The organism is Acinetobacter sp. 1542444, from assembly GCF_000581835.1.
Lineage (GTDB): Bacteria > Pseudomonadota > Gammaproteobacteria > Pseudomonadales > Moraxellaceae > Acinetobacter > Acinetobacter pittii.
The window spans coordinates 461,373-519,043 of sequence record NZ_JEYA01000001.1 but is presented as its reverse complement, the minus strand read 5'-3'; the positions used below and the strand labels follow the sequence as shown (position 1 = coordinate 519,043).

Annotated in this window: 59 protein-coding genes and 1 pseudogene (2 of these 60 cut by a window edge); 18 read left to right on the top strand and 42 right to left on the bottom strand. The window is 37.4% G+C overall.

What is annotated here, in order from left to right; genetic code table 11:
* From J580_RS06895 to J580_RS06885, 3 genes are all read right to left on the bottom strand, one after another.
* Positions 1-871 carry the 5' portion of a SurA N-terminal domain-containing protein gene (locus J580_RS06895; protein WP_005076208.1) on the bottom strand. The gene continues 995 nt to the left of window position 1, outside the view, so only the first 871 of its 1,866 coding nucleotides appear in the window; the start codon lies at positions 869-871; its stop codon lies beyond the left edge, outside the window.
* Between the two features lie 131 nt (positions 872-1,002).
* Positions 1,003-1,275 carry an HU family DNA-binding protein gene (locus tag J580_RS06890; RefSeq protein ID WP_001043034.1) on the bottom strand — a complete coding sequence of 91 codons (273 nt, stop codon included), beginning with the start codon at positions 1,273-1,275 and terminating at the stop codon, positions 1,003-1,005.
* Between the two features lie 169 nt (positions 1,276-1,444).
* Complete coding sequence (locus J580_RS06885; protein WP_002117904.1) at positions 1,445-1,900, bottom strand: phasin family protein; 456 nt, start codon at positions 1,898-1,900, stop codon at positions 1,445-1,447.
* A gap of 208 nt (positions 1,901-2,108) precedes the next feature.
* On the opposite strand from J580_RS06885, the gene J580_RS06880 reads away from it, so the two are divergent.
* From J580_RS06880 to fdx, 8 genes are all read left to right on the top strand, one after another.
* Positions 2,109-2,756, top strand: coding sequence for a hypothetical protein (locus J580_RS06880; protein ID WP_032003551.1), 648 nt, complete (start codon positions 2,109-2,111; stop codon positions 2,754-2,756).
* 109 nt (positions 2,757-2,865) lie between these two features.
* Complete coding sequence (locus tag J580_RS06875) at positions 2,866-3,339, top strand: Rrf2 family transcriptional regulator (protein ID WP_002117915.1); 474 nt, start codon at positions 2,866-2,868, stop codon at positions 3,337-3,339.
* 1 nt (position 3,340) lies between these two features.
* Positions 3,341-4,558 (top strand): IscS subfamily cysteine desulfurase, encoded by a 1,218-nt coding sequence (locus J580_RS06870; RefSeq protein WP_002117998.1) that lies wholly within the window; start codon positions 3,341-3,343, stop codon positions 4,556-4,558.
* Between the two features lie 66 nt (positions 4,559-4,624).
* Positions 4,625-5,011, top strand: coding sequence for a Fe-S cluster assembly scaffold IscU (gene iscU, locus J580_RS06865; protein WP_002117907.1), 387 nt, complete (start codon positions 4,625-4,627; stop codon positions 5,009-5,011).
* 30 nt (positions 5,012-5,041) lie between these two features.
* Positions 5,042-5,362 (top strand): iron-sulfur cluster assembly protein IscA, encoded by a 321-nt coding sequence (gene iscA, locus J580_RS06860; RefSeq protein ID WP_002117986.1) that lies wholly within the window; start codon positions 5,042-5,044, stop codon positions 5,360-5,362.
* Between the two features lie 90 nt (positions 5,363-5,452).
* Positions 5,453-5,971 (top strand): Fe-S protein assembly co-chaperone HscB, encoded by a 519-nt coding sequence (gene hscB / locus J580_RS06855; RefSeq protein ID WP_002117921.1) that lies wholly within the window; start codon positions 5,453-5,455, stop codon positions 5,969-5,971.
* A gap of 37 nt (positions 5,972-6,008) precedes the next feature.
* On the top strand, positions 6,009-7,868 hold the full coding sequence (hscA, locus tag J580_RS06850; protein ID WP_032003550.1) for a Fe-S protein assembly chaperone HscA: 1,860 nt from the start codon (positions 6,009-6,011) through the stop codon (positions 7,866-7,868).
* 17 nt (positions 7,869-7,885) lie between these two features.
* Positions 7,886-8,224, top strand: a complete 339-nt coding sequence (gene fdx, locus J580_RS06845; protein ID WP_032003549.1) for an ISC system 2Fe-2S type ferredoxin — start codon at positions 7,886-7,888, stop codon at positions 8,222-8,224.
* A gap of 55 nt (positions 8,225-8,279) precedes the next feature.
* Here fdx and J580_RS06840 read toward each other — a convergent pair whose 3' ends face one another.
* From J580_RS06840 to J580_RS06805, 8 genes are all read right to left on the bottom strand, one after another.
* The gene (locus J580_RS06840; RefSeq protein ID WP_032003548.1) at positions 8,280-9,746 is read right to left on the bottom strand and encodes an adenylate/guanylate cyclase domain-containing protein; all 1,467 of its coding nucleotides are present in this window, start codon (positions 9,744-9,746) and stop codon (positions 8,280-8,282) included.
* Positions 9,747-9,802: 56 nt separating this feature from the next.
* Positions 9,803-10,237 carry an HIT domain-containing protein gene (locus tag J580_RS06835; protein WP_002117900.1) on the bottom strand — a complete coding sequence of 145 codons (435 nt, stop codon included), beginning with the start codon at positions 10,235-10,237 and terminating at the stop codon, positions 9,803-9,805.
* Between the two features lie 201 nt (positions 10,238-10,438).
* Positions 10,439-13,900, bottom strand: a complete 3,462-nt coding sequence (gene mfd / locus J580_RS06830) for a transcription-repair coupling factor (RefSeq protein ID WP_032003547.1) — start codon at positions 13,898-13,900, stop codon at positions 10,439-10,441.
* A 135-nt stretch (positions 13,901-14,035) separates the two neighbouring features.
* Positions 14,036-14,392 carry a hypothetical protein gene (locus J580_RS06825; RefSeq protein WP_032003546.1) on the bottom strand — a complete coding sequence of 119 codons (357 nt, stop codon included), beginning with the start codon at positions 14,390-14,392 and terminating at the stop codon, positions 14,036-14,038.
* A gap of 81 nt (positions 14,393-14,473) precedes the next feature.
* A complete protein-coding gene (locus J580_RS06820; protein ID WP_081037760.1) occupies positions 14,474-15,406 on the bottom strand; it encodes a Dyp-type peroxidase in 933 nt (310 codons plus the stop codon).
* Positions 15,407-15,547: 141 nt separating this feature from the next.
* A complete protein-coding gene (locus J580_RS06815) occupies positions 15,548-16,330 on the bottom strand; it encodes a glutathione S-transferase N-terminal domain-containing protein (RefSeq protein ID WP_081403553.1) in 783 nt (260 codons plus the stop codon).
* A 21-nt stretch (positions 16,331-16,351) separates the two neighbouring features.
* Positions 16,352-16,858 (bottom strand): ribonuclease E activity regulator RraA, encoded by a 507-nt coding sequence (gene rraA / locus J580_RS06810; RefSeq protein WP_032003543.1) that lies wholly within the window; start codon positions 16,856-16,858, stop codon positions 16,352-16,354.
* 12 nt (positions 16,859-16,870) lie between these two features.
* Positions 16,871-17,536, bottom strand: coding sequence for an NAD(P)H-binding protein (locus tag J580_RS06805; RefSeq protein ID WP_017399521.1), 666 nt, complete (start codon positions 17,534-17,536; stop codon positions 16,871-16,873).
* Positions 17,537-17,748: 212 nt separating this feature from the next.
* Here J580_RS06805 and rpsT point away from each other — a divergent pair, with 212 nt between their 5' ends.
* Positions 17,749-18,015 (top strand): 30S ribosomal protein S20, encoded by a 267-nt coding sequence (rpsT, locus tag J580_RS06800; RefSeq protein ID WP_002117906.1) that lies wholly within the window; start codon positions 17,749-17,751, stop codon positions 18,013-18,015.
* A gap of 57 nt (positions 18,016-18,072) precedes the next feature.
* On the opposite strand, the gene J580_RS06795 is transcribed toward rpsT, so the two are convergent.
* Positions 18,073-18,807, bottom strand: a complete 735-nt coding sequence (locus J580_RS06795) for a histidine phosphatase family protein (protein ID WP_002117975.1) — start codon at positions 18,805-18,807, stop codon at positions 18,073-18,075.
* Positions 18,808-18,864: 57 nt separating this feature from the next.
* Positions 18,865-19,722 (bottom strand): 3'(2'),5'-bisphosphate nucleotidase CysQ family protein, encoded by an 858-nt coding sequence (locus J580_RS06790; RefSeq protein ID WP_005069479.1) that lies wholly within the window; start codon positions 19,720-19,722, stop codon positions 18,865-18,867.
* A 295-nt stretch (positions 19,723-20,017) separates the two neighbouring features.
* Here J580_RS06790 and J580_RS06785 point away from each other — a divergent pair, with 295 nt between their 5' ends.
* The gene (locus tag J580_RS06785; protein ID WP_005069482.1) at positions 20,018-20,386 is read left to right on the top strand and encodes a hypothetical protein; all 369 of its coding nucleotides are present in this window, start codon (positions 20,018-20,020) and stop codon (positions 20,384-20,386) included.
* Positions 20,387-20,445: 59 nt separating this feature from the next.
* Here the strand turns inward: J580_RS06785 and J580_RS06780 are convergent, their stop codons facing one another.
* The 7 genes from J580_RS06780 to J580_RS06750 all read right to left on the bottom strand — a co-directional run bounded on the left by J580_RS06780 (position 20,446) and on the right by J580_RS06750 (position 30,724).
* Positions 20,446-21,105 (bottom strand): SOS response-associated peptidase family protein, encoded by a 660-nt coding sequence (locus J580_RS06780; RefSeq protein ID WP_032003542.1) that lies wholly within the window; start codon positions 21,103-21,105, stop codon positions 20,446-20,448.
* Positions 21,106-21,212: 107 nt separating this feature from the next.
* Positions 21,213-22,946, bottom strand: coding sequence for an ABC transporter ATP-binding protein (locus J580_RS06775; protein WP_032003541.1), 1,734 nt, complete (start codon positions 22,944-22,946; stop codon positions 21,213-21,215).
* Positions 22,947-22,958: 12 nt separating this feature from the next.
* A complete protein-coding gene (locus J580_RS06770) occupies positions 22,959-24,101 on the bottom strand; it encodes an ABC transporter permease (RefSeq protein ID WP_032003540.1) in 1,143 nt (380 codons plus the stop codon).
* Between the two features lie 7 nt (positions 24,102-24,108).
* Positions 24,109-25,047, bottom strand: coding sequence for an ABC transporter permease (locus J580_RS06765; RefSeq protein ID WP_000881922.1), 939 nt, complete (start codon positions 25,045-25,047; stop codon positions 24,109-24,111).
* Positions 25,048-25,059: 12 nt separating this feature from the next.
* Positions 25,060-27,072 carry a M3 family metallopeptidase gene (locus J580_RS06760; protein ID WP_032003539.1) on the bottom strand — a complete coding sequence of 671 codons (2,013 nt, stop codon included), beginning with the start codon at positions 27,070-27,072 and terminating at the stop codon, positions 25,060-25,062.
* Between the two features lie 22 nt (positions 27,073-27,094).
* A complete protein-coding gene (locus J580_RS06755; protein WP_081403551.1) occupies positions 27,095-28,918 on the bottom strand; it encodes an ABC transporter substrate-binding protein in 1,824 nt (607 codons plus the stop codon).
* Between the two features lie 15 nt (positions 28,919-28,933).
* Positions 28,934-30,724 (bottom strand): ABC transporter substrate-binding protein, encoded by a 1,791-nt coding sequence (locus tag J580_RS06750; RefSeq protein ID WP_081403550.1) that lies wholly within the window; start codon positions 30,722-30,724, stop codon positions 28,934-28,936.
* Positions 30,725-30,855: 131 nt separating this feature from the next.
* On the opposite strand from J580_RS06750, the pseudogene J580_RS23505 reads away from it, so the two are divergent.
* From J580_RS23505 to J580_RS06725, 6 genes and pseudogenes are all read left to right on the top strand, one after another.
* A pseudogene (locus J580_RS23505) lies at positions 30,856-30,977 on the top strand (hypothetical protein).
* Between the two features lie 520 nt (positions 30,978-31,497).
* On the top strand, positions 31,498-34,212 hold the full coding sequence (locus tag J580_RS06745; protein WP_032003536.1) for a TonB-dependent receptor: 2,715 nt from the start codon (positions 31,498-31,500) through the stop codon (positions 34,210-34,212).
* 109 nt (positions 34,213-34,321) lie between these two features.
* Positions 34,322-35,035, top strand: coding sequence for an energy transducer TonB (locus J580_RS06740; protein WP_005069504.1), 714 nt, complete (start codon positions 34,322-34,324; stop codon positions 35,033-35,035).
* A 40-nt stretch (positions 35,036-35,075) separates the two neighbouring features.
* Positions 35,076-35,957, top strand: a complete 882-nt coding sequence (locus J580_RS06735; protein WP_075382891.1) for a MotA/TolQ/ExbB proton channel family protein — start codon at positions 35,076-35,078, stop codon at positions 35,955-35,957.
* A 15-nt stretch (positions 35,958-35,972) separates the two neighbouring features.
* Positions 35,973-36,395 (top strand): ExbD/TolR family protein, encoded by a 423-nt coding sequence (locus tag J580_RS06730; RefSeq protein ID WP_002118000.1) that lies wholly within the window; start codon positions 35,973-35,975, stop codon positions 36,393-36,395.
* A 19-nt stretch (positions 36,396-36,414) separates the two neighbouring features.
* Positions 36,415-36,828: an ExbD/TolR family protein gene (locus tag J580_RS06725; protein ID WP_032003534.1), complete on the top strand. Its 414-nt coding sequence runs from the start codon at positions 36,415-36,417 to the stop codon at positions 36,826-36,828.
* A 52-nt stretch (positions 36,829-36,880) separates the two neighbouring features.
* On the opposite strand, the gene J580_RS0103925 is transcribed toward J580_RS06725, so the two are convergent.
* The 4 genes from J580_RS0103925 to J580_RS06710 all read right to left on the bottom strand — a co-directional run bounded on the left by J580_RS0103925 (position 36,881) and on the right by J580_RS06710 (position 42,221).
* Complete coding sequence (locus tag J580_RS0103925; RefSeq protein ID WP_017386839.1) at positions 36,881-37,345, bottom strand: GNAT family N-acetyltransferase; 465 nt, start codon at positions 37,343-37,345, stop codon at positions 36,881-36,883.
* A gap of 99 nt (positions 37,346-37,444) precedes the next feature.
* Entirely contained in the window at positions 37,445-39,610 is a 2,166-nt protein-coding gene (locus J580_RS06720) for a malate synthase G (protein ID WP_032003532.1), read from the bottom strand.
* Between the two features lie 368 nt (positions 39,611-39,978).
* Positions 39,979-41,121, bottom strand: a complete 1,143-nt coding sequence (zapE, locus tag J580_RS06715) for a cell division protein ZapE (protein ID WP_002117902.1) — start codon at positions 41,119-41,121, stop codon at positions 39,979-39,981.
* Between the two features lie 77 nt (positions 41,122-41,198).
* Positions 41,199-42,221: an AraC family transcriptional regulator gene (locus tag J580_RS06710; protein ID WP_032003530.1), complete on the bottom strand. Its 1,023-nt coding sequence runs from the start codon at positions 42,219-42,221 to the stop codon at positions 41,199-41,201.
* 121 nt (positions 42,222-42,342) lie between these two features.
* On the opposite strand from J580_RS06710, the gene J580_RS06705 reads away from it, so the two are divergent.
* Both J580_RS06705 and J580_RS06700 read left to right on the top strand, forming a co-directional pair.
* Positions 42,343-43,890: a flavin-containing monooxygenase gene (locus J580_RS06705; protein WP_081403549.1), complete on the top strand. Its 1,548-nt coding sequence runs from the start codon at positions 42,343-42,345 to the stop codon at positions 43,888-43,890.
* 46 nt (positions 43,891-43,936) lie between these two features.
* Positions 43,937-44,848, top strand: coding sequence for a lysine exporter LysO family protein (locus J580_RS06700; RefSeq protein WP_032003528.1), 912 nt, complete (start codon positions 43,937-43,939; stop codon positions 44,846-44,848).
* Here the strand turns inward: J580_RS06700 and pyrF are convergent.
* The 18 genes from pyrF to J580_RS06610 all read right to left on the bottom strand — a co-directional run.
* The gene (gene pyrF / locus J580_RS06695) at positions 44,845-45,543 is read right to left on the bottom strand and encodes an orotidine-5'-phosphate decarboxylase (RefSeq protein ID WP_032003526.1); all 699 of its coding nucleotides are present in this window, start codon (positions 45,541-45,543) and stop codon (positions 44,845-44,847) included. The two genes, J580_RS06700 and pyrF, sit on opposite strands and share 4 nt — an antisense overlap.
* A gap of 177 nt (positions 45,544-45,720) precedes the next feature.
* Positions 45,721-46,086 (bottom strand): lipopolysaccharide assembly protein LapA domain-containing protein, encoded by a 366-nt coding sequence (locus tag J580_RS06690; RefSeq protein ID WP_002121360.1) that lies wholly within the window; start codon positions 46,084-46,086, stop codon positions 45,721-45,723.
* A 25-nt stretch (positions 46,087-46,111) separates the two neighbouring features.
* Positions 46,112-46,414, bottom strand: coding sequence for an integration host factor subunit beta (locus tag J580_RS06685; protein WP_002121337.1), 303 nt, complete (start codon positions 46,412-46,414; stop codon positions 46,112-46,114).
* A 156-nt stretch (positions 46,415-46,570) separates the two neighbouring features.
* Positions 46,571-48,244, bottom strand: a complete 1,674-nt coding sequence (gene rpsA, locus J580_RS06680) for a 30S ribosomal protein S1 (protein WP_002121348.1) — start codon at positions 48,242-48,244, stop codon at positions 46,571-46,573.
* A gap of 111 nt (positions 48,245-48,355) precedes the next feature.
* Positions 48,356-49,036 (bottom strand): (d)CMP kinase, encoded by a 681-nt coding sequence (gene cmk, locus J580_RS06675; protein WP_032003525.1) that lies wholly within the window; start codon positions 49,034-49,036, stop codon positions 48,356-48,358.
* A gap of 10 nt (positions 49,037-49,046) precedes the next feature.
* Positions 49,047-49,487 (bottom strand): SRPBCC family protein, encoded by a 441-nt coding sequence (locus J580_RS06670; RefSeq protein ID WP_014206600.1) that lies wholly within the window; start codon positions 49,485-49,487, stop codon positions 49,047-49,049.
* A 70-nt stretch (positions 49,488-49,557) separates the two neighbouring features.
* A complete protein-coding gene (gene tadA, locus J580_RS06665; RefSeq protein WP_002121378.1) occupies positions 49,558-50,061 on the bottom strand; it encodes a tRNA adenosine(34) deaminase TadA in 504 nt (167 codons plus the stop codon).
* A gap of 5 nt (positions 50,062-50,066) precedes the next feature.
* A complete protein-coding gene (locus J580_RS06660; protein ID WP_014206599.1) occupies positions 50,067-51,191 on the bottom strand; it encodes an enoyl-CoA hydratase/isomerase family protein in 1,125 nt (374 codons plus the stop codon).
* Entirely contained in the window at positions 51,188-51,901 is a 714-nt protein-coding gene (gene ung / locus J580_RS06655) for a uracil-DNA glycosylase (RefSeq protein ID WP_005069527.1), read from the bottom strand. Before ung ends, J580_RS06660 begins: the two co-directional genes overlap by 4 nt.
* 53 nt (positions 51,902-51,954) lie before the next feature.
* Positions 51,955-52,551 (bottom strand): 6-pyruvoyl trahydropterin synthase family protein, encoded by a 597-nt coding sequence (locus J580_RS06650; protein ID WP_002121363.1) that lies wholly within the window; start codon positions 52,549-52,551, stop codon positions 51,955-51,957.
* Between the two features lie 227 nt (positions 52,552-52,778).
* Positions 52,779-53,738 (bottom strand): type II secretion system minor pseudopilin GspK, encoded by a 960-nt coding sequence (gene gspK / locus J580_RS06645; RefSeq protein ID WP_032003524.1) that lies wholly within the window; start codon positions 53,736-53,738, stop codon positions 52,779-52,781.
* Complete coding sequence (gene gspJ / locus J580_RS06640; RefSeq protein ID WP_002121460.1) at positions 53,739-54,554, bottom strand: type II secretion system minor pseudopilin GspJ; 816 nt, start codon at positions 54,552-54,554, stop codon at positions 53,739-53,741. It abuts the gene before it with no gap.
* Positions 54,554-54,934, bottom strand: coding sequence for a type II secretion system minor pseudopilin GspI (gene gspI, locus J580_RS06635; protein ID WP_002121425.1), 381 nt, complete (start codon positions 54,932-54,934; stop codon positions 54,554-54,556). The genes gspJ and gspI overlap by 1 nt, the downstream gene beginning before the upstream one ends.
* The gene (locus tag J580_RS06630; protein WP_014206596.1) at positions 54,924-55,478 is read right to left on the bottom strand and encodes a type II secretion system protein; all 555 of its coding nucleotides are present in this window, start codon (positions 55,476-55,478) and stop codon (positions 54,924-54,926) included. Before J580_RS06630 ends, gspI begins: the two co-directional genes overlap by 11 nt.
* Before the next feature lie 6 nt (positions 55,479-55,484).
* Positions 55,485-56,093, bottom strand: coding sequence for a TetR/AcrR family transcriptional regulator (locus J580_RS06625; RefSeq protein WP_014206595.1), 609 nt, complete (start codon positions 56,091-56,093; stop codon positions 55,485-55,487).
* Positions 56,094-56,129: 36 nt separating this feature from the next.
* Positions 56,130-56,903 (bottom strand): TatD family hydrolase, encoded by a 774-nt coding sequence (locus tag J580_RS06620; RefSeq protein WP_032003522.1) that lies wholly within the window; start codon positions 56,901-56,903, stop codon positions 56,130-56,132.
* Positions 56,904-56,920: 17 nt separating this feature from the next.
* Positions 56,921-57,262, bottom strand: a complete 342-nt coding sequence (locus J580_RS06615; RefSeq protein WP_002121335.1) for a PilZ domain-containing protein — start codon at positions 57,260-57,262, stop codon at positions 56,921-56,923.
* A 10-nt stretch (positions 57,263-57,272) separates the two neighbouring features.
* Positions 57,273-57,671, bottom strand: the final stretch of a protein-coding gene (locus tag J580_RS06610; RefSeq protein ID WP_014206594.1) for a DNA polymerase III subunit delta'. 582 nt of this gene lie beyond the right edge of the window; only the last 399 of its 981 coding nucleotides appear in the window; the start codon falls outside the window, past its right edge; it ends in the stop codon at positions 57,273-57,275.

Genomic DNA, 57,671 nt, shown 5'->3' with positions numbered 1-57,671 from the left:
AAACTTCTTTTGCAAGTTTTTGAGCAGCTGCATCATCACGAGCATCAGTAGTAATTAAAATATGCTTTACAGTTCGTTTAGCATCTTTTTTCTGAGTTTCAACAAACTTTGCATAAGCTTGCTGAAGTTCAGCTTCAGTTGCAGGAGCTGGTTTAGCCATCATTGATGGAGATAAGACAACATAATCAACATCAACCGAAGCCTGTTGCTTAAATTCATTTTGATGCTTGTTATAGTAATCTGTAGCTTCTTGATTAGATGCAGTTAAACCTGTTTTGTAAGCATCTAATTTAATACTAGCTAAATGTAACGTACGTTGTTCAGTTTGCAAATTCGCAATTTGCATTAGATCAACTTTGCTTACTAAAGAGTAATCAGCAAAGGTTGACGTTAACATTTTCAAAGCATGATCTTGACGTAGGCTTGCTATTAAACCCTGACTCGTCATGCCAATAGAACGTAAGTAATTTTCATAGAGTTTTTGTGAGAATTGACCATTCTCTTGCAAACTAGGCTGCTGAGCTAACATTTGCTCAATTTGAGCATCACTCAAAGAGATACCTAATTTTTCTGCTTGCTGTATTAATAGATTACGTGACACCAAAATATCGAGTGCCTTAGCCTGAATGACAGGCAAATTAAGTAAACTTTCATCCCCTTTAACAGCAGCTAAATATTGTTCTTTGTAAGACTGAGTTAAAGTTTCAAGGTCTTTTTTAGATATTTCTTGGCCGTTTACTGTTTTTGCAACATCAGCCTTGTTTCCCCTATTAAAATATCCTTCAATACCTACAAGTGCTAAAGGGGTCAAAAACAAAATTAGAAGGACTTTGCCGAGCCAACCCTTAATGACTGTACGAAACGATTCCATAAGTATTCCAATATTTTATTTCGAGGAGAATTTTAACTGAAAAACCACAATCAATGAATGAGCAATATTGGTCAATTCAGATATTTAATAAAAAACGCGCCTATATTGGCGCGTTTATTCATCTTAAAAGATTAAGCTACTGAATCTTTAAGACCTTTACCAGCTTTAAAGCTAGGTACTTTAGTTGCTTTAATTTGAAGCTCTTCACCAGTTTTAGGGTTACGACCAGTGCGTGCAGCACGTTCTTTAACACTGAAAGTACCAAAACCAACTAAAGTTACTGTGTCACCTTTTTTAAGTGCTTCAGTAATTGACGCAATTGTCGCATCGAGTGCCTTGCCTGCATCAGTCTTAGATACTCCCCCTTTTTCAGCAATTGCATCGATTAATTCTGATTTATTCATGAATAAAACATCCTCTTAATATCGTTTGTTTAAGGTCCAAGGCTATAGTTTAAAAGGCCATGACGCCTTTATAGCAATGCTTTAGGGGAAAACGCAATACTAGAGCAGGGCTTTTAGCAAAAATAAATGCTAAAAAACTGTTATATATTTGCTAAATCCCAACATTTTTTTACTTTTTATTCAATTTTTCTTTCAAATGTTGATTTTCTTCTATTAAAGCATCCACCTTAATATGCAGTTGTACAAGCAGCTGTTCGATGTGTTGCAAATCCTTCGGCGTCACCAGCCCAATACGGTTTAAAGAGTGATTAACACTCGTATCAAGAATCTTTTCTACTCTGTCTTTTGTTTCAGATACAGATTCTTTTGCTTTTTCTGTGACCTTGCCAACAGTATTGTCTGCCAAGTCTCCAGTTTTTGATTCTAGCTCCTCACCCACTTTAACCAAAGAATCAAAGAGCTTATTTCCCTCTTCTTCCGCACGTGAAAAAGCACCAAGTCCTGCTAGCCAAATTTGCTTAGTATACTTCCTAAAATCTAAAGCTGATTTTCTTGAACTTTTTGATTTTAATTTATTTTTTTCTTCCGACTCTTCTATCTGGGTATCTGTATTTGCATTATCCATTAATCTAAACTCCTAATCAGATGAGAGAAATGATGACTGATTTGACCACAAAATATTTCTATAATATCAAAGTAAAGACTTGATCCATTTACAAAACTGTTCTACAAAGCAAATAAGTCATGTAAATATATTTAACACGACATTGTGTTAAGTTTGGGATAGGATGTCCCATTCTTCAGTTAATTGCTATTTCTAAGGATAAACTTTTATGAGTGAAACGCAACAAAGACAAAAACATCCGCGTCTGTTGCTGAATATTGTTCTAATTATTTTAGAAACTTTTTTTTCATTTATTCTCACCCACGATGGTGCCCTTCGCTTGCAAGCGAAAAAGTTTATTTTGAACAAAACAACGATTCGTATTAATAGCTATTTACCTTTCTTTGACTTCTATGTTCAATTTACAGAAAAAGGTTTGTTATTCGATATTCACTCTTTTGATAGACGTATTGATCTTGAGATCAATAGTACGCTTATCGATTTAATTAAAATTTTTGGTTTTTCTAACCAACGCAGCCTTAAAAATATGCGTATTGATGGTGATGAGGAAACGAAAAAGGAACTTCTAGATTTAATTTCTCATTTAACTCTTCCAAAATTGCTAGTTGACTGGAAACAGTGGTTTAACACTTCAGATGATGAAGCTGAAACCCTTGCTTCACGTAAACGGATCGCTCCATTACTTGAGAAAATTGATCAACAAAGATCAGAGATCAACTCCCTTCACGTCGAAATTAAACAGTATCAAAATCGAATTACTCGCTTACAACGACGTCAACGAAATATTAACTTCTCCTTTGGTATAATTAGCCTAATATTTGTTGTTTATTTCATATATAATTTGTGGGTTGCCTAATTTATTTTTCTATTTTGTTCCTACACTTGAATTAAAAATAAAAAAACTTGACTATTTTAGTCGGGATTCATAAAATCCTATTATCTAGTCTTAACATGTGTATCGAATCATGCGCCTTACAACTCGCGGTCGCTACGCAGTGACTGCTCTACTTGATTTAGCTTTGCAGCCAACTGAACAAACGATCACGCTCGCCGAAATTGCCGCACGCCAATCCATTTCAGTTGCTTATTTAGAACAGTTATTCGCAAAACTTAAGCGTCATGGGTTAGTTTCTAGTGTTCGTGGTGCAAATGGTGGTTACCATTTGGCTCGAAATGCTGATGAAATTACTGTGTTAGAAATTATTGAAGCTGTAAATGAAACGGTTGATGCAACACGTTGTGACCATAAAGGTAACTGCCAAAATGGTGCAATGTGTCTCACTCATGATTTATGGCAAGAACTCTCTCATCATATTGCCGACTATTTAGCAAAAATCTCTCTTGCCGACCTCATTAGCCGAGACAACGTTCAAACTGTTGCATTACGCCAAAATGTGACTGGCACAGATTCAGCTCTTTTATCGGGTACAGGTATTTGATATGAAACGTCCAATTTATCTTGATTACGCAGCAACCACTCCAGTAGATCCGCAAGTTGCAGAACGTATGATGGAGTGTTTAACTTTCGACGGTACCTTTGGTAATGCTGCGTCTCGTTCTCACGCTTATGGCTGGCAGGCAGAAGAAAAAGTTGAATATGCACGTGAGCAAGTAGCAAATTTAATTAAAGCTGATCCACGTGAAATTGTTTGGACTTCTGGTGCAACTGAATCAGATAACCTTGCCCTTAAAGGTGTAGCTCAATTCTATGCATCTAAAGGCAAACATATCATTACAAGTAAAATTGAACACAAAGCTGTTCTAGATCCTTGTCGTGAATTAGAAGAACAAGGCTTTGAAATTACTTATTTAGAGCCAGAACCACAAACAGGTTTAATCACTCCTGAAATGGTTAAGGCTGCCCTTCGCCCAGATACTATTCTTGTTTCTCTTATGATGGTAAACAATGAAATTGGTACAGTCACAGATGTAGCGGCGATTGGTGAATTAACACGTGCCAACAAAACATTTTTCCACGTAGATGCAGCACAAGCAGCTGGTAAAGTTGATATCGACTTATCTACGATGAAAATTGACCTTATGAGTTTCTCTGCTCATAAAATTTATGGTCCAAAAGGTATCGGCGCATTATATGTACGTCGTAGCCCGCGTGTTCGTCTAAAAGCACAAATTCATGGTGGTGGTCATGAGCGTGGTATGCGTTCTGGTACTTTGGCTACTCACCAAATCGTTGGTATGGGTGAAGCTTTTGAAATTGCAGGTAAAACAATGCATGCAGAACAAGAGCGTCTCCGTAAACTTCGTGACAAACTTTGGAACGGTTTACAAGACCTTGAACAAGTGTTCTTAAATGGTCACCCAACTCAAAACGTTGCAAACTATTTAAACGTTAGCTTCAACTTTGTTGAAGGTGAATCTTTAATGATGTCGCTTAAAGATGCTGCTGTATCAAGTGGTTCTGCTTGTACTTCTGCAACTTTAGAGCCTTCATATGTTCTTCGCGCATTAGGTTTATCTGATGAGCTAGCACACAGCTCAATCCGCTTTAGTTTTGGTAAATACACAACTGAAGAAGACATTGACCACGTGCTTACAATTACCAAAGCCGCTGTTGAGAAATTACGTGAACTTTCTCCGCTTTGGGATATGTACAAAGAAGGTATCGATCTTTCTACAGTTGAATGGGCAGAACACTAATTATTGAAATTAGTGTTTTAACCCTCATATTAATATTAGGCTGACCCCGAGGTTTGGAGAAGCGAAATGGCTTATAGCGAAAAGGTAATTGATCATTACGAAAACCCACGTAATGTTGGTGTTTTAGATAAAAACTCTGAAAATGTTGGTACAGGTATGGTGGGTGCACCTGCATGTGGCGACGTGATGCGTTTACAAATTCAGGTAAATGATAGTGGTGTGATTGAAGAAGCACGCTTCAAAACTTATGGTTGTGGTTCTGCAATTGCATCAAGCTCACTTGTAACTGAATGGTTAAAAGGTAAGACTCTTGATGAAGCTCAAGCGATCAAAAATATTGATATCGCAACTGAGCTTGCTCTTCCTCCAGTAAAAGTTCACTGCTCTGTACTAGCTGAAGATGCAATTAAAGCTGCGATTGATGATTACCGCAGTAAAAAATCTAAAGCTTAATTTGTTACCATTGTAAACGTTGGAGTTTTCATGATTCATTTAACTGAAAATGCTGCGACTCATATTAGCAATTACCTTAAAAATCGAGGTAAGGGTGAAGGCATTCGCGTGGGTGTGAAAACTTCTGGTTGTTCTGGGTTGGCTTATGTTCTCGAATTTGTTGATTCTGTCGATGAACATGACCAAGTTTTCGAACAATTTGGTGTTAAGGTTTTTGTAGATCCAAAAAGTCTTGTCTATTTAGAAGGCTTAGAAATGGACTACGTAAAGAATGGCCTTAACGAAGGGTTCGAATTTAACAATCCCAATAAAAAAGGTGAATGTGGTTGCGGTGAGTCTTTCACTGTATAACTCCCTCTTCTCCTTCCATCCTTTTCATTAAAACAGTGACTTTTTATAGCACTGTTTTAATGTATTTAATTAACGTGGACCTCCTTTCTAATGAATCATTTTGAGTTGTTCAATTTACCCGTAGAACTCGATATCGATTTGGCGAGCTTAAAATCTAGTTTCTTAAGTTTGCAACAGCAATATCACCCAGATAAAGCAGAAGATAAAGATCAGGCATTGATCAAATCAAGTGAAATCAATCAAGCTTTTAAAGTACTTTCGCAAGTAGATAGCCGCGCCGCTTATCTATTAGCGTTAAAAAAGCAAGATCACCACCTCGATCAGTCCATTAGCGATTTTGAGTTCCTACAATCAGCTCTAGAGCTTCGTGAGCAACTTGATGAAGCAACTTCACAAGAGCATTTAAGTACTCTTAAGCAAGAAGTTTTTCAGTGGATTGATGGCTTAGTTCGCGAATTTAAAATTGACTACTCAGATGAAGATTGGGGCGAAGCTCGAGATACTGTACGTAAATTACGTTTCTTTCAGCGCGTTCTTAACGATATTGAAAAAGCAGAAGATCAACTGTTGGATGATGAAGACAACTTTGATTTAGACGATGATTTTTAATTTGCTTTTTCCAATTTATATTCAAAGGATTTAACTCATGGCACTTTTGCAAATTGCTGAACCGGGTCAATCCAGTGCCCCACATGAACACCGCATTGCGATTGGTATCGACCTAGGAACAACACATTCTTTAGTTGCGACAGTGTTATCAGGCAAACCAAAAGTCCTTAACGACGAAAAAGAAAGACGACTTCTTCCTTCTATTGTGCATTATGGAAATGATGTCACTCATTATGGTGAAGAAGCAAAACCTTTCATTATTGCTGATCCAAAAAATACAATTGTTTCTGTAAAGCGTTTCATGGGACGCTCAAAAGCAGATATCAAATTTCAACACCCATATGAATTAGTGGGTTCTGAAAATGAGATGCCAGCTTTCGAGACACGTTCTGGTCGTAAAACGCCTGTTGAAATTTCAGCTGAAATTTTAAAACAACTAAAAGAGCGTGCTGAATCTAGCTTACAAAACCCAGTAAATGGAGCCGTAATTACTGTTCCAGCTTATTTTGATGAAGCACAACGTCAAGCAACACGCGATGCCGCACAGCTGGCTGGGTTGAATGTATTACGCCTATTAAATGAGCCAACTGCTGCTGCTGTGGCTTATGGTTTAGATCAAGAAACGAATTTAGCTACAGATCATAACTATGTGATTTATGACCTAGGTGGTGGTACTTTCGACGTATCAATCCTACGTTTTTCACAAGGTGTCTTTGAAGTATTAGCTACAGGTGGTCATACTGCTTTAGGCGGCGATGATTTAGATCGTCTCATTGTTAAGTGGGCTAAAAAACAATTAAATATTGATACGCTAAGTGATGAAAACTATGCAGTATTTATTGTTGCTGCTCGCCAAGCAAAAGAACAACTCTCTACACAAGAATCCGTTCAGTTAAAACTACTTGAAAATGTACTAAGACTTGATCGTTCAACCTTTGAGAGCATTATTCAAGTTGCTTTAGACAAAACAATCAGTGTTTGCAAACGCGTTTTACGTGATGCAAAACTTGAGTTATCAGATATTCAAAATGTTGTTTTAGTAGGTGGCTCTACCCGTTCGTATGCTGTTCAGCAAGCAGTTCGCAATGTGTTTAATCAAGAACCACTTTGCACGATTAATCCTGATGAAGTAGTAGCGATTGGAGCTTCTATCACAGCCAATCAATTAATTGGAAACAGCCAAGACGGCTCACTACTTTTAGATGTTACTCCTCTTTCTCTTGGCTTAGAAACCATGGGTGGATTAGTAGAGCGTCTTATTTCTCGTAATACAGCTATTCCGGTTGCTCGTCGCCAAGAGTTTACTACGTATCAAGATGGCCAAACTGCCATGCTGATTCATGTAGTTCAAGGTGAAAGAGATTTAGTCGAACACTGTCGATCGTTAGGAAGATTCGTTCTTCATGGCATTCCTCCAATGACTGCTGGTCAAGCACGTATTGAAGTTACCTTTCAGGTAGATGCAGATGGCTTGCTTACTGTTTCAGCTCGTGAAACAACTTCAGGTGTACAAGCTCAAATTGATATTAAACCATCTTATGGTTTATCAGAATCTGACACTGAACGCTTGTTAATTGAAGGTTTCCAACACGCAGAAGAAGACAAAAATCTGCGTCATTTAAAAGAAGCCAAAGTTGAAGCTCAACGTGAGCTTGAAGCATTAGAACAAGCACTGAAAGTTGATGCTGATTTACTCAATGATGAGCAACTCGAAGCACTTAAAACTGCTGAGAATACGCTTAAAGTACAACTTGAAGGTAATGATATTCAAGCAATTGAAAAAGCTGTAGAACAACTTAAAGTACATAGTGATGCTTTTGCTGCACTACGTATGAATCGACATATTGACCACGCCTTAAAAGGTACAAAACTTGAAGATTGGTCAAATTCAAACTAAAGGTATAGGTGATCAATATGCCCCGCATTAAAGTACTTCCTCACGCTCAATTTTGTCCTGAAGGTGCAGAATTTGAAGTTGAACAGAATGCAAATCTTTGCAAAAGTTTGCTTGATCGAGGAATTAAAATCGAACACGCATGTGACATGTCATGTGCTTGCACTACCTGTCACGTAGTAGTTCGTAAAGGTTTTGATAGCCTAGAAGAAATGGATGATGTTGAAGCAGATCTTTTAGATCGCGCTTGGGGTCTTGAACCAGATTCTCGCCTCTCATGCCAAGTAAAAATTGTTGATGAAGATTTAGAAATCGAGATTCCTAAATATACAATCAACCACGCTTCAGAAAATCATTAATCGTGTTAATAAAAAAAGCTGCTTTAAAAGCAGCTTTTTTTATATTTTATAAACTCTAAACTTGGTCTTGTGGATCTATCTCTAAAGGTTTAACTTCATCTTCAAGTCTTAACTGTGCAATACCTTGAGTATTTACTAAAGTTTGTTGAACTTTAATTCGTTGAATCATCTTCTCAAGCACTTCTACTAATTCAGGATATTCATAGTTTTGTACTTCTTCTAAATTAAGTACCAAGTGAAAGCCTTTATACTCATAATCGAACCATTGCTGATGATCCGATTTATTGCCTGTATATTTCTCCATCACTTGCCATGTCTTTACCGCACCTTGAATACCTTTTAGATAAATCGGTGTTTTAGGAGCGCACAAGAAATCACTTTTAATTAATTGATAAGTATCGTCTGAAATTAAGATTTCATCTATTTCAGCAGCATATTGCAAACGAGCCGCTAAATTCACATCACGACCTACAATCGTATAAGCCATACGATGTGTTGCCCCATAATTTCCTACGTGGCAATAACCAGTACTAATGCCCATTCGGATATGCAATGCTGAGTAACCCATTTTTTTCCAGCGCTCGCGCAACAATTTCATTTGCTGACGCATAGCGATTGCCATTTCTACACAGGCTTTAGCATCTTGCTCCACACCTTGTGAATTCGGATCACCAAAAAATATGAGAATGGCATCCCCCATAAATTTATCAACTGTAGCTTCATACTGTTTAGCAATTTCAGTCATATGGCTTAAATAATCATTAAGCAAAAATGCCAAATCATCTGGAATCAAAGTTTCTGATAACTCTGTAAAACCCTGAATATCAGAAAAAAACACTGTCATTTTTTTACGCTTATATTCAATCTTTGCTTCAGCCTCACCGCGCATAATAGATTGCCATAACTGTAATGGCGCATAACGACTTAACTGATTAGCAAAAGCAATATAGCGGGTCATTTGGTCATAGTAATGTTGTCGCTGCTGGCTGATTTTTTTAACCCAACGATGCTGGTAGTAGTTTCCGATAGTAATAAACATAACCAAGCCAAGAAGTGTAATTACAGTCAACTCTTGGCTAGTAGGCTCAAAATATGTATAAAAACCAAATAAAAAGAAAGTACTTAAATAAAAAATAATCGCGCCTAACAAGCTGGTCAAACAAATGACTGCGAAAGAAATACGGCTATTAATTGCTGAATAAAATAATGCGAAGAGTGCAATAAATGTAGGCACCAAATTAAGATGCAGACCTGCTAAGGTAACTGCTACAACAATTGCATCGATTGCAAAGAAAACACTTTTTTGAGTTTTTTTATCGAATTGGTACTGAAGCCAGTGTTCTAACTTCGAACTAATAAAAAGCAGAAATAGGAAAAAAGGTGGAACATAGATCTGATAATTAGTATTAGGTGAGGTAAAAGCATAGATCACTAAAATTAATGACAGAATTGAATATCCCATCAAACGATGAAAATATGCAAACTGCTTAGGCTCTCTATCGATAAACCTCTCTAATTGCACCCTATCCTCCACACCTCAATGTAGCCACATTCATATAAATGTGGCTTTGCATTGATTTAGTCCATGCGCCAATCAAATGGCATATCACCTTGACCACGTAACGCAAGCATAAGAGTTTGACGCATATGAGCCAGCACATCATTTGTATAAGGAACCGCAGGTGTACCCCATACTGGTTTAGGCCATGCAACATCATTCTGATAACGTACAACATGATGGAAATGCAATTGAGGCACCATATTCCCCAAAGCTGCAACATTCATTTTATCAGCACGGAATACGCGAGATAACTGGCTAGATAACCAACTTGATTCACGTAAAAACTGTTCTTGGTCAGCTTGGCTCAACTCATATAATTCTGTGATTCCCGGCACACGAGGGATTAAAATCAGCCAAGGGAATTGCATATCATTCATTAAACGACATGTTGAAAGCGGAAAATCGCCTACAAAAAAAGTATCTTGAGCAAGTTGTGGATGCAAACTAAACATATCTTTTATAAATGACAATAAACAATAATGGCTAATACTATCACATCAGTTTTAATGTGAGTATTGCTAGTGTCTGGTTTGATTACAAATAACAATGATTTTATGCACTTATTCCCCGAATAGACCAAGAAATCGCGCATAAAATTCTGTTATCAACATACAAAAGATTCTTGTTGAGTTGAAATCACTTTAAAACACTATTTAAGCATGTAATTCATTCAATAATTTCGCTAACAAATCATTAATAAATTGGATTCGTTTTTCCTGTTCTTCAAGCTGAACCATAACTTTTAAACGTTGACCACCTTCCATACGATAATAGGTGGGATGTTTTTGCATGAGTTGAATAATACTGATGGCCTGAACAGGTGTATCAGGCGAGAATTCAATATTGCCACCTTGAGTATTAATATCGATTTTAGTAATACCTAACTGTTCAGCTTTCAGGCGAATTTGGTGAACACTAAATAAGTGTTTAACTGATTGCGGTGGAACCCCAAAACGGTCAATCAGCTCCATACGGATATTGTCGAGCTTTTCTTGGGTATCTGTATTACTAATACGCTTATAGAATAATAAACGCTGATGTACGTCACCTAAATACTCATCTGGAATCAGTGCAGGAATATGTAAATTAATTTCTGCAGTTAATGATAAAGGTGCATCAAAATTCGGCGTTTTCCCTTGCTGAATCGCTTTAGTAGCTTTTTCCAGCATTTCCATATACAAACTATAACCAATTGCTTGCATTGAACCACTTTGCTGCTCACCTAAAAGCTCACCTGCGCCTCGAATTTCTAAATCTTCTGTAGCCAGCATGAAACCAGCACCAAGAGTTGAAGCACGTTGGATTGCATCAAGGCGTTTTTCAGCATCACCTTTTAGATGCTTTATCAAAGGAACTAATAAATAAGCATAAGCTTGGTGATGTGAACGCCCCACACGGCCACGCAGTTGATGTAATTGAGCTAGACCAAGTTTGTCGGCCCTTTCGATCAAAATGGTGTTGGCATTTGGAACATCAATTCCTGTTTCAATAATGGTTGAGCATACCAATACATTGTATTCTTTGTGATAGAACTGTTGCATGACTTGCTCAAGTTCTCTTTCCCTCATTTGTCCGTGGGCGACTGCTACACGAGCTTCTGGTACAAGCACACGAATATTTTCAGCTGCTCTCTCAATCGTATCAACTTCATTGTGCAAGAAATATACTTGGCCACCACGTAGTAATTCACGCAAGATCGCCTCTTTAATAGAAGCTTCGGTATGTTCTTGTACAAAGGTTTTAACAGCTAAACGACGGGCTGGCGGTGTAGCAATGATAGATAAATCACGCATTCCCGAAAAAGCCATATTTAAAGTTCGTGGAATTGGTGTAGCTGTAAGCGTTAACATATCAACATCTGCGCGTAATGCTTTAATGCGCTCTTTATCACGCACACCAAAACGATGTTCTTCGTCGACTACCATTAACCCTAGATCTTTAAACTGTACATTTTCTTGTAAAAGTTTATGGGTACCCACCACAATATCGACTTTACCTTCAGCAAGATCTTCAATATTTTTCGTATGCGTTTTATTTGAACCAAAGCGTGATAGTACTTCGATACGAACAGGCCAGTCGGCAAAGCGGTCTTTAAAAGATTCATAATGCTGTTGAGCAAGTAATGTCGTCGGTACTAATACAGCGACCTGCTTACCATTTTGCACCGCAACAAATGCTGCTCGCATTGCAACTTCTGTTTTACCAAAACCAACGTCCCCACAAACAAGTCGATCCATGGGTTTAGCTTGTTGCATATCATAAAGTGTCGCTTCAATAGCATTGGCTTGATCAAGTGTTTCTTCATACGCAAATCCACTCGCAAATTGCATATAAAGTGACTGATCGACTTCAAAACCAAAGCCAGGTTTTGACTGACGACGTGCTTGTATATGTAGCAACTCTGCTGCAACATCATGAATTTGTTCTAAAGCTTTACGTTTAGCCTTACTCCACGCGTCAGTTCCAATTTTATGTAATGGTGCTAAATCCGGATCTCCGCCACTATAGCGACTAATGAGATGCAAGTTAGTCACAGGCACGTAAACTTTTGCCTCTTCAGCATAGTCTAGTTGCAAGAATTCATAATCTTGCCCTTCAATTGCTAAAGTAATTAACCCAGCATAACGCCCTACACCATGGTCAATATGAACAACAGGAGCACCTATGCTTAATTCGGTCAAACTACGAATTAGGAATTCTTCTGAAACTTCTTGCTGACGTTTACGACGACGTTGAACTACGCGATGCTCATACAACTGATTTTCTGAAATAACAGACAATTGATCGGTTAAAAGCAAACCACGATCTAATGGTGCATTCGTAATCGCAATCGCAAACTGACTTTTCTGGAATTGCTCAAAACTATCTACGCTAGGAATATCTCCCAGACTAGCACGCAAGCCATCTCTTAAACTTTCACGTCGACCAGCACTTTCTGCAACCAATAAAACAGGATGATTTGCTTCATCAATATATTTTTTAACTACAGCAAATGGTTTTTCTTTTTTCGGATCAACTGGCAACTTAGGTGGTTGCTCAACCTTAAGATTTAGAGCCCCAGCTTTTTCTTCAACTGCTTCAGCGCTCACAAGCATACGCGGGAACTGATTTAAAGTACTTAGTAAGTTATTTGGTGCAATAAATAACTCATCAGGAGGGAGAATTGGCTGGTCTGCGTTATGGCGTCTATCTTCATAGCGACGAAAAACTTCTTTCCAAAAACTGGTTAAATCAATATCTATATCATTATTTGTAATTACAATGCAATTCTTTGGAAAGTACGTTGTAAGTGTACTTTGAGATTGCATGTGAGTTTTATCAAAAAATAACGGTAAATAAAACTCAATTCCCGGAGACGCAATTCCATCAAGAACATCTTGGTAAATTGGGTTTTTCTTAGGATTTGCAGTCGGAAAAAGTTCAGAATAACGGTCTCTAAAAATTGAACGAGCTTCTTTTAATGGGAACTCTTTTGCTGGTAAGACGGTAAAACTTTTTAAAGTAGTTGTTGTTCTTTGCGTTTCTGGATCAAAGAATTTTAAAGTATCAATTTCATCATCAAACAGGTCAATACGGATAGGTGCATCTTGACCAGATGCAAAAATATCCATAATGCTACCACGTACAGCAAACTCACCATGGTCATAAACCGTATCTACTAAATGATACCCAGCTTGTACTAACCGTAGCTTCTGTTGTTCTAAATCAAATTTTTGCCCCACACGTATATCGAAATGCTCACCTAAAACCCAAGAATATGGTGCAACTCTTTGAGCTAAAGTGCTTGCTGAAATGAGCAATATACCTTTTTGCGGCATATTGGATAAAATCGCGAGTCGTTCTGAAACAATATCTTGATGAGGTGACAAGCGGTCATACGGCAAAATTTCCCAATCAGGGAAAATTGTCGGTTTTATGCCATAAAATTCAAGTTCACTTTCTAACTGAGCAACATGTTGGTTATTTCGAGCTACTACAACGAGCAAAGATGAATGCTGAACGGCAATTTCTTTGAATAATAATGCAGCAGAAGAACCTAATAACGACCCTACCCAACGCTTTTCACCGGCTTTGAGCTGTTGTAAATTCAATTGAGAGATTTCTTGTTGAAACATGTATATGGCTTTTATCAGCTAAGAAGGATATGAGCTCAATAGTAGCATGATGTTTTTAGTGAAATGAGTTATTTTTTTGAAAATCAAACTACTAGTTGGCCCTACTTTTTATATTTTTTAATCAATCAACTATGATTATTTATCACGCAAAAACAAAACGTAATATTGATTTAAAATTTGTATAATCGCTTTGAGTTGAAGTAGCTTTTCTTGAGTATTTTCCAATCTTGCAACATAGCGCTGTGTTGCGATTTCTAAATCAATCTTTTCATTAATTTGTGGCGTAATTTGAAATAACTTTTGAAGATTATCAAAATTCTGTAATTTACGGTTTGAGAAATATTCAAGATGCTCTGACCACTTCTGATTAATCACTACATCATTAATGATAGGCCCACGTTCAGAATCAAATTTTAATTGATTCTCTTGCAAGTAAATTTGTTCAGGTGTCTCTTTTGAGCCTTGAAAAAGCTGCGTTATCTTCTTAAACATTTCATCACATCTTATTTATTTCAATTTAAATAATGGAAGTAATCTAGTCACTCCCATCATTTGAGTCTTCTAAACTAACGACTATTCATCGCCTAAATCATCAAGAAAATCTACAGTCGGTACAAAAAATAAAGTACCTGTTTGAGCAGTACTAAAGTCAAGCAAACGATCAAGATTACCATCCTCATTGCCTAGAAACATGTTTTCAAGCATTTGTCGGGTTGTACTAAATTTACGTGAGTAACCGATAAAGAATGTACCATATTCATTTCTAGACGGATTTGAAAAAGGCATATTAGCTCGCATAATTTTAAGCTCATTGCCTTCTGCGTCATGAGCTTTACTAACGACATTATGAGCAGTTAAAGGTTTTTCATCATCGCCGAGCTCAACATCATTGAACTTTTTTCGGCCGATCACTTTTTCTTGCTCTTCGTCAGTTAATGAACGCCATTTGTCCATATCATGTGTATATTTTTGGATAAAAGCATAACTTCCCCCGATAAAGTCAGGGTCTTCATCGCCTACTAATGCCCACTGTGCTGCAATAACAGGTTCAGGATTCTCTGTTCCATCCACAAAGCCAATAATTGCACGACCGTCAAAATAACGAAAACCATGAACTTCATCAATTGGATACGTTACTTTACCAAGCTGTTGATTAATTATATTGCCCAGCTCGTAACATAAAGTCTGACGATCAGCACGTATATGGAAAAATAAATCACCCGGAGTTGAGACAGCCGTGTATTTCGGACCTCTAATTTCTTGAAATGGCTCTAACTCTTGAGGCTTGGATTGCTCTGGAAATAATATATCCCATGCATTGGAGCTAAAACCTAAAGTGGCATTAAATTTACTATCTGGGTAACGATTAAAGAGACTTCTGGTTAGTGCTGAAAAATTAGCAGCAAAATCTTTTACTTTTTCTATTACAGAATCACCTTGAGCTAGCCCCAATACAATAAATAATGCATTTTCACCAGGAGCACTCGTTACAGGTTGAATTCTCATACATTCCATAAAATATGCCTTTTTAGGTATTTAAGCTTATTAATTTAGCATACTCATATTTTTTTCATACAACCTGTTAAGAAATCTGATGTTGATAAGAGTTTAAGAAAACGCCTAAACTCTTACTCAGATTAAGCTTAATCAACGTCCATATTGCTTTTTTAAATACTTTACGATTTGAGCCGACTCAAACATCTTCACTCCCGTATTTGGGTCTACCAAGTATGGTACTTGCATTTTATCCTGCATAATCGGCAACAGCTTTTCCCTTTTCCCACCTTCTAAAGGTATATATTTCCCTGGTTTTAAGCGAAGAATAGCAGGTCCCATATCTTGCCATCTCTCTTTTGCTACATTATGCAAAATATATGGAAGCTCAAGTTCAGAGAGTAGACTTCTTACAATTCGTGAATACGGACTTGCTTCAAAACTCCATAACTCAAGTTTTTGCTCAGGTGCAGCTCTATCAACAATTTTTTTATTTATCCATATTCCACGAGCTCCATTTAATATAGTTCCAGCAACTGCAACATAAGGCATGTTTGGGTAACTCGAAAATTTCTGTGGTGTTTTCCCTGTCTTGCCATAATGTTTAAATAAATGATGAATAATATCCTGTGATTCATATAGCTGATCGCCAGTATTTTCATCAATTAAAAAAGGAAATTGTAATTTGCCACCTTTTTCTTTTACAACTGAACGATACTTTGTTCCGCCTTTAGGACATGGATAAACTTCCACGTCCAGATTCAAAAGTGTAATCACTTCACGAACACGACGGCAAAATGGTGAACCTTCAAATTCATATAATTTCAAAGCCTTTACAGGTTGTTGTGGAAATGCTGTTCCTGAAACACCTCTACCACCTTCAGCAATTGCAGATACAACTGCTTGAAGTACTTTAATTTGATGAATCACCATCATGCCTTCCTTTATATTAGAGAATTAGACTAATTTTTCTTTTGCTATCACAATCCCATTATTATCAGCATAGATAAAATCACCAGATTGAATTGTGACTCCACCAAAATACAAATTAATATCTACCTCACCAATGCCCTTACGATTACTTTTTTGTGGAATTGCAGCCAATGCATGTACTCCCAAATCTAAGGTCGCAAGTGCATCAACATCTCTTACACAACCGTAAATCACTACACCATTCCAATTATTTTTAACCGCTGATTCAGCAATCATGTCACCCATGAGTGCACAGCGCATAGATGCACCACCATCTACCACTAATACTTTGTCTGTACCATCTGTTGCCAATAACTCTTTTACACGTGAGTTATCTTCAAAGCACTTTACTGTTACAACCTGTCCCCCAAAAGTTTTACGTGCTCCATAACTTTGAAAGAACTTGCCATCCATTGATGGGATTACAACCTGTAAGTCTTTTTCAGGGTTATCATCTAATAAATCACATGTTACAAATGGTACTGTCGACACTTTAATACTCCCTTATCGAGTTTGTTGTATGCTCAGATTATCATATCGTTTAAAGGCTTCAATTTGCGTTAGTGCCGCTACGACCATCGTATGAGCCAATTGCTCGGCAGTTACTGGCTTATATTTGAATGGCTTTTGAAATTTATTCTCGATAAGTTTAAATAGACTTTGCCCTAAGTCTTCAATAAACCGTACATCGCTGCGTTTACCAATCAGTAAAGATGGTCTAAAAATAGATAGCTTTTCGAGTTCTAGACTCTCAATATAATCTTCTAACTGTCCTTTCACTTTATTATAGAAAATTGGAGAATTTGCATTTGCTCCAAGGGCACTCACTAGCAATAGATGAATATGTTTATCTTGCACTAAATCTGCTAAATGAGCATTGATTTCATAATCTACAGCGTAAAAAGCCTGTTTTGAACCAGCCATTTTTAATGTTGTTCCAAGACAGCTAAATGCATGGGTATGGCCATTCACATCTTCATCATTGAGTAATAAAAAATCCTCTATAACGAGTTGAGTAACTTTTTTATATGTATTAAGTAGTTGTGATTCTTTTCTGACCACAACAGTAATCGCTTCAAATTCCGGAGTTTGCTCAAGCTGTTCGACAAGCGCTAAACCCACAAGTCCCGTAGCACCTATCACAATTGCTTTTTTAGTACTTATAGTCATTTTTTATCCAACCCTCTTTAAGTTTGTATCAAATTTAACCTTTTCTTACCGTTTTAGCAGCCCCTAAAACCGCTTAAAATGCTCGCAAGGCTTGACTTCACGGTGTTGATTCATCACAATATGGCACTTGTTTACGGGCTGGTGATGGTTACACCAGTTTACTGAATTGACCACAGCCCGCCCAGACCAACTTATTTTCAAGGAGTGCAAGAGTGGCAAACTCTGCTCAAGCTAAAAAACGTGCGCGTCAAAACGTTACAGCGCGTAAACACAACGCAAGCTTGCGTTCTATGGTTCGTACCTACATCAAACGTACTTTAAGTGCAATCGCTGGTGGTGATTATGCTGTTGCTACAGAAGCTTACAAAAAAGCTGTTCCTGTAATCGACCGCATGGCTGATAAAGGCATCATCCACAAAAATAAAGCTGCTCGTCATAAGAGCCGTTTAAATGCTCAAGTTAAAGCGTTAGCTAACTAATTTGAACATGTAAAAAAAGCCCAATAGGGCTTTTTTTATTATCTATCGTTTTTGAGCTTATAGCACTTTATGAAATTTAGCTACATTCAGTTCGTAGGCCTTTCCTCTCCAAATCCACTTTAATTTACAATTTGGAAACTCTTCACCTTCAAACCATACAAATAACCCTTCCATCATTTCCGGCCAGTCTTCTTTCTTAATTTTATTCTCGCCAGAAATTACAGCAACAATTGCTGCAATAATCGTGTCATGACTCACGGCTAAACTAAGACCGCCTTTAGTTTTTGGATGAGTCCGGTAAATAAGCTCTAGTACATCTAAAACACCTGTAATGGGATGTTTCATACCAGGTAATGCATTATTTACAAAACTATTAATAAAACCTAAAGCACCCTGCTTTTTAAAATAAGGAGCAGCTTGTTGTATATCCAACACAAAGCTACCCGGTTCAACAAGTAGCCCTTGCTCAATAATTTCAATCGTATGAGTATTTGATTGGGGACTTACATCGTCAGCCCCTTCAATCATGAGTGCCGCCGTATCGACACAGCGTTGTATTGGACTTGAAATACAATGCTGAATAACACGATCTGTATTTTTGATTAAGTAATTACCCCATGCCTGCGCAAGCTCACGTCCTTGAGGAGTAAGTTGGAGATCATAACCAGCCAAGCCCTGCCCATCTACAAGTTCTCTTAAAGAATGGCGCGTAAATAAGGTTACAGGAGTTGAAGCATCGGGCAATAAATCAATTGCTTCAAACATACTTTTAGGCAATAAATCGAGTGCCATCTTTATCTTGTCATCTTTTTTCAATACTTTGCCACTATAACATGTCTGGCATAACTCTCAATCTATAACACCTGATTGGGCTAATGCTTCAAATGCTATTTTTTTGCTTTCCTGATCACGAAAAGCGATAAAGCCCTTATTTAAAACCGTGCTTCTTTGGTTATATTCAAAAGGTTTTCCATCAAGAGTAAGTAAACCACCGCCTATACTTTCTAAGAGACCTTGACCAGAACTGGTATCCCATTCAGAAGTAGGATGAAAGCGTGGGTAAATATCTATTTCACCTTCTAACATCATGCAAAACTTATAGGCACTCCCAGCTTCTCGTCGAATAATACGATGTTCTTTTTCTATAGGTTGAATAAATTTTTGGTATTTTGGATTTTTACTACCGTGACTAAGTCCTATTTGTATAGGTGCATCTAGCGAAGTTGAACTAACCTGATATTGATACCATTGTTGTTGGCTAAAGCTATATTTAAAAGGTAAATCTTGTAGATATCCTAAGTACACAACTTGTTCACATGGCACAGCAATAACTGAGAAAACAGTTTCTTTGCCGTTGATCAAGCTTAGATTGATCGTAAATTCATCACGTTCATGTATAAATTCTTTGGTTCCATCGAGTGGATCTAACATCCAACAAGTAGACCATTCATGACGGGCACTATAATCACTTTCTTCAGACAATACAGGCAACTCTGGAGTAATCTCTGCAAGATGCTTTAATAAAAATCTATTTACCTTTAGATCCGCTTGGGTTACAGGTGAATCATCTTGCTTTTCATGAATAGTAAACTCATAACCCGCAGAATAATTTTGATATTCTTCTAGTAAAATCTGACTCGCCTGTTCCAAAATAGGCAAAAGTTGATTAATTAAATTATCTTGTGGGCGCGTAGTTGTTATAAACATAAATATGCTCTACATAGTTTCACTTCCATTATAGGTGAATTATGAACAATTCTATATTCGCCAACAGTTTGATTTACTAAAATAGTAATTTATCCTAATCATTAGGATTGTTACTTTCCACCTATGCTATTTAGGTAATATAAATAATTTTAATATTTATAAAAGTCTTTATTCCGTACAAAAAATAATCTATAAGTTATGAAAAATAAACAACTTAAATCAGATTTATCCATTTCCTTTTCATATATTTCTTGGTATGTTCAAGGACACAATAACAAGATGGAAGAAAGTGCACATGATGCTATATGGATATCATTTCTCAACAATAGAACATAACTGGGAAGACCTTAAGCCCTTAAATGAGTTTCTACAAACATTTGCAGATGATGATGGTGATGTCTCAACACGAGATAAAGAATCACTCAAAGAAATCATAGCGAAATCTGATACAGCTTTGGCTCTCGCTAGAGAAATGGGTTGGGATGGTAGTTATACAGGCTGCCCTTATCTATTCTGGTTACCAAGTAAAAATAGCCAATCTTTTGAATATGGCTTTGTATTTAAACAGACCTCAGATAATACAACTTTTGTGATTTCACCGATTGAATTGAGCTATTTAGCTGAAGATTCTGAAGTACAAACATTAAGTAAAAATATTGAATAAGTCATATAGGTTATTGATTCAAATTTGACATCAATAACCTCATCTTAATTTTAGATAGATTAGTCAAACATACTTAACTGTGGTGTCGGTTTTATAATTTTTTCTTTTGGGACATGAGAGCATTCAAACTCTTCAACTGGAAAACCTTCAATAAAGCTGGAAATATCTGGTGTTTCTAAACTTAACCATTCATCTAGTCGTTCATGTGGAATCACAATAACTGATCGTTTAACATCGCCTGGCTCATGAAAATCTTTCATCATTGGATGGTCTATAGCATCCATGGTCAACATACTTGCAGAACGAATAATCGTTTCATTCATTTTGCAAATTTCGTAGATCGCTGCAATAAAAAAAGCCTGCCCATCTTTACGGCGTACACCCCACCGCTCAGGCTTATCATTTATATACTTACTTTCATAAAATTCGGTCACTGGAATCACACCAAATTTACATTTAAGTGCAGCTTCTTGAAAACTCGGTTTTTGGAAAATAGTCTCATGGCGGGCATTGTAGGTATGTTTTGCTATATTTGTATCTTCAGCCCATTTTGGAACCAATCCGAACATCACTTCACGCCACTCAAGCCCTTGTAGTGATTTAAATAATAGTGGCATTGTTCCTGCAGGATAAACCTCTTCGGCATAGCTAAAGCCGACCACAGGCAACTGAAGTTGCTGTAATTGGGCAAGCGTTAAAGGTTTAAAATTAGCGCACATAACAAGAATAAAATACTCTACATTTACTTCTTTTATTTTATAAGCATTTACCACATAAACCAAATAAAAAGGCACTCGAAAGTGCCCTTAACGACATAACTTTACGCTTATGAAACGTGTTGAATCCCTTGAGGAATCGCCTGTAATAGTCGTTTAGTATAATCATGTTGAGGATGTGCATAGAGTTCATCTGAATTGGCTATTTCTACAACCTCGCCGTGATTCATGACCATGACCTGATCAGAGATATATTTCACAACCGATAAGTCATGTGAAATAAAGATATAACTCAGCCCAAACTCATCTTGTAAGTCTTGTAATAAATTAAGTACTTGTGCCTGAACTGAAACATCCAAGGCCGAAACGGATTCATCACAAATCAAAATTTCAGGCTTTAGCGTTAAACAGCGTGCAATGGCAATACGTTGACGTTGTCCACCTGAAAACTCATGTGGATATCGGTAGTAAGCTTGTTCAGGCAGATTCACTCGCTCAAGCAGTCCCAGCGCAATTTGTTTGCGCTCAGCATCATCTTTACCAATGTTATGAATTTGCATAGGCTCTAATAAAATCTGTCCAATGGTAAAGCGTGGATTAAGAGAGGCATATGGGTTTTGAAAGATGATCTGGATTTTACGTTGATATTTAGCAAACTCTTTTTCAGTTAATGAAAGAATATCTTTACCTTCGATGAAAGCCTGCCCACCAGATGCCTGATGTAAGCGCATGAGTAATAGCCCAACAGTCGTTTTACCTGATCCAGACTCTCCGACTAAACCCAAAGTTTTTCCCTTAGCCAGCTTAAAAGAAACTCCTTTTACGGCCTGAAACTCTTCTTTGCCAAATAGACCCTTACGACTATAAAAGCTTTTTTTCAGGTCTTTTACTTCTAAGATGATTTTCTCATCACCAATTAAGCCACGTTTGCGCTCGGGAATTTCTGAAGCATCAAAACTTTGTTCGATCAATACATCGTCTTCTTGACGCATAAAATCGCTCGTCACAGGCAAACGATAAGGTCTTTGTGACATTTGCGGGCGACAATAGAGCAAAGCTCTCGTATATACATCTTTAGGCTGTTCAAGAACCTCTTCAGCAGCACCTTGCTCTCTAATCTCACCATGACGCATCACAATAACTTTATCTGCAATTTCACCAACCAATGCTAAATCGTGGGTAATAAAAAGCATCGACATTTGACGACGTTTACGTAATGACTCGAGTAAATCAATAATTTGCTTTTGGATCGTTACATCAAGTGCCGTAGTCGGCTCATCGGCAATGAGCAGTTTAGGCTCACACGCAATCGCCATTGCAATCATGACACGTTGCTGTTGACCACCCGAAAGTTGATTTGGATAAGCGTCAATTTTAGTTTCAGGTGAAGGAATACCTACTTCTTTAAGCAACTCTAGAACGCGTTGTCGAGCCTGTTTACGGCTCAACCCCATATGCAAACACAACACTTCTGCAATTTGGTTGCCAACTGTAAAAACAGGATTTAATGATGACATCGGCTCCTGAAAAATCATCGCAATATCTTTACCACAGATTTTGCGCATATCTTTACGAGATAAGCTCAATAAATCTTTGCCTTCAAATATAATTTTACTTTGCTCATCAATTTTACTCTGACCTAAAGGCAGCAATCCCATAGTTGCCAAAGAAGTAACCGATTTACCACTACCCGACTCACCTACTAAAGCAACCGTAGTATTTGCAGGAATATCAAAAGTAATTCCTTTTACGGTTTGAATATATTGCTTATCTTCACCTTTAAAACTTACTCGTAAATTTTTAACATGCAGTAACGGTGCTTTCTTATTTTCTTGTTCTAACATTTGACCTTCCTCTTATTTTAGTTTTGGATCTAATGCATCACGAAGTGCATCAGTAAACATTGAAAATGCCGTTACCAAAACAGCCATTGCGACAGAGGCTGCTACAAGCTGCCACCATTTGCCTAAAAGAAGTTCACTTTGTGCTTCATTTAGCATACTCCCCCAAGACACTACGCCTACTGGCACACCGAAGCCTAAGAAACTCAAGATGACCTCAGATTTAATGAAAGACACCACCAGAATTGACATTTGGACCAAAGCGATATGGCTGACATTTGGGAAAATATGAATGAACATACGGCGGAAGTGACCAACACCAATTGCTTTGGCAGCAAGAACGTATTCACGTGCAGTGTGTTTCATATATTCAGCACGAATTAATCGATAAACACCCGTCCAGCCCGTTAAACCTAAAATCAGAACAATAGACAAAATACCTTTTTGTTGAAGTACTGCAGCAATCGCGAGAACTAATAACAAATATGGAATTGAGGTAAAAATGTTATAAAACCAGTTGAGAATATCATCAACCCAACCGCCGAAATATCCAGAAATTGCGCCTAAAAGTGTACCAATTCCTACTGCAAGTAAAGCCGATATCACCCCAACAATAATTGAAGTTTCAGCACCTTTAATAGTTTTCTTTAAAACGTCCTGTCCCCATTTATCAGCTCCAAACACAAGGGTACTTTTCAGTTCTGCTTGTTGATCAAGTAAATGTCCTCCAAGTTGCTGATCGATCGCTTTCATATCATCAGCTAAAGGGTCAACTACACCATAATAATCAATTGCACTTCCCGCACTCTTTTCTTGTTTAATTTCAGCCTTAAGCTTGTTAATTACATCTTTTAAAGGATCAACTGGATTTTCTGGTAATTCTTCTTCAATCGCTGCTGCATTTTGTCCTGCACCTGTTGTCTTGTCTGCGCCGATAAATGTAGGTGGTGCATAACTTACTGCAACCTCTTTATTCCAGTCAGATGCAATCACGCCCGTCATTGATAGAAACAAGATAATAAAATAAAGCAATACAATCACTAGCGATGACATTGCGATCTTGTCGGCCCGAAGACGACGCATGGCAAGTTTCCACAGGCCAGATGAATGAGCTTCGGCTTTTGTTTGTTGTTTTCTTTTTGATAAAACGCTCAGCATAGCCCACCTACTTCAACTGTACACGTGGATCAACCACTTTGTAGACCAAATCGGCAATCAGGTTAAAAATCATGGTTGCAGCTGCGATGTAAACTGTAATTGCCTTAATAACAGGAAAATCACTCCGCTCAACTGCAATAATCACCTCTCGACCAATTCCGGGAATACCAAAAAAACGTTCAATTAAAAATGCGCCTATGAGCAATGCAGGTAAAGTTGACATCACATCGGTAATAATAGGAATTGAAGCATTACGTAGTACATGTACACCTAAGATTCGGCTTTCACCCACACCTTTAGCCCGTGCTGTTCGAACATAGTCCTGATTAATTTCATCAAGCACGAAACTACGATATAACCGTAAAGTCGGTGCAATACTCACCACCAGCATGATTAGAATTGGCAGTAAGGCAAACTTAAATAAGTTATCAGTAAAAGTGTCGCTCCAGCCTTGCACAGGAAACCAACTTAGCTGATAAGCCAGAACATATTGAAAAACGATAATGTAAACTAAGATGCTGATCGACATGCCAATAGTACATAGCATCATGACCATACGGTCGGTTAGAGAGCCTCGTACCGCAGCAACAGCTAATGCCAAAATAATTGAAATAACCGTCTGTAAAATAGTCAGTGGGATTAAAAGCGTAAGCGAGGGTCCTAATCGGGTTAAAATAATTTGAGAAACGGGTTCGCCGGTACTCCAACTTGCACCATAGTCAAAAGTTAGTATTTGTTTAATGAAAATCCAGAGCTGAACGTAATAAGGCTGATCGACACCTAACTGCTTACGAATGTTTTCGATCTGCTCAGGATTAGACATCTTGCCCGCTAAAATATAAGCAGGATCGCCACCTACCCAGTTAAAAAGAATAAAAATAAGTAAGACTACCCCCAACATCGTTGGAATCATCTGCCATAACCGCCGAATAACATATGCCAGCATAGTGATAATTCCTTATTTAACCCGTTGTCCGGTAATTTCGTTAAAGAATGCTTTATTGTCAGGATCACGACCGAGGAAATCTTTAACTAATTCAGCTGCTGGTTTTTGGCTACCTTGCGATAAGATCGTTTGACGGTAACGTTGCCCTACTTGCGGGTTATTAAGGTTGTCCCCATAAGCAGAAAGCATGTCTAAAGCTAAAACCTCAGACCACATATAGCCGTAATAACCTGCTTGATAACCGCCCATCAAATGCCCAAACTGCCCAGGAAACTCTGTTGTTGGTACATAACCCAAAGCTGTAGCAGCTTCCATTTTTTGCCAATTTTCTAAAGGTTTCACTTTTAATGCATCAGCAGTATGCAATGACATATCGTACTGTGCATAAAGGGTCTGACGGGCATAACGCAAGCCACGACCATAGTTATGTACAGCTTTTAAACGGGCAATTAACTCATCGTCAACACGTGGGCAGGCTGGATCACAATAATCAGCCACTTTAGATAAAGTCTCTTTACGGCGTGCCCACTCTTCATACATTTGAGATGGTGCTTCTACAAAATCACGCTCTACGGATGTTCCAGACTGACTCGCATAACGTGTATTTGACAAAATGCCATGTAAAGCATGACCAAACTCATGGACAAACGTTTCAAGCTCATCGCTATTTAGCCCTTTACGATTAAAGTTCGTAACTAGGGCTGAAACTGGTAAGCGGTTTGTTAATGTACTACCACCATATACTCCCCAAACAGCGGCATGGCCATACTTCCCTTCACGAGGGAATTTATCCATATATAAGCCACCAAGGAGTTTTCCTGTCTTCTTATCAACTACATCGTAATATTCAACTTCGTCCTGCCATGCTTTAACTTTGACAGGTTTAAAATCAATACCATAAAGGTCAGATGAAATAGCAAACAACCATTTTTGAGCAGCTAAGGTTGGAAAATAATCACGAAGTTTTTCCTGATCGATCTGATATTTACTCTTACGAAGCTTTTCACTCCAGTAAGCTTCACTCCAACGTGTGATCTCGGTTTTTTCTAATGGTGTTTTTAATGTTTGTGCTTTAAATTCACGGAGTTCTTCTACTTCTTTGCGTTCTAGTGGTGCTACTGTTTTTTGTACTTCTGCCAAAAACTGATTTACAGCTTCGGGCGTTTTTGCCATGCGGTCTTTTAAAACCCAATCTGCATAACTTGCTTTTCCAAATAACTGTGCAAGCTCATAACGCAAATCAATTGCCTGTTTGAGTAGTTTTAAATTTTGCTCAGTACCCCGTCGAGTAAAGGCAATTTGATATCTTTTTCGAGCATCATCATTATCTGCCAACTCCATAAAAGGACGATACTCTGGATATTCAAAACCTAATAAATAATTACCTTTAGCATTTTTCTTTAATGCTGAAATATAACTTTGAGGTAAGCCTTTCATCTCTTCAGGAGTAAACTCAAGTTTCTCCGGATTATCGCGGACATTACGGGCATATTCTTGTTCGAGTTTGGTCAACTCATCCAGAATAGCTTTCATTCGTGCACGTTTTACTGGCTCAAGTTGAACACCTGTGTCTTCAAACTGATCTAAGATATCTTGACGATATTTTTGGTCTATCGGATCACTAGCTTTTGTATTCTTAATGACGTTATATAATTTTGAATTTTGAAATATATCAGTATGAAACTGATTAATTTTGATTTCACAGTCTTCTGCTGCCTTACGTAACTTTGCATCTGGGTCTACGTTACTATATAGACTTATAGGACCTGAGAAATCTTCAAAATGCGCAAAAACTTTATCCCATTTTGCCAATATAGGTGCCGCTGCTGCATTATCTTTAACAGGTGTTTTTTCAAAATTTGAAATCTCTTTCTGAATCTTTTTTAAATTCGCATCACACCATGCTGGAAGTTGTTGTGCTTTAAGTAATGGCAAAATAGGACGTGTTGTCTCTGCCATTGCAAACTGACTTACACCTATGGTCAACATACATAAAGTTGTCATTTTCAGTGCATTATTTTTCATCGTATCTCCAATTTTTTTTCATTTAATGATTAGATTTAGTATTTGTATCAATATCGAAATACATCCACTCTGCATGTAAAATTGGATGCTTCTTATATCCAATGATTTTTGGTTGAGCCAGCATATTCCGGTAGCGTGCATAAGAGATTTGGACAGGCATATATACTTCTAATAACCGTGTCATTTTTCGATAAAGTGCATCTCTCTCAGGACCTGCTTGCATTTGTTGCGTTTGGCGATACAACTGATCAAACTCTGGTGTAGAACCACAAGACCAGTTCGTCATATGTGTATTAGGTCCATAAAAATTCTGCATAAAATTATCCCCATCTGGATAATCGGCTATCCATGCAGAAGACCCGAACATCCCGTCGCATTGTTTTTGCGCACGAATAAGATCTGCAAAGAGCATGGGTTTAAAGACCATACGGATATTCAAACTATCAAAATTTTTCTTCCAGAGCTCAGCGCTTTGCTGCCCAATACTGTCACTACGCGCCATATATTCAATGACAAGAGGTTTTCCGTCTGGTTGTGTACGCCAACCTGAGGCATCTTTTTTATAGTGATATCTATCTAATAGTAAATTTGCTGCTTTCACCGAATATGGAGTACTGGTTCTGTATTGAGGGTCATTACCCACTACACCTGATGGAATTGGAAAATGTAGACGCTCTGCATCATCATTTCTTACTAGTTTAATTTCTTGATCTATTGAACGAGACATCGCAATCGCACGGCGTAAAGCAATTTTTTCTTTACTCATTCCACCAACGACTGGATTTTTAAGATTCCAATAAATATAGCTAATTTCGGGGTCAACAATGCGAGATAACTGCACACCTTCTTTAGCAAGTTCAGGTCTTAATTTACCGTCTTTAACTGCTTTTGCGACCAGTTGACCTTCAAGCTGAAATATATCAACCTCACCACGTTGAAATGCTAGCCATCGTGATTGGTTTTCTTCCATCACCTGAATATCAATTGTGCCTATTTGAGGCATTTTTTTACCTTTAAGGCGCTTCACAATTGCCTGATCTTCAGGACTGCTGGCAGTAAAGTTCCAAGTAAAGCCGCGATAATCAGGATTCGCTTTCAAAACAATACGCGATGCTGGTACCCACTTGCTCAGCACATAAGGACCTGTACCTACAGGGTGGCCCATTACATAACCTGCTTTGTCTTTATACTTTTCGATGACTTCGCGTGCTACCGCACCTGTCGGATCATGGGCCAGTAATAAAGGAAAGTTATAGTCTGGTTTTACTAACCGAATCACCAAAGTGTACTTATCAGGTGTTTGTAAACCACTTACATTTTGATCGTAATTAAATTTTCCGGATTTATTAGCTGCTTTGACTAACGCATCCATACCTTCAATTTTGTTTTCTAATAGCCAGCTATTTGGAGAGCGCAGATTCGGGTCCAATAAACGCTTAAAAGAATACGCATAATCATTGGCTGTTAATTCTCTAGGTTTGCCTTTAAAAACAGGGTCTGGCGTAAAATAAATTCCCTTTTTAATGCGAATGGTATAGGTCAAACCATCGGCACTGACTTCTGGCATAGCGGTTGCTATTTGCGGAATAAGTTTTGCCGGCCTTGCTAAATAATCATAGGTATATAGAGTTTCAAATATCGAAGTGGTTACATGCGCCGAATATAAATCATGGATATAAGCCGGGTCGAAACCTGTCTCAGCTGTTGGAAATACGTAACGTAAAACTTTATTCGGATCGGCTGGGCTTTTCGCAAAAATACTTGTAGATCCCGTTAAGGCCATACTAGCGAATAGCAAGCTGATACTACAATGCTTGAGCTTTTGTTTTAAATTTTCAGTCATCATGATCTTTATCTAAAATTATTTTTTAATAGGAGTAATATCAAGATATTGCCAGTTTGTATTCATCATAGGATGAGGTTTAAAACCCTGAACTTGTGGCCGTACTAACCAGTTACGAATTCGAGTTACATGAACAATCCATGGGTTATCAGCTTCAATCTGGCGATTGAGCTTTTCATAATATGGTAGACGTTGTTGCGGTGGTAAATGAATGGCCTGAGTATAAAGAGCATCATACATTTTGGACTGATAACAAGCATGGTTTCCCTGTCCAGCATTTGGTCCATATAATAATTGTGCAAAATTATCTCCTTCGGGATAGTCAGCAATCCACGCCCCACTCCAGATCATATATTTACATTGAGTTGCGGCTTTTAAGTTATCTGCAAAATTACTCACCTTAAAGTCAGCTCGAATGCCAATCGCATCTAAATTCTTTTTCCAAAGTTCAGAGTGAATAACTGATGCTGAGCTATTTTCTGTATTGATTTTTAAAATTAAAGGTTTCCCGTTTGGCTGAGTTCTATAACCATCAGCACCTTTTTTATAACCATAATAATCAAGTAATTTATTTGCTAGCAGCGGGTTGTACGCTACGCTACTTTTATACTTTGGATTATAACCATTCACACCTTCAGGTATAAACATTTCAGCCCGAACAGCTTGCCCTTTATAAGCCTGTTTTATACTTTCTTTTTGGTTGTATGACAAAGTAATTGCTCTACGTAGAGCTATCTTTTCTGGACTAAAACCTCCAATCACCGGATCACGCATGTTCATCATCGTATAGGTAATCTCGGGGTCTTTATTTGGATAATGTTTAATTCCTCTTTTCTTGAAAGAGGCTTTGAGTTGATTTCCGTCTAAGGCTTGAGGAACGGCATCTGCTGTAAGTTTGTCAAAATCTAATTGACCCGACTGAAAAGCTAACCATCTTGACTGTTGTTCTTCAATAATACTGACCACCACCTTTCCAATTTGTGGCATTTTCTTTCCAGACATTTCCTTAACAAGTTGGTTATCCCAAGGTGTTCCTGTCGACTTAAAGTTCCAAACGAAACCACGATAATCAGGATTGGCAACTAACTCGACCTTACTTCTTGGTACATATTTACTTAACATGTAAGGGCCTGTACCTACGGGATGCATACCAATACGGTCACCGTAATAATCGACAACCTCTTTAGCAACTCCGCCAAAAGTAATATAGGCAAGAATATAAGGGAAATTATAGTCTTGGCGAGTTAAGGTAAATTGTAAAGTATATCGATCAAGTGCTTTGACTCCTGCAATTGGAGCAGCATAATCAAATTTTCCAGTTTTCTTTGCTTGGGCTACAACCGCATCGGCACCTAGTAACTTACCATCAATGAATGAAACAGACGGTGCTCTATTTTTAGGATCTAGAATCCGTTTAATTGTATAGACGTAGTCTTCGGCTACTAGCTCACGGCGTTTACCTTTAAAAGCGGGATCATTGGTAAAATAGATACCTGGCTTAATTTTAAAAGTATAAACTTTACCGTCTTGTTCCACTTTAGGCAGACTCTCTACTGTATAGGGAGCTAACTGTAATGGACGTGCCAGATAGTCATATTTGAGTAAAGGCTCAAAAATTGCCTCAGCAATATTAGCACTATAGAAATTGGTAGTTTTAACCATATCGAAGCCATCATCTGGAGCTTCATAGGCAACATGCAAAATTTTGTTTGGTTGTGCTGGTGTAATTGCGTAAGCACAAGGAACTGATGTAATAGCCAGACTTAAAATGGCGAGCTTAAAAAATTTTAATTTCAAGTTCATACCCACGTAATTAGTTTTTTAAAAGATATTATCCTTTTGAGTAACATCTAAATCTGCATAAGAAAAGTTCTTTTTCAACAGATAAGCCTATTTGGGTTTAATTCTTTACTTTTCTATAAGCGTTTTTATTTGAACAAATGGAAAAACAAAGTCAAAAACCCAATCTTTTGTAACTACTGAAAATAAAGCGAATTTCATGCCATTTATTAATATTCATCACAAAATAATTAATAATATTAGAAATTCATATTTTTATTAGGTACTTAAAATGGTTTGAACTATATAAATAAAAGTAACTTTTTGCCAAATATTATATTTGCATATGTTAATCATCTAATACCTTAAATGCACAAATAAAATACATTAATGACACATTATGATTCATATTGAGAAAAGCCAAATTAACAAATAATTATAAAATAAGCAATTGATTTAAAATAAAAAACATAACAAAACTCGACATTACAAATAGTATAACATTACATATAAAAAGGTTCTAAAACGATACATTTTTATTTATTAAGCATGTGAAGAGTCCAGCAATGTATATTTTTTATACAAAAAAATTTGAAACTTTTGGCCAGCGTTCAAAAATTTTCCAAACGGAAAATTTATTTTTGTTTAATAAAAGATGAATCTTTATGCTGAACCATAATAAAATCAATATATATCAATATTTTGCATAAACTAAAAAAAGAAAAATATATAGTTGGCACTTGCTTTGCTTAAAAACTTTCCAGCAATATCGCTAACGACAACAAAAAGGGATCAAATCCACGATGAAAAAAAAATACAATGTTCGATCTCAGGCAACCCCCAAGATCAGCAAAACAATTCTTAAATTAAGCACCCTTAGTTTAAGTATGATGTGTCTTACCCTGACACAGGCAGCAGAAACTGAAAAATCAAGTACTGATGAAAAACCAACAAAAGTCGTAAAAGTTGCCGTTACAGGTTCTTCAATCAAAGGAGTTGCGGCACAAAGTGCTTCACCCATTACCATCGTAAAAGTTGATGAAATCTTAAAACAAGGGGTAACAACAACAGAGGAAGCATTAGCAAAGATCAGTGCAAACCAATCAAGTTTTGTTACTGCTCAAAATGTAGGTGCTAGTGGAACGGTAGGCTCAGCAGCTGACCTCCGAGGAATTGGTGCCAATAAAACCTTAATCTTACTTAATGGTCGTCGTTTAGCTGCAAATGCTTATGATAGTGGCGTTACCAACTTAAATATTATTCCGCTAGCTATGTTAGACCGTATTGAGGTCTTACGAGATGGCGCATCAGCAATTTATGGTACAGATGCAATTGGTGGTGTAATCAACTTCATTACTAAAAAACAATTTACTGGTTTAAACATCAGTGGAGGTTTGACACAACCAGAGCAAAATGGGGGGGATACACAAGATGTAAGTGTATTTGGTGGTTATGGTGATCTTGATGAAAATGGCTTCAATATCTTTGGTGTCGTTGATTATCGACATGGCAACGATGTTATGGCTAAAGATCGTAAAGTTAGTAAACGCGGAGGATTATTACCAGAGTTAGGTATTACAAAAGGTAGCAGTGGTAGTTTTCCTGCTAACTTTTATGACACAAAAACTGGTACCGAAGGAAACCCATATGCAGCTACAGGCTGTGGAAGTAATCCGCTCGTGTACGCTCAAGGTGGATTCTGCCGTTATAACAGTCAAGCAGTGATTGGAATTGTTCCAAAAACTGAAGATATCTCAGCATTGGGGCGTGCTACTTTTAAGCTAAATGACAATTTAAATGCTGTAGCAGAATATGTTTACGCACGTAATGAAATTACTACTTCTGTCGCTCCAGACGTTTTCTTCGATTTAACATTGAATCCTGATAGTAAATATTATCCAGGTAATGGAATTACACCTGCTATGAATAAAGTCAGTGGCCCACTTGAACTTTATATTCGTTCTCAAGCTGGTAATCGTGTTAGTTCTAGTATTAATGAGTCACATCGTGTATTCGGTGGTCTAGAGGGTGAAGCATTCGGTTGGGATATTAATACTGGTGTTACTTATGCTCATAGCGAAGCGGAAGATCGATTAAACAGTGGGTATCTTAACTACAACAGAACTCAAGAAGCTTTAAATAATGGTATTTTAAACCCATTCGGTCCACAAGCACCAGAAGATGCAGGCTTATGGGATACATTAGGAGTAACTGGTGCTTATTTAAAAGCAGATGTTGATTCAACTACTGTTGATTTCACTGCTAGTCGACCTATATTTACATTACCAGCAGGTGACGTTGGTTTTGCAATAGGAGCTAGCTATCGCCATGATGAATGGACCTCAAACGTGGTGTCTGAAGTGGCTAGTCAAGCACCAAGTACAGGGGGTGATCCTGATGAACCTACAAATAAAGGAAAAAGAGATATTAAAGCAGTCTTTACTGAACTGCATATTCCATTACATAAAACATTAGAAGCTCAACTTGCAGCCCGTTACGATGATTACAGTGATTTCGGAGATACGTTTAATCCTAAATTCGCACTTCGCTGGGAACCAATTAAACAATTAATGTTTCGTACCTCTTATAGCACAGGATTTAGAGCACCAACTTTATGGGAAGTAAATGCTCCTAACTCTATAACAAATACTTCAGCTTACTATAATGATCCTGTACTTTGTCCGAATGGCCCTCCTAAAAATCCAGGAGATACTCTTCCACCTGGTGGTGTTGCCAGCCGTGATTGCGAAACCCAATTTGACCGCAAAAATGGAGGAAATAAAGATCTTGACCCTGAAGAATCAAAATCATTTACTGCTGGCCTAGTTCTTGAACCAATTAAGAATTTAGTTCTAACCTTAGATTATTTTAATATTGAAGTTGAAAATCAAATTGCTGCATTACCTGAGAGTGATATTTTTAACAATCCAACAAAATATGCCGACAAGTTCGTACGCAACCCAGATGGAACGCTTAACCATATCATTACTACACAAGACAATATGGGTGATTTAAAAACTTCTGGTGTCGATGTAAGTCTAAATTATATAACCCCAATGACAGCAACAGGTCGATTTGGTTTTGGAATTGATGGAACTTATGTCATTAAATATAAATATCAAAATGAAAAAGATGGAGAATGGATTAGTAGTTTAGGAGCATATGTTGGAGATGCTCCAATTATTCGTTGGAAACATACTGCTAATTTATATTGGAATTACCAAAACTGGGGTGTAAATTTCCAACAACAATTCACTCGTGGTTACGATGACCAAAATTCAAGTTCTTCTGTTGCGGAAGGTTATCGTGATCATAAAGTAAGCGACTATACAATTTATAATATTTCAGGCACATACAAAGGCTTTAAAAATCTAGAAGTTACAGCAGGTATTAAGAATATCTTTGATGAAGACCCTCCTGCTTCAAATGTTGGTGACAACTTCCAAATGGGGTATGACCCACGTTATGCAGATCCTTTAGGACGTACTTACTTTGTACGAGGTACATATAAGTTCTAAATGGTTGTTCTGCAAACATGCCTTTAAACATTGTGTTTGCAGAACAAATACTCATTCTTAGCCAAACAGTCATTTTAAAAATTGTTTGTCTACAGTTTCAGGAGTAACTATGGGCATGACTTTTACAGACATAGAAAATAAATCTGCCAAACGCCTAATTGGTATTGCTGCAGTTATTTTTCTGCATCTTCTTGTTGCCTATATTCTGATGTCAGGTTTAGCAAACAATATTCAAAAACCAGCAGAAAAACCTGTGGAATTACAAATTATTCAGGATATTAAGCCGCCTCCTCCACCAAAGCCGGAAGAGCCGAAACCAAAGGAAAAACCGCCTGAGCCACCAAAAATGGTAGAAAAAGTTGCCAAGGTTCCTGAGCCGCCTAAACAAGTAGAGAAAGTAGCAACACCGGTACAAAAAACGACACCAGTGGCTCAACCGACTAAAGCGGCTACCCCAGCTCCTGCGGCACCTAGTACCCCATCACCAAGCCCTGTTGCCGCACCTGCTCCAGTGGCTGCTGCGCCAGCCCCCAAACCAGCTGGTGTAAGTCGTGGTGTTTCAGAGGGTTCTGCTGGTTGTGAAAAACCAGAATATCCACGAGAAGCACTTATGAATGAAGAACAAGGGACAGTGCGTATACGTGTTCTGGTTGATACATCCGGCAAAGTTATTGATGCCAAAGTAAAAAAATCGAGTGGCAGCAAAATTTTAGATAAAGCGGCAACTAAAGCTTACAGCTTATGTACGTTCAAACCAGCAATGAAAGATGGTGTACCTCAGCAAGATTGGTATGAAATTGAATATCCATTTGTAATTGAATAAACAATTGAATTAGCAAGAAATTAAAAAATATTGGAGATATATGATGAAAAAATCAACTCAACCTTTAGTTCGTTTCGCTTCTGCAAGTCTAATCGCAGCTTGCTCGTTACTTCCATTAAGCTCAGTTTTCGCAGAAGAAACAAGCAATACTCCTGTGGCCACAGCAACTACTGAAGCTACATCAAGTACAAATACTCCAACTCCACCACCGAAACCCGCAACGAGTGAAACTGTTAAAAACCCTTATGGCCTAGAAGCCCTTTGGCGCGAAGGTGATTTAGTTGCTAAGTCTACTTTATTTATATTAGTACTCATGTCGATTGGAACCTGGTACATCATCATCTCTAAACTATTGCAGCAAGGTAAAGTCAAACGCCAAGGCAAAGAAGCTGAAAAACACTTTTGGGAAGCGACTTCCCTTGATAATGCTGCAGAAGGTTTAGAACAAAGTAGCGCTTATCGCTTTATTGCAGAAAAAGGCATTAATTCAACTAAATCACATGGCGGTTCTTTACTTGAACGAATCGATTTTAATACATGGGTGAGCATTTCAATTCAACGCGCAATTGAGAAAATACAAAATCATTTAGGCGGTGGTTTAGCCTTTTTAGCAACAGTAGGTTCTACTGCACCATTTGTTGGTCTTTTTGGTACTGTATGGGGAATTTATCACGCATTAACAGCCATTGGTATCTCAGGTCAAGCATCTATCGATAAAGTTGCAGGCCCCGTTGGTGAAGCTCTGATTATGACAGCGATTGGTCTTGCAGTCGCAGTACCTGCTGTACTTGGTTATAACTGGCTTACACGCCGTAATAAAGCAGTTATGGAAAATGTCCGTTCATTTGGTTCAGATTTACACGCGGTTTTATTAAGTGGAGAAATTAATACCAATAATTCAGTTAATCGCAGTATTAAATAATCGGGAGCAAACATTATGGGTATGAGTGTTGGTTCTGAAGATGATGATGAAATGATTGGCACAATTAACACGACACCTTTGGTTGATGTCATGTTGGTTTTACTTATTATTTTTCTTATTACTATTCCGGTAGTCACACATACGGTTCCAGTGAAACTACCAGAAGAAAAAAATACTCCCTATGCAACCACGCCTGAAAATATTCAACTCTCAGTAAATAAGAAAGGCGATATTTTCTGGAACGAAAGTTATGTGCCTAGTAAAGAGATATTGCTGGCAAAACTGCAAGCAGTTGCACAAAAAAGACCTCAGCCAGAAGTTCATATTCGGGGTGATCAGCTTACCCATTTTGAAGCGATAGATCAGGTCATTAGTACGACCAAAGAAGCTGGTATTGGCAAAATTGCTTTTGTTACTACCCCTCCAGCCTCCCCGTAATTAACTTAAGGAGAATTTTATGGGTCTGAATGTCGGTTCAAATAATGATGACGATGTGATGTTAGAAGTCAACATGACACCTCTTATTGATGTCATGTTGGTACTCATTATTATGTTTATTATTACCATACCTGCACCAAACAACGCGATTAATATTAATTTGCCAAATGGCACACCGCCACCAACAAATGAAAAGCCACCTGAAGTGATTGATGTAAGAATTGATGCAGCAGGCAAAGTATTTTGGAATAACCAAGAAGTTTCTGACCGAAAGGCGCTAGAGACTTTATTTCAAGGTGTTGTTGCTAAAAAAGATCAAGACCAGATCAAACTCAAACCAGACCAGATGGCTGAATATAAGAATGTAGCGATGGTCATGGCTACAGCACAGCGTTTAGGTGTCACTAAAATTGGAATTGTGAGCAGTAACTAATATTGCTTTTCAATATATTTAACTCTATTAACTCCTGCGCTAACTTGAATCTTCAGTTAGCGTTTTTTTGAAGCGAAATATTCAACTCTAAAATAATATCTCCACGCTCATCATATTCTCCAGTTTCTATAAAACCCATTTTCTTATAAAGTTTTCCAGCAATGTTATTAGAAGATTTATACATCGTTCTAATTCGTTTAGCTCCTTTTGCAGCCATTTCATCAATTGCCATTTGCAATGCTTTGGTACCATAACCTTTGGCTTGATGATCTTTGCCAATCATAAAACGAAACAACCAAAATAATGTCTCATCAGGTGGGTCAACTTCGACACAGTACATTAAGAATCCAATGACTCTATCATTTGAACAAATCACTCGTGGACAGTAATGTTCTTCCACTTTAGACTCAGCAATAGAATATACATTTGGTGCAACATAGTCCTTTTGATATTCATCCAACGACAACTTTGCACATAGAATCCAATTCTCACGATTAAGATTTTTTAAGTTAATCAATCTCAAAACCTTTTAGCTATAAATTCCCTTCCTATAAGCACAAAATATACCGAAAATAAAAAAAGCCTCCGAAGAGGCTTTTCTCAAAACAGGATGAAATTAATCACCTGTATAACCTTTTAACTTCAAACGAGCAGCATGAAGTAACGGCTCAGTGTAACCAGAAGGCTGTTCACAACCTTTGAAGATAAGATCAGAAGCTGCTTGGAAAGCAATATTTGTTTCAAAATTAGCTGCCATTGGTTTATACAATGGGTCATTCGCATTTTGCTCATCAACAATTTTTGCCATGCGTTTAAGCACTTCTTCAACTTGTTCACGAGTCACAATACCGTGACGTAACCAGTTCGCAACATGTTGAGAAGAAATACGTAATGTTGCACGGTCTTCCATTAAGCCCACGTTGTTAATATCAGGAACTTTCGAACAACCTACACCTAAGTCAACCCAACGAACAACATAACCTAAGATACCTTGGCAGTTGTTTTCAAGTTCATTGTTAATCTCTTCTGCTGACCAGTTTGTATCAGGTGCAAATGGAGGGGTTAACAAGTCATCTAATGACAACATTTCTTCAGCTTTTAACTGATCTTGACGTGCTTTTACATTCACTTGATGGTAATGCATCGCGTGAAGTACAGCGCCAGTTGGAGATGGAACCCAAGCACATGAAGCACCAGCATTTGGATGTGCAGCTTTAGTCGCTAACATATCTTTCATGCTATCTGGTTTTGGCCACATGCCTTTACCAATCTGTGCTTTACCTTGTAAACCACATTTCAAGCCAATTGCAACGTTACGGTTTTCGTAAGCAGCAATCCATTTTTGTGTTTTAACAGCTTCTTTACGAACTACTGGCGCAGCTTCCATAGAAGTATGGATTTCGTCACCAGTACGGTCCATAAAGCCAGTATTAATAAAGATCGTACGGTCTTTTGCAGCAGCAATACAGTTTTTCAAGTTTACAGACGTACGGCGCTCTTCATCCATAATACCGATTTTTAACGATTTAGGTGGTAGTCCAATCGCCTGTTCAGCACGTTCAAATAACTCTACAGCAAACGCAACTTCTTCAGGGCCATGCATTTTTGGCTTAACAATATACATAGAACCTTTACGAGAGTTTTTATTTTCGTTTGTACTACGGATATCAGCAATTGATAACAATGGAGTTACCAATGCATCCATAATACCTTCAAAAATTTCTTCGCCGTCTACCAAAATAGCTGGGTTAGTCATTAAATGACCTACGTTACGAAGTAACATAAGTGAACGACCATGAAGTTTTGTTGTACCACCAATTAAGTTTTTAATTTCGCGATCTTTATTTAGATCACGAACAATCGTTTTACCATTCTTTTCAATAGATTCTTGAAGTGTACCCTTCATTAAACCTAACCAGTTACGGTAACCTTCAACTTTTTCTTCTGCATCTACAGCCGCAACAGAGTCTTCCAAATCTTGAATTGTGGTTACTGCCGCTTCAAATGTTAAATCTTTAACACCCGCTGGATCAGTTTGTCCAATTGGGCTATTTGCATCAATTTCGATAATGACATGAAGACCATTACTTAAAAGTACAACTTCTGAAGGATTTGCTTCCTCACCATTGAAGCCAACAAATTGAGCTTCATGAGCTAAACCTGTTTTTGAACCATCTTTCAAAGTTACAACGAGTTTGTTTTGCTCAATTGCATATTTTGTTACATCTGCATGTGAACCTTGAGCAAGCGGGAAAACTTCATTTAAGAAATTCTTAGCGAACTCAATAACTTTTGCACCACGAACAGGGTTATATCCTTTACCCTTTCCAGCTCCGCCTTCTTCAGAAATTACATCAAAGCCGTAAAGTGCATCATATAAAGAACCCCAACGGGCATTTGCTGCATTTAAGCAATAACGTGCATTACGTACAGGTACAACTAACTGTGGTCCTGCCAACAACGCAATTTCTTCATCTACATTTTCAGTAGTAATTTGAAAATCTTCAACTTCTGGTAATAAATAACCAATTTCAGTTAAGAACGCTTTATAAGCACCTAATTCAAATTTGTTGTTACGGTGCCATTCATCAATTTTTGCTTGTAATTCATCACGCTTAGCCAATAATGCTTTATTTTTTGGGCTAAGATCGACAACAACTTGCTCAAAGTTCTTCCAGTAAGTTTCACTATCTAAACCAGAACCTGGTAAAGCTTCATTTTCGATAAAATCGTAAAGTTCTTTAGCAATCGCTAACTTGCCTTTTTGAATACGTGCAGTCATTGTCTTTCCTGAAGTTGCTACTTTTTATACCAAGAGAATCCTAGTATACCGATTTAAATTAAGCTGAATACTAATATCACATTCCTAAATAGTAAGCATTTTCCCCTGCAAAACTATTGACAAAGATAAAATTTTCTATATAGGAAATATTAAAATTCTAACTAGGATTCCCATCAATTTATTCAATATTTAAAGATACTGAAACTAGACTTTTTGTTAACAGACAAAAAGTTTCACTATCTTGTTTTTCTAAAGCGTATTTAGTTATATCAAACTTTACAGCGTGAAAAAGCACTATTTAACTAAATTTATCAATTTTTGTTGTAAAAAAAGCGCCCAATTTAGAGCGCTTTTTATATCTATTTTATTTAAGAGGTTTTAGTAGCATCAATATGACGATGTTCAGAATGTAAATATTCATCAGATTGCATTTCTAGCAAACGTGAGCGCGTACGTTCAATTTCAAATGCTAATTTTTCACCTTGATAAATATCAATAATACTATCTTGAGACGTTAAAAGTAATTTCACACCTCGATCGTAAAACTCATCGACTAGATAAATAAAGCGACGAGTACCTTCAGATAAGAAATCTGTCAAATGAGGAACATTACTGACTAGAACCGTATTATAAATATTTGCAATTTCAATAAAATCTGCTGGGCTACGTGGTTTAAAGCAGAGTTCAGAAAACTCACACCACAACACATCTTCTGTATGTCCCAAAGTCTCGACAACACGATTATTAATCACAATCGGCTCTTGAGAATGAGCTTGTGTATGAGTTAATGCACTAAAACGTTCAGCCATCCAGCTTTGAGCTTCATTCGTTAATGGCGATTTAAATAATTGAGCTTGTTTTAGTACACGCAAACGATAGTCCACACCTGCATCTACATTTAAAACAGCACAATTCTTTTTAACCATTTCAATGGTTGGCAAGAAACGATCACGGTGAATACCGTTTTTATATAAGCCATCTGGTGCAATGTTTGATGTTGCAATTAATGTCACACCACGAACAAATAATTTTTGGAATAAATCGCTTAAGATCATTGCATCTGTTACGTTTGATACAAAGAACTCATCAAAACAGATAACGACAGCATCTTTATAGATTTGGTCAGCTACGATTTCAAGTGGATTACGTTGGCCTGAAAGCTTATTTAGTTCTTTATGAACATGTTGCATGAAATGATGAAAATGCATACGCGTTTTACGGCGAAATGGCACAGATTCATAAAATTGATCCATCAGCCAAGTTTTTCCACGGCCTACTCCGCCCCACATATATACACCTTTAGGTGAAGTTTGGCGACGAAAACGACGGAAAGCTTTTTTTGAGGCTTTATAACGGTTTAAAAGTTCTTTCCATACGCGATCTAATTCTTGCACTGCCTGTGCTTGCGCTTCATCTGCCATAAATTGACCTGAAGCTAAAGCCTCAGCATAGCGTTCTGCTGGGGAAGAAGGTGTGAATGCAGTACTATGAGAAGATTTTAAATTTAACATATCGTTTTATTTCAATTTTAACTGATGAGAGTATAGCGAACATTTTGTTCAACCACATTAGCTTTTAGCATCAAGAGTTACGACGATGACTCTTTTGCATATTGTCGAGGACTCTGTCCAAACCATCGTTTAAATGCATGATTAAATGCCGCCGGTTCAGAATAGCCGAGTAATTCGGCAACAACTTCTATTGAGTATTCCCTATATTCCATAAGCTTCAATGCCTTATTCTTGATAATTTGTTCACGAATTTGCTTATAACTCGTATTTAGCTGTTGCAGTTGATGCCTTAATGTCCTTTCAGGCATTTTCAATGCAAAAGCTGTTTCCGCCATGCTCGGGATAATTCCTTGTTGCAGTTCAAGATAATCTTGCACACATTGTATGATATGTGGAGTTTGATGATCTTGTTGATTTAATCTTGTTATTTCTTCAATACATTTTGATTCATAAATACGATGTGTGATGATATCGGCAGAAGGAATCTTGATTTCAAGTACATCCTTACTTAGGCTAAATGCAGCATATTTACCATTAAAATGCACATCTTCGCCATAATAGGCAAAATAACATGACAAAGTATCTATATCAGTAGGTTTTTCAAATGGAAGTTCTATACGCATCGTAGGCATTTGTAATCCCATCATCGTATAAATATCTTGAATAAATTTATAAGTTCCAGAGATTTCACATTGTGCCCGTAACTGGCCAATTTCCGTTTTTAAATCAACAGGCAAATAATTTAAAATCGTCCGCTCATCAGTTTCGTATAAAGCTAAGCTACCAAATAAATGCGTAAGCTTTTGATATTTTATACCCTTATTTAAAGCAGTTTGAATATCATTACTTGTGACAAGTAGCATAAGCAATGGGCCGTAACCCGCTAAAGCGTAATGCTGTCCAATAAATAAACCCTTTTCAGGCTCTACATTTTTACTAATTATTTGTTGAATGTCCCATTCAAGACGATCATGAATTGTGGAAGTCGGGTCTAAAGCATCGACTTTACTACCTATATCGGCCAAACGTGAGTCGACATCAATGCCAGCATTGCGCATTCCTTGAATTAAATAGATTAAACCAAGTATCGACCGTTTCATTCTTCTATCAATTTCCCTAGACTGAAATGTTTTACTATAAAGAAGCAAGAAAATTAATTGCCGAATCTATCAATTTTCACGTCGATACAATCATGTTTAAACTGATTAAAAAACGTTAGTCTTGCGTGCAATCCTCTTTTCAGCTTATGCAGGGTTTCCAATGCTAAACGCAAAGCAAGATGCTATTCAAAAAACTAAAATTGCTATTATTGGTGCTGGCTTTGGTGGCCTAGCAATGGCAATCCGTTTACTACAAAATCAACAGCAAGACTTTGTTATTTTAGAAAAATCAAATGATGTCGGTGGAACTTGGCGAGAAAATCGTTATCCAGGTGCAGCATGTGATGTTCAATCTCATATGTATTCATTGTCTTTTGCACCAAAAACAGATTGGACAAAACGCTATGCAGAGGGACCAGAGATCTTTAATTATATTCAAGACATTACACAGAAATATAAAATTAAAGATTACTGTAAGTTTAACCATGACGTAACTCATGTCCAATATGATGAAACACTTCATGTCTGGACTCTAGATTTTAATGAGCAACCTTCTATAGAAGCTCAATTTGTAGTTTTTGCATCTGGTCCCTTACACATCCCACAAATTCCTCCTATCAAAGGGATTGAAAAATTTAAAGGAAAAGTATTTCATTCCTCAAAATGGGAACATGACTATGATTTAAACGGAAAGTCAGTTGCATCTATTGGTACAGGTGGTAGCGCAATTCAATATATTCCTGAAATAGCCAAAGATGTTAAACAGCTCTATGTATTTCAAAGAACAGCTGCATGGGTAATACCACGAGATGAGCGCAAATATTCAAGCTTAAGTAAAGCATTATTCAAATCTTCTAATATTTATCGCCAGATTCATCGTAGTCGTCTTTACTGGAGTAATGAATCTCGCGTTGTACCCATTGTTCAACCTCAAATCATGAAGTATGGCCAAAAATTGGCAGAAGCATTCATCCGTTTACAAGTTAAAGACAAAGAGTTAGCAAAAAAACTCACACCTGACTTCGTTATGGGATGTAAACGTATTCTTATCTCAAATAAATACTTTCCTACCTTTAACCGAAAAAATGTTGAGCTAGTAACCGATAGCATTCAAGAGATTAAAGAAAACAGTATTGTTACTAAAGATGGTCAAGAACGACCTATTGATTGTTTAATTTACGGTACAGGTTTTATTACTGACCCACGTATTTATTTAAAACATTTCACATGTATCGGACGTAATCAAATCGAGTTAAAACAAGCATGGAAAGATGGTGCTGAAAGCTATTACGGCATTATGACTAAAAACTTTCCCAACCTATTCCAATTGGTAGGTCCTAATACAGTTCTAGGTCATAATTCGATTATTTTTATGATTGAATCTCAAGTGAATTATATTTTACAGCTTATTCAACTTGTAGAAAAATCTGGTCAAAAAGCAATTGAGATCAAGCCTGAAATTCAAGACCCCTTTAACGAACGTGTCCAAAAGCAGCTGCAAGGAACCGTATGGCAAGCTGGCGGCTGTAGTAGTTGGTATCAATCTGCCGATGGAAAGAACTTTTCACTATGGCCAACTTACACATGGAAGTATTGGTTAGAAACACGTAAAGTTAAGCCCAAAGACTACTTACTTTTAAATAAAAGCTCACAGAGCTATGCAGCTTAAAAGGTTCAAGACATAATAGGTAGGTTGATAACAATCTACCTATTATATGCAATCTTTTTATCTCATCATTCAAATTTTTTTAGCACTGGCTTTCGGTTATTTCCTAGCACCCAAACTATCTCTAAATATCCAACAATTTATATTTAAAATACTGCCCTATTTTTCTTATATTCTTTTAGCTAGTGTAGCTTTTGAATTAACCTTGGCACTTGATCAAATCGAGAATCCTTCTGCCATACTCCCACCCGCTATTATCATTGCTCTTACCACTTCTTTTGGTTCGTTCTTTACGTGTTTATTTGCTTATACAATTTTTGATAAACAAAGTGTTAAAGGCAAAATTTCCCTACAACTTTTTGTAAATGCTTTAAAGAATATTGCGAAGGCTTTTCTTGCACTAGGTGTCGGTGTTTTATTCGGCGCTATCATTACTCAATTCACCTCACATATCGCATTTAATAGCTGGTATTTGTTATTACTTTTTATTTTTTTAATTGGTATCGAACTTGCCTTCACCCACTTTAACCGCACATGGTTAAGCTGGAAAATTTTAATTGTACCCTTAGCCGCTTTTATAGGGTCATGTATAGCAGGCCTTTTGAATTACTATTTGCTCAACAAGCATTTTACACTTAATGAAACTTTAGCTTTAGCACAAGGCTATGGCTGGTATTCAATGTCGGGGATTTTATTTACGCAATTACATTCGGCAGAGTTGGGTGGAATCGCCTTATTAACCGACTTATTTAGAGAAATTGTTGCTATTTTTCTAATGTATACCATGGGTTGGCGTTTTCCACGCCCTGCTATCTCAAGTGCGGGTGCAACCTCCATGGATGTTACCTTAGCAATGGTAAAACAGTCATGTGGTACACATTATGTACCACATGCCATGATGAGCGGCTTATTATTAAGCCTACTCGCCCCGTTATTAATTAGCTTATTCCTAAATTTTTAGGCAATCGAAGCAAGAATAGATTTCAACATTTCTGTTGGCTTTTCTGCTTTAGTAATCGGTCGACCAATTACCAGATGCGTAGAGCCATCAAGCATAGCTTGCTTTGGAGTTACAATACGTTTTTGGTCGTCTGCATTAGAACCTTCTGGACGAATACCAGGTGTTACTAAAGAGAAGTCTTGCCCAATTAATTCACGAAGAATCTTAGCTTCTTGAGCTGAACAAACCCCCCCATCCAAGCCACTTTCTTTCGTTAAATTAGCCAAGCGCTTTACATGCTCTACAGGTTCAACATCTAAACCAATATCTTTTAAATCTTCACGACCCATTGATGTGAGTACTGTCACAGCAATAAGTTGGGTTTGATAGTTACCTGCTTTTAAACGTTCCACACAAGTTTCCATCATTTTACGGCCACCTGAAGCGTGAACATTTACCATCCATACACCTAAATCAGCCGCTGCACATACTGCTTGAGCTGTAGTATTTGGAATATCATGAAATTTAAGATCAAGAAAAACTTCAAAATTTTGTTCTTGCAGTTTTTTTACAACAGATGGGCCTTCATGAGTAAAAAGCTCTTTACCTACTTTTACGCGGCATAAAGCAGGGTCAAGCTGTTCAACAATTTTTAAAGCGTCATATTGGCTTTTTGCATCTAACGCAACAATGATACTCAAGAGACTTTCTTCCATCATATAAAATCAGCGTTATTATAATAGACAACTCATGAAGGAATAAAGGAATGTAGAGAACTGCTTTCCAAAATTAAAGCGATAAGAACAAAAGCGTTTATATTTAGAAGAATAAAAGAAGAGATAAAATTTAGAGAGATACTACTCTTTACTCATCAATAAAGAGTAGTACGGGGATTATAGCGGAGTAGAATTTTTATCTTGCGGATAAATATCTACAACGGTTTTTTCATGTCTTACATTTGCAGCTGCTTCAGCTGCTGCTAATTGAGCACTTTGGATTTGTTCTTTTCTTAAATGGTCAATATCTTTACGCAGGCGTTTAATTTCCCAACCTTTTTGGAATACTCTGAAAACTTGCACACCTAATAAAAGACCAACCACAGTTCCTAGTACCAATGTGAGTAGCAATAATAAGCCTAAACGCATAGCTGGAACTTGGGTAAATAACAAATCAACAGAAAGTTCTGTTGGATTCTGCAAAACAAGTGCTAAAGAATAGCCAAATACAACAATAAGCAATGCAATTAAAATATAACGCATAGGCACCCCGACTTATAAATTTTATTTATTTCCCAGATTCGTTTACAGCATCACGAAGGGCTTTTCCGGGTTTAAAATGTGGAACAGCTTTAGCTGCAACTTCAACTGATTTTCCTGTTTTAGGATTGCGACCAACTCTTGGATCACGGTGGTGTAAAGCAAAGCTACCAAAACCACGGATTTCAATTCGATTATCAGTTGATAGGGCTTCTATCATTTGATCAATCATAATTTTAACCGCCTCTTCCACCAAAGGTTCAGCTAAGTGTGGGTTTTTTAGCGCAATGCGTTCAATCAAATCAGACTTATTAAGAGCTTCAGTAGTCATCTACGACCTCGTTATTTATTGCTACTCTATGTCGTTCGATAATAACCTGTTTAAATACAAAACGGTAGCGCAGTATGTTGAATACTAGGCTACCGTTTACAGTAATTTGTATAAAAAGTACAATTCCGTTACATGAAACTGTACTTTGTTAACTTATTACTTCATTTGTGCTTTGATCAAGTCACCAATAGTCTTAGGACCATTGTCTTGACTTGTAGTTGCTGTACGCAAGCTAGCAACTGCTTCTTTCTCTTCAGCTTCGTCTTTCGCTTTGATAGACAAGTTGATAGAGCGAGATTTACGATCAACGTTGATGATCTTCGCTTCAACTTCTTGACCAACTTCTAAGAATTTAGTCGCATCTTCTACGCGGTCACGGTTGATTTCAGAAGCTTTAAGAGTTGCTTCAACTTCGTCAGCTAACTTAACAGTTGCGCCACGAGCATCAACTGCAGTTACAGTACCTTTAACTAAAGCACCACGTTCGTTAGCAGCTAAGAAGTCATTGAACGGATCGCTGTTCAATTGCTTGATACCAAGGCTGATACGGTTACCTTCAGCGTCTACAGACAAGATAACAGCTTCAACAGTGTCACCTTTCTTGTAACGACGAATAGCTTCTTCACCTTGCTCGTTCCAAGAAATATCAGACAAGTGTACTAAACCGTCGATACCGCCGTTCAAGCCAATGAAGATACCAAAGTCAGTGATAGACTTGATAGTACCAGATACTTTTTCGCCTTTCTCATGAGCTTTAGCAAACTCTTCCCATGGGTTAGCACGAGTTTGTTTGATACCAAGGCTAATACGACGACGTTCTTCATCAACTTCAAGAACCATAACATCAACTTCATCACCAATCTGAACAACTTTAGATGGGTGGATGTTTTTGTTAGTGTGGTCCATTTCAGAAACGTGAACTAAACCTTCAACGCCTTCAGCGATTTCAGCGAAACAACCGTAGTCAGTTAAGTTAGTTACGCGAGCTTTAACGATAGAACCTTTAGGGTAACGGCTCATGATCGCTAACCATGGATCTTCGCCTAATTGTTTAAGGCCTAAAGATACGCGGTTACGTTCACGGTCAAATTTAAGTACTTTAACAGTAACTTCTTGACCAACTTCAACAACTTCTGAAGGGTGCTTGATCCGCTTCCAAGCCATATCTGTGATATGTAGAAGACCATCAATACCGCCAAGATCAACGAATGCACCGTAATCAGTAAGGTTTTTGATTGTACCTGTAACTGTTTGACCTTCTTCAAGTTGAGCAAGTAATGCTTCACGGTCAGCAGAAGATTCAGCTTCCATAACAGCACGACGAGATACAACAACGTTATTACGTTTAGCATCAAGTTTAATTACTTTGAACTCTAACTCTTTACCTTCAAGGTGAGTAGTGTCACGGATAGGACGAGTGTCAACTAATGAACCTGGTAAGAATGCACGAACAGGACCGATGTCAACAGTGAAACCGCCTTTAACTTTACCAGAGATAACACCAGTAACGATTTCGCCATCTTCAAAGATTTTTTCAAGTTTAGTCCAAGTTTCAGCACGCTTAGCTTTTTCACGTGATAAAACTGTTTGGCCCATACCGTTGTCAAGAGCTTCAACAACTACGTCAACAGTATCACCAACCTGAACTTCAAGTTCACGTTGTTCATTTAAAAATTCAGCACGGTCAACAATGCCTTCAGACTTTAGGCCAGTGTCAACAGTTACCCAGTCGCTATCGATGTTTACAACAACACCTTGGATGACTGCACCCTTTTCAACGTTGAGGTTTAATTCACTTTCTTCAAAGAGGGCTGCAAAAGATTCGGTCATGATATACCTGATAAATTCAGCGGTCTTGGATCAGACAAGGCCGGTTTAGTTAAGTATCAACATAGTCTTTATAGACTGATCAAGCTATGCGTCAACTGACAATTCTATTTGCTAAATGGTACGGCTATCGACATAATCAACCATCAACTTAAATACCTGATCGATCGTTAATTCCGAACTATCAATGATATAAGCATCTTCGGCTGGCTTGAGCGGAGCAACTTCTCGCTCCGTATCTCTTTTGTCTCGTGCCTGTATATTAGCTAAAATGTCGTTTATTTTAGCATCTAGCCCCATACCCTGCAACTGTTTTACTCTTCGCTCAGCACGTGACTCAGCCGAAGCTGTCAGATAAATTTTGGCATGGGCTTCTGGAAAGATAGATGTTGCCATATCACGGCCATCTGCAACTAAACCAGGACTTTGCGCAAAAGCTCTTTGTCTTTCAAATAGTGCTTGTCTAAGCTCTGGAACCACTGCAACTTTTGATGCGTACTCACCAACTCGCTCTGTACGGATTGTTTGAGATACATCTTCTCCATCCAAGAAGACCAAAATCCCTGAGGTAGACGTTTCAAATTTAATGTCCAGTTGACGTGCATATTGAATACATTCATCAAGCTGACTGTCTAATTTCTCTAATAAATCGTGTTTATGTAATGACAACCCTAACAAACGATATAAGGCACCCGAATCAAGTAAATGATATTGATAATGTGCTGCAAGTTTTGCGGCCAATGTTCCTTTACCCGAACCACTCGGACCATCAATAGTAATAATTTGAACTGTCATTGAACTCTCACTAAGAAGCAAATGCTTTAGCTAATCTCGAAAAGCCTAGTGTAATGGCTAGTTTTAACTGTGCAAGGATTAATTTACTAACCACTGGCGCTTTTGCCGTTAACTCGATGCGGTATGTAACTAAGGTAATGTATGGAGTAATCTCAGAAAACTCGATTCTACCTAAATGGTGTTTAATCAAAGGATTGTCTATTAATTTATACTCAATACTTTTATTTTCTTCCAACAATGTAATTTCTTCTTTAAGTGGCTTAATTGGACCAAATCCCATACGTCGAATTGAGCCTAAACCATCAGGTCTTTTAGAATCTGCGGAGTCTTTAACACGCACAACCTGTAAAGGTGCAAAAGCAGTATTGTAAGTTGAATGCTTAGAGAGCAAATTAAATACATCAGTAAGAGGAGCATTAAATTCTTTTTCTACGGTAATTACATTACGCATTGGATCGTCCTTATTAAATAGAATCATGACATTAAAACCGCGTTAGTTTGCCATAAGAGTATGTTAATTTTTAATCATTTAAGGACGTTTTTTGTTGTTTCTCTTGTTTCTTTTGCTCACGTCTTTGTTTAAAAAAATGGCTAAGCTGTTGTGCACATTTTTCTTGTAGACAGCCATTCTGAAATGTAAACCTATGATTATAATAACCTTGCTGTAATAACTGACGCGCACTCACCAAAGAGCCTGCTTTAGGTTCTGGCGTACCAAAAACCACATGTTTAATTCTTGCATGTACGAGCGCACCTACACACATAGTACATGGCTCAAGAGTGACATATAAAGTCGTATCTTCAGGTAATCGATAATTTTCTAAAGAGGAACATGCTGCACGGATAGCTTGAATTTCTGCATGTGCAGTTGGATCTAATAAAGTAATTGGAGCATTATAACCAGATCCAATTACTCGATTTTGGCTCACCAGAACCGCTCCAACAGGTATCTCACCCTGCTGGGCGGCTAATTCAGCTTGCTCGTAAGCAAGCTGCATCCAGTATTCATCACTATATTCAGTCATTTATTTTAGGTGATCACACCGTGTTGTCTAAGTAAGGCATTCCAGCTATCAATTGAAGTTACTGGTGGACAATCAGCCAATATACCTCTCAAGCTTAGATCGTCACATGGTTTCCATTCAGGTGATAAATCTTTATCAACTAAGCGTGCGCGAACACCTTCCACAAAGTCAGGATGACGGATTTTCCACTCAGAAATCTGAGCCTCTAGATCAAAGACCTCATCCCATGAGTGAATTTGTTTGCCCCATTGCCACAGTAACCAAGTAATTGCCGCGGTACTAGGAGATCCTTTTTGCAAATTCTCACTCGCTTGACGTAACCAATCACTGCTCGCATCACGCAAGCTAACAATAGCTTGATAGTCTTGTTCAAAATTAAAACCACGGCAAACGCTATGAATTACATCAAGTGAGTTTTGCAATGGCCCTGCCGCAACAGGACGGTGCAAACTATTTAAAGTATCATCAATTGCTCGGAAATCCCCTGCAGGATAATGAGCCCAGTTAATATTTAAAACTTTTTGCAAAACATTATCACGCTGAGCTTCACAAATATGTGTTGCCCAACCGATGCTATACGCCCCAGCAGCAGTCATAATTGAACCAGTTAAACCCGTAAACAAACCTATTGGACCACGATCTGCCAAGAAACGGCTCGCACCAACATCAGGATATAAACCAATATTAATTTCAGGCATTGCTAAACGTGAATATGGCGTCACTAGACGGAATGGTGCAGCCATAAACAAGCCTAAACCACCGCCCATTACATAACCTTCTCCCCAAACCACAACCGGTTTAGCATAATTATGTAAAAGTAAATCTAAAGCATATTCCTGCTGGAAGAACTTATTTGCGGTATCGACTTCTTGATTTATAACAAGTTGGCGTAATTTTCTAACATCACCACCTGCACAAAAAGCTTTTGGTGTAGTTGAGTCTAACCAAATTGCTTTAACCTGTTCATCGTCACGGAAATCTTCAAATACACGCAATAATGCCGTTACGATTGATTCGTCTAAAGCATGTAACGATTTAGGACGATTCAAACGTACTATACGCCAGCCGTTTTTTGCTTCTTCAACCACCAAGTCCGGGTGATAGTTATTTACATTGGGAGAGTTCATCATGCGTCCAATTGCCAGTCTATGGGCTCAATGCCATGTTGTTTCAAATATTGATTTGTTTTTGAAAACACTTTGCATCCAAAAAATCCCCCTCTATTTGCAGCAAGAGGTGATGGATGTGCGGCTGTTAAAACCAAGTGTTTATCTCTATTTATACGTTGTCCTTTGCGCTGTGCATAAGCACCCCACAAAATAAATACTATATGTTGTCTCTGTTCATTTAGAACATCAATAACTTCATCAGTAAATGCTTCCCAACCTTGCTTTTGATGTGAGGTTGGCTGTCCAGCTTCAACCGTAAGCACACTATTGAGTAAAAGTACGCCTTGCGTAGCCCATTTTGTTAAGTCACCATGGCGAGGAGCTGGAATACCCAAATCTGTATGTAATTCATGAAAAATATTGCGCAAAGATGGTGGTAATGCAATACCTTTTTGAACAGAGAAACTTAATCCATTCGCTTGGTTTGGCCCGTGATATGGGTCTTGCCCTAAAATCACAACTTTCACATCAGCCAGTGGTGTGGTATTTAAAGCATTAAAGATCTGTTTACTAGGCGGATATATTATTTTCTGAGCTTGTTTCTGTTGAAATAAGAAATCGCGCAAACTATCCATCTGAGGACTTAATAGAAAAGGTGCTAAAGATCTTTTCCAACTTTCTTCTAATTGAACTTTACTGAGTTTATCTTGCTGTTGCTCAGTTAATTGCATTAATGTCATCCTAGATCAATTTTCAATTCTACAAATAAAATAAGTAATTCGATTTATACTTCGACTTGCAAATCAACTTGAGGATTATTAAATTTAATCCCTTTTTTCAAGTCTTCATACATTTGTGGATTTGCCCACTCTATCTGAATTTGTTCTGAAAAAACAATTCCATCAAGACTTAAAATACCCATTTGTTCGTTTTGAATATCTTCAATAAAGCTCTGAGCATATCCAGTATCAGTCTCATGAACAATAACAGAATATACTTCAACATCACCTTCCCCATTTTGAGTGACTGTTGATTGTAAAACTTGCTGAGCTAGATAAAAGAAAATACGTGAAAACTGTTCAGCCGACGGTGAAACAGGTAAAGAAATCCAACGAGCACTAAAAGTCTGGCATGCATCAATATATTGAGAATCATCTTTTTCCCAAAAACAGATTGCGTGATCAAAGCTGTCGAATAGGTCTTTTATTACTCCTTTTAGGAGTCCAAAATCATAAACCATTTGCCCATGATCTAATTTCGAAGCTTTAAGCAATAACTCAACTTTATAGCTATGTCCATGAATTGATCGCTTACAACGATCCGATGTACAGTTACGTACAACATGTGCATTTTCAAACTTAAATAACTTACGAATTAACATGTGCCAAATCGATCATTCCTTCTAAGAACATTATTATAAAGCAAAAGACGAAAATTTCGCACCACTTTTCAATTAGAAACAATTAGCAAAAAGTATGATAAGACTGATGAAGAAACATTGGAGATACACATATAGAAAGTTTATATTTACTTTAAAGTTTAAGTTGAGAAAAATTTATAATTACAAACTTCAAAAACATCCAAAGTAAATAAATCATAAATTTTCAATTAGTTAAAAGGCACCATATTTCTAGAATATATATAAACCTGCTTATCACTGCGCATTAAGGCACTTGTAAACTGTCTTTTCCTATTATTCAACACAACCTCAATTTGTGCTTGAAAAAAGTTCGACTTCACATCTAAAAGACTACTAACTTCAGTTTTCTTTTGCGCATCAACTGCTGAAAAAGCATTCAATTGCCATAATTCATCAATATTTTGAAAGAACTTTAAATTCTGTTGACGTAATTGAAGTTCTTTTTCTATAGTCCCTAAATCTAATTTTTGATCAATACTCGCTAATACTAATGGTGATGCGGTATTAACATTCACTTTTGTATTTTCAGGTAATGCAGAAATATATGGTGCAATTAAATCATATTTCTTGCCTTCAAAACCTCTTACCAATTTCAACTCTTCTATACGATGAAATTTAGCATTTGAAGCCAAATAACCAGGATCAAGGCCTTCATAATAATTACTTTCTGCCCCCATAGGTCCAGATGGTTCGTCATCTGGATCTTGCCAATCAATAACTGCTTGACTTAACTCTGCTGGCAATCCTACACGCACAAGCAATCGCTCAAACCAATTTTTAGCAGCTTCGTTTACCTTGCCTTCATTGGTCGTTAAATTGTTTAGATTAAATTTTCCTGACTCATCTAGTAAGCGCCCCGATACAACTCCATCTTCTATTGGAAAAGGTGGCATTGGCTGAGCCCAACTTTCCTTTAAATGATCGATACCACCAGCATTATTTGCATCTTGAATTAATAATTCAGAAAAAAAAGCTTCTGCACTTTTTGCATAGAGTAATGACTGATTTTGACGCATCAAATAACCCGTATTTTCCATCGTATTAGTTTGATGCTTTGCGATAGAGGCAGCTAAAATTGTAGCCAAAGCAACCATTATCAAAATTGTGAGTAACGCTACACCTTGCTGATTTTTTTTATAGAGTAACATTTATTGACCTCCCTGTTTGGAGAGCGATAAGTCACCTTGGTTTAAGCTATAAATCCACTCATAATTTACACCTGCAACCGTGAGTTGCATTTTTATTCCTTTTGGCAACTTCCTAAATTCATCAGGTTTTGTAGGGTCAATATTAACTTCAGGCCACTTTGTTACTTCTTGAGGTGTCAAAACCATAATTTGAAATTGTTCAACTTGGCTCAACAGCGTACTTGATAAGGGTTGCTCTCTATTTGAAGTATTTAAGTTACTATATTTAAGGCGATAAAGCTTTTTTTGATCAGGATCATATCGATATTCGATACGCTCAAAAGGTGATAATCCTTGCTTTAATGGATCAGTAACACCCGCCTTACTAAAGCGGAGAACTTGATTATCAATCTCTAAAGCTGGACGTAATTGCCCGCCTTGATTGGCTGATAAAGGTATAATTTGCAATGTATCACGCAAAACTTGTTGATAAGCATCTTGTAATTCAAATAGCTGCACTTCATGTTGAGTATTACGATCGCGAACTTTTAATAAATAGTCAAAAACCTTCCAACCCAACAAAGATAAAATAGCAAAAATTGCAATTGAAACTAAAAGCTCAACTAAAGTAAATCCTGAGGCACGAGTTAATCGAGCACTGCTCGATCGTGTCGCAAGATGAGAAACTATGTTTCGAGTGTGAGAGTCTTTAAAGCAATGCTTTGTCTGAGTGCAAGACGAAGAGCTTTGCTCGGAGTAACCCCTCATCATCTGCTCCGATCGTACCGCAAGACGTGAAGCTGAGCTTGGAGAGCGAAAACTTTTATTCTTTATCATTATTTTGCTTTCATTGGATAATTAAAAAATACCAAGTGAGTAATACCATTTTGAACTTTGCCCTTATCTGAATCATATAAGCTAATTTGTAAATCTACTTTCTGAACATTCGGGCTAATTGTAGATTGTGCAGATTTGTCAATCTGCCATGTTTCGCCTTGAGAAGTAACTTGCTTACTTTGAGTACCTTCAAGCCATTCCTGATTTATCTCCATTAAAGCAATTTCATTCATTGCTACAAACTGAGCTTTGGTTCTAAGAATTGCATTTGAGGTAGATTGAGTATATTGCATGGCTACTTTAGTTAATGCGACAGCCGCTACTGCAAAAATTGCTAAAGCAACCATTACTTCTAATAGAGTAAAGCCTTTAGATTTCATTTATTTTACCCAAATGATCAATTTGTATTTCTGAACCAATTGGTTTTTGTTCAAAGTAAAACTGTATTTTCACAGTTTTAGCTTCACCGTTACCGAACCAGATTAACTGGGGAGCCTGCCCTCCAATTAAATCGGTATTCGTAGCTTTTGAATAGTTTTGCTCATCTAAAGGTTGTATTGTAAACGATACATGTTTAGGCAACTGACGTGTATTAAACTCAGAATATTTCTGCCAGCGATTTTTTAAATCTTGGACCTGTAATTTACTCTGATCGTGATACTCATACAATTCATAAGAAAATGGTGAAACATCTGTTTCACTGATAGTAGATAAAGCTAAAACACGAGACTGATCAAGCGACTCTTTACTAATCTTATGCATATCAAGCAAAAATAACTCTCTTGCTTGCATCGCTTTCTTTTGGTCAACCCCACCTATGTTGAGTACAACTAGAGAGGTCATAATCGTCATAATAACAATCACCACCATCACTTCTATGAGAGTAAAACCTTTTTGGGATTTAAGTGGTGATTGAGATTTCATATCGACCTAAGCATATTGCTCAACAGCTTGTTTAGGTAAGGCTAAAGCCTGATCAATATAAGCCACTCTTAAAGTGTCTCTTGAACCTAAATATCGTTGATAAAAACTTGAATTGAGAATAGCTGCCGCACCATGAGTTAATGACCAAATAGAAGCAAGATAATCTCGTGTAGGCATATTGCTTTGAATAGATTCTAGGTAGTGGTCTGTCATGCGAATGATAATTCGCAATCTCTGTTTACGCACCTGATAAAGTTCGTGAAAAAGATGATGTACGCCTTGAGCAGTGATTGAGAGTTTTTCCTCAATTTGATGGAATAAAACTGTTCGCTCAGGATGATGTAAATGATGCAACATGAAAAAGGCTAAATGTTCCGGAAAGGCTTTCTCAGTATCTTGAACCATTTCAAGTAACATACGCTCATTACGAATAATCAACAGCATGTACAACTCATCTTTACTTTGAAAGTGTTTATACAAAGTTCCTTTTGCTAAATCAAGCTCAGCAGCCAAGACATCGAGTGTCATTCCGGCTTCGCCATTTTCTAGCAATAATTGTTCCGCAACCTGAAATATTAATACTTCTCTTGCTCGGAACTGAGCCTGACGATCCATCTTCACGCAATTACTCTCTTATATAGTTTCTATAACCTAAATCGCTTTTAGCAAGTTCTCAAAATTTTGTGAGGTGATCATTGCAATTTCCTCAACCGATTTATCATATACATCACTGAGCGCTTTGGCTACATAAGGCACATATTTTGGTTCATTTGTTTTACCACGATATGGGACAGGTGCTAAATACGGGCTATCTGTTTCAATTAAAAGGCGATCTAGTGGAACCTGTTTAGCTACATCGCGCAAATCCTGTGCATTCTTAAATGACACAATACCGGAAAAAGAAATGTAATAACCACAATCAAGCACAGCTTTAGCAGTTTCCCAATCTTCAGTAAAACAATGCAGAATCCCATGTGTTGAGTGTTCAGCACGGATAATATCTACCGTATCATGCTTTGCTAATCGGGTATGAACGACAACTGGTTTTTTTACAATTTTTGAAGCTTGGATATGTCTTGCAAAACATGCTTTTTGCTCTTCAATAAAATCAGTACTGTGATAATAGTCCAGTCCAGTTTCACCTAAAGCCCATACTTTTTCTGATTGAGCCAATTCAACCAAATACTCTGTTGTTGCACGTGCCATTGTGCCCACATCCTCACAAGGGTGTACACCTACCGTATAACCAACATCTGCATGTTTATTTGCAATTTCAGCCAATGCAATATGGTCATCGAGATCAACGGAAATTGCCATAAACTTAGACACTCCTTCTGCTCGCGCCGCTGCAAGCGCAAGGTCCAGATCACCGTTATAAGGCGTTAAATCTAACATCGTTAAATGGCAATGCGTATCAACAAACACTTTTCTTTCCTATTTAATTACATCGTATAACTTGGACGGTCTAGAGACATACTACCAGCCAAAACTCGTTCTGCCTCAGTTTTATAGTAAATTCCCTTATCTCCGCTTAACTGAATAGCAAAACCTTGAGGTTTAAATCCACTTTGCTTATGGGAGATCCAGATTACTTTGCCTGTTAGAGGAATTTTTTGAGACTGCTCAGGCAACGTCGCTAAAATGAAAATTTCTTGTCCCATCTTTACCTTTTGTTTTGATGGTACGAATAGGCCTCCACCTTGCACATATCCCATATAGCTTGCTTGCAAAGTAGCTTTATCAGGAATATTTACCTGAATAATCCCCCCCATTTGCGGCTGCATAGTTTTCCCCTTAAATATTCATTAACGTTATAAATAATTGATCAATAATAAGTTGGCTTTGTACATTTTGTTCAACAAGCTTTTTTGCTTGCTGTAATTCACTATAAATATTAAATAAGCTTTCTAAATCATAATATGGGCTTAACTGATCAAAATCTAAATCAGTATTTTTCTGTGGTTGGTTTAGCTTGACACAAATTAAATCACCCAACAAGTATTCAAAAAGCATTATAAAATCATTAAAACTTAATTCTTTTTGCCATTTGCCTGAGAAAAATAAAGGCATATTTTTTTGAGCAACAATTTTAAGCCAATCATTTAAGAAAACTTGCCTTTTCGCAAACCAGTCACTTTGAGCAATTTCTATTGCTTGTAAAGGCATATCATTAGATAAGCCAAGCAGTAAATC

What these genes read in the sequence shown, in the direction of transcription:
- mfd (WP_032003547.1), bottom strand. Translation starts at nt 13,900, where the DNA reads ATGTTTCAACAAGAAATCTCTCAATTGAATTTACAACAGCTCAAAGCC.
- J580_RS06730 (WP_002118000.1), top strand. Translation starts at nt 35,973, where the DNA reads ATGGGTATGAGTGTTGGTTCTGAAGATGATGATGAAATGATTGGCACA.
- J580_RS06740 (WP_005069504.1), top strand. Translation starts at nt 34,322, where the DNA reads ATGGGCATGACTTTTACAGACATAGAAAATAAATCTGCCAAACGCCTA.
- J580_RS06805 (WP_017399521.1), bottom strand. Translation starts at nt 17,536, where the DNA reads ATGACTATAAGTACTAAAAAAGCAATTGTGATAGGTGCTACGGGACTT.
- J580_RS06615 (WP_002121335.1), bottom strand. Translation starts at nt 57,262, where the DNA reads ATGCAGCCGCAAATGGGGGGGATTATTCAGGTAAATATTCCTGATAAA.
- J580_RS06870 (WP_002117998.1), top strand. Translation starts at nt 3,341, where the DNA reads ATGAAACGTCCAATTTATCTTGATTACGCAGCAACCACTCCAGTAGAT.
- J580_RS06735 (WP_075382891.1), top strand. Translation starts at nt 35,076, where the DNA reads ATGATGAAAAAATCAACTCAACCTTTAGTTCGTTTCGCTTCTGCAAGT.
- hscA (WP_032003550.1), top strand. Translation starts at nt 6,009, where the DNA reads ATGGCACTTTTGCAAATTGCTGAACCGGGTCAATCCAGTGCCCCACAT.
- J580_RS06880 (WP_032003551.1), top strand. Translation starts at nt 2,109, where the DNA reads ATGAGTGAAACGCAACAAAGACAAAAACATCCGCGTCTGTTGCTGAAT.
- J580_RS06660 (WP_014206599.1), bottom strand. Translation starts at nt 51,191, where the DNA reads ATGATGAACTCTCCCAATGTAAATAACTATCACCCGGACTTGGTGGTT.
- J580_RS06785 (WP_005069482.1), top strand. Translation starts at nt 20,018, where the DNA reads ATGATGCTATATGGATATCATTTCTCAACAATAGAACATAACTGGGAA.
- J580_RS06690 (WP_002121360.1), bottom strand. Translation starts at nt 46,086, where the DNA reads ATGCGTTATATTTTAATTGCATTGCTTATTGTTGTATTTGGCTATTCT.
- J580_RS06765 (WP_000881922.1), bottom strand. Translation starts at nt 25,047, where the DNA reads ATGCTGGCATATGTTATTCGGCGGTTATGGCAGATGATTCCAACGATG.
- J580_RS06760 (WP_032003539.1), bottom strand. Translation starts at nt 27,072, where the DNA reads ATGAAAAATAATGCACTGAAAATGACAACTTTATGTATGTTGACCATA.
- J580_RS06755 (WP_081403551.1), bottom strand. Translation starts at nt 28,918, where the DNA reads ATGATGACTGAAAATTTAAAACAAAAGCTCAAGCATTGTAGTATCAGC.
- J580_RS06780 (WP_032003542.1), bottom strand. Translation starts at nt 21,105, where the DNA reads ATGTGCGCTAATTTTAAACCTTTAACGCTTGCCCAATTACAGCAACTT.
- J580_RS06720 (WP_032003532.1), bottom strand. Translation starts at nt 39,610, where the DNA reads ATGACTGCACGTATTCAAAAAGGCAAGTTAGCGATTGCTAAAGAACTT.
- gspJ (WP_002121460.1), bottom strand. Translation starts at nt 54,554, where the DNA reads ATGATAAAGAATAAAAGTTTTCGCTCTCCAAGCTCAGCTTCACGTCTT.
- J580_RS06625 (WP_014206595.1), bottom strand. Translation starts at nt 56,093, where the DNA reads ATGGATCGTCAGGCTCAGTTCCGAGCAAGAGAAGTATTAATATTTCAG.
- J580_RS06820 (WP_081037760.1), bottom strand. Translation starts at nt 15,406, where the DNA reads ATGAGAATTCAACCTGTAACGAGTGCTCCTGGTGAAAATGCATTATTT.
- J580_RS06725 (WP_032003534.1), top strand. Translation starts at nt 36,415, where the DNA reads ATGGGTCTGAATGTCGGTTCAAATAATGATGACGATGTGATGTTAGAA.
- rpsA (WP_002121348.1), bottom strand. Translation starts at nt 48,244, where the DNA reads ATGACCGAATCTTTTGCAGCCCTCTTTGAAGAAAGTGAATTAAACCTC.
- J580_RS06825 (WP_032003546.1), bottom strand. Translation starts at nt 14,392, where the DNA reads ATGTTTAAGAAGATAACGCAGCTTTTTCAAGGCTCAAAAGAGACACCT.
- J580_RS06670 (WP_014206600.1), bottom strand. Translation starts at nt 49,487, where the DNA reads ATGCGTAATGTAATTACCGTAGAAAAAGAATTTAATGCTCCTCTTACT.
- J580_RS06795 (WP_002117975.1), bottom strand. Translation starts at nt 18,807, where the DNA reads ATGGCACTCGATTTATTGCCTAAAAGTATGTTTGAAGCAATTGATTTA.
- zapE (WP_002117902.1), bottom strand. Translation starts at nt 41,121, where the DNA reads ATGTTAAATTTAAAATCTTCTCATAGTACTGCATTCACACCTTCTTCC.
- pyrF (WP_032003526.1), bottom strand. Translation starts at nt 45,543, where the DNA reads ATGGAAGAAAGTCTCTTGAGTATCATTGTTGCGTTAGATGCAAAAAGC.
- tadA (WP_002121378.1), bottom strand. Translation starts at nt 50,061, where the DNA reads ATGACTGAATATAGTGATGAATACTGGATGCAGCTTGCTTACGAGCAA.
- J580_RS06790 (WP_005069479.1), bottom strand. Translation starts at nt 19,722, where the DNA reads ATGTTTATAACAACTACGCGCCCACAAGATAATTTAATTAATCAACTT.
- J580_RS06885 (WP_002117904.1), bottom strand. Translation starts at nt 1,900, where the DNA reads ATGGATAATGCAAATACAGATACCCAGATAGAAGAGTCGGAAGAAAAA.
- J580_RS06630 (WP_014206596.1), bottom strand. Translation starts at nt 55,478, where the DNA reads ATGAAATCTCAATCACCACTTAAATCCCAAAAAGGTTTTACTCTCATA.
- iscU (WP_002117907.1), top strand. Translation starts at nt 4,625, where the DNA reads ATGGCTTATAGCGAAAAGGTAATTGATCATTACGAAAACCCACGTAAT.
- J580_RS06835 (WP_002117900.1), bottom strand. Translation starts at nt 10,237, where the DNA reads ATGTTTAGTTTGCATCCACAACTTGCTCAAGATACTTTTTTTGTAGGC.
- J580_RS06815 (WP_081403553.1), bottom strand. Translation starts at nt 16,330, where the DNA reads ATGATGGTGATTCATCAAATTAAAGTACTTCAAGCAGTTGTATCTGCA.
- J580_RS06890 (WP_001043034.1), bottom strand. Translation starts at nt 1,275, where the DNA reads ATGAATAAATCAGAATTAATCGATGCAATTGCTGAAAAAGGGGGAGTA.
- J580_RS06650 (WP_002121363.1), bottom strand. Translation starts at nt 52,551, where the DNA reads ATGTTAATTCGTAAGTTATTTAAGTTTGAAAATGCACATGTTGTACGT.
- J580_RS06875 (WP_002117915.1), top strand. Translation starts at nt 2,866, where the DNA reads ATGCGCCTTACAACTCGCGGTCGCTACGCAGTGACTGCTCTACTTGAT.
- cmk (WP_032003525.1), bottom strand. Translation starts at nt 49,036, where the DNA reads ATGACAGTTCAAATTATTACTATTGATGGTCCGAGTGGTTCGGGTAAA.
- J580_RS06770 (WP_032003540.1), bottom strand. Translation starts at nt 24,101, where the DNA reads ATGCTGAGCGTTTTATCAAAAAGAAAACAACAAACAAAAGCCGAAGCT.
- J580_RS06775 (WP_032003541.1), bottom strand. Translation starts at nt 22,946, where the DNA reads ATGTTAGAACAAGAAAATAAGAAAGCACCGTTACTGCATGTTAAAAAT.
- gspK (WP_032003524.1), bottom strand. Translation starts at nt 53,738, where the DNA reads ATGTTACTCTATAAAAAAAATCAGCAAGGTGTAGCGTTACTCACAATT.
- ung (WP_005069527.1), bottom strand. Translation starts at nt 51,901, where the DNA reads ATGCAATTAACTGAGCAACAGCAAGATAAACTCAGTAAAGTTCAATTA.
- J580_RS06700 (WP_032003528.1), top strand. Translation starts at nt 43,937, where the DNA reads ATGCAATCTTTTTATCTCATCATTCAAATTTTTTTAGCACTGGCTTTC.
- J580_RS06685 (WP_002121337.1), bottom strand. Translation starts at nt 46,414, where the DNA reads ATGACTACTGAAGCTCTTAATAAGTCTGATTTGATTGAACGCATTGCG.
- iscA (WP_002117986.1), top strand. Translation starts at nt 5,042, where the DNA reads ATGATTCATTTAACTGAAAATGCTGCGACTCATATTAGCAATTACCTT.
- gspI (WP_002121425.1), bottom strand. Translation starts at nt 54,934, where the DNA reads ATGAAATCTAAAGGCTTTACTCTATTAGAAGTAATGGTTGCTTTAGCA.
- hscB (WP_002117921.1), top strand. Translation starts at nt 5,453, where the DNA reads ATGAATCATTTTGAGTTGTTCAATTTACCCGTAGAACTCGATATCGAT.
- J580_RS06745 (WP_032003536.1), top strand. Translation starts at nt 31,498, where the DNA reads ATGAAAAAAAAATACAATGTTCGATCTCAGGCAACCCCCAAGATCAGC.
- J580_RS06710 (WP_032003530.1), bottom strand. Translation starts at nt 42,221, where the DNA reads ATGAAACGGTCGATACTTGGTTTAATCTATTTAATTCAAGGAATGCGC.
- fdx (WP_032003549.1), top strand. Translation starts at nt 7,886, where the DNA reads ATGCCCCGCATTAAAGTACTTCCTCACGCTCAATTTTGTCCTGAAGGT.